We start from the raw sequence: 55,139 nt of genomic DNA on the forward strand, positions 1-55,139 counted from the left end.
ACTCACCTTGCTGCCATCGGTCCCATATCAGGGTCCGATCCGCGTCTGTGAAATGCTTCCGGGGCATAGCCATGGGCAACACTCCTCACGCTTGGGCGTCTATAGTGTGTTGCGTTGACCGGCTGAAGCCGCAACCCATAGCGGACCTTGCAAAGACTGGGACAAGACATCGCGATGTGCAGACGTAAGATCTTATGCGCCTTTTCCTGATCAGCCTGATCGGCTGCTCCCAGACTTTCTCGGCAGGTCCTGCTGGGACATCAGCCGACGGACAAACCTACTGCGTCAGTTATGATGGCCCTGGAAGACAATGCAAAACGCCGACATTCGGTGGCAAGGATTGGAAGGGTAAGTAACGATCAGCCGTTGCAGGTGGCTGTTGGTCCGCACCGCAACGAATGCAATGGCACCGTCATCGCGTTGAACATGTCTCAGGGAATGGCCCATAAGGTCGATTATCGAAAACTGTGAAGGTCCGCTTTGGATACGGAGCGAGCACTGGGCACCAATGAATGTTTGGGGGGAGATATGGGGTGCTGGCTCAAGCTGTCGAGAATGCTTGTCGCGGTTTTTGTAGTCCTTCTCTCGGCGTGCAGTCATTACACGGCGATCAATGGCATGCCGGCCTATCACCGTGGCCTAAGCGACGACAGCAGGGGATACTCGGCCCAAATTGACGGCGCCGATCCGAAGACCTTTCGGATACTTGCCGGGGGCGGCTACGCGAAGGATCGCAATTCGGTTTATTGGAGCGGAACGCCTGTCCCCGAAGCCCACACACAAACATTCAAGGCCTTGTCGGGCGCGTATGGCAAGGATGACGCCAACGCGTTCTACGACGGGCAACCTATTCCGGGGGTAGATCTATCATCATTTGAGCTGATGTCCGGCGGCGGTGCACGGGATGAAGGCGCCATCTACAATGGCCAGCGACGAACCCAGGCATGTGACTCGAAGACCTATAAAGTTTTGAAAGCCCCTTGGTACGCGGACAGTCGGTGCGTTTACGTCATGGGCAAACAACTTACGGACGTTGACCGGAGCACATTCAAAGTCATCAATTCTGTTTACGGAATGGATGCGACGCACGTTTATATGTTCGATAAGCAATTGCCAGGTGCCGATCCGTTTACGTTCAAGATCATCGGCAACATGTACGAGGAGGACGTAGCGCACGTCTACTATGAGTCTCGTTTAGTTCCGGGGGCGGATCCTGTCACATTTCATCCCAATGACGCTGGCTCCCCAGAAGCGCGGGACCAGCATCGTTGCTATCGGCGAGGGCTGGAGGTGGACTGCAACACATTGGGTAGCGGCCGTTAGTCGTTACACGATTTGGCGCACGGGAATTGTCCGCTCCCGGCCCTTAGCAGACGTTACGATGGTTTGAAGCGACCGCATTCAAGCCATGGGTGAACCCAAGAGCGGATCAATCACAGGGAACAGGGGAGTGTGATGGAACGGTTGTTGAAACTGCGCTTGGCGGCCTATCTTTGGCTCGTGTCGTGTTTACTCGTGCCGGGGGTCACTCCGGCCTCCACGCCGACCTCGCAAACCATCGCCCGACCCACGTCGGTCGAAGATGAAGCCGGCTGGTCTGCCTATCTGCGCACCATGGTGCAACAGAACAGCGAAGGCCTGACCCAAAGCCGGTCATACTTGTTCTTTGTGCCCGCCGGAACTGACATGGCGACCGTACTTGGACGACAACGCCTGGCTCAGGAGCTGAAGGACGTAGCTGCCCGCCGCGTGCTGCCAGGCAATCTAGTGGCGTTTGGCGGTCCGGATACGACAGCCACCGCGGATACCGTCGTCGATGCCTTGCTTACCGCCGAACCGGATTGGGCCAAGGGCGCGATCTTGCTTTTTGTGGGTTCGCCCGTGGACAGGGCGCGCGTGTTCGATGCCTTGCGCACCAGTGGAGCGACGCTGCGCTTTGCGGACATGTCCGGCAGCCAACCGGTGACAGTTGCCGTCACGAGTGCCCCACTGCCCAATTTCATCCCGCCACCGCCACCGCCACCGCCACCGCCACCGCCACCGCCGCCGCCGCCGCCGCGTTGAATTTCCGCCTTCGACCCATAGCAGACGTGAGTCATAGCCCATGAGTCACGTGAGTTAGACCTAACGGCTGGGCTCACGATGCGAAGCAAAAGGGAGGTCGACATCAAAAGACGTTTGCTGAGGCAGGTCTTCGCAATTGCCTTGGCAGCCGCGACAATTCGCACCGTTTGAAGCATCCAGTGGAGGGAAGATGAAAGTCGGAAAAAGCGGCATGGGTCTGAAGATGGCCGGCTTCCTGTGCGTCGCCGGCGCGGCCATGGCGGCGTGGACAGCAGGCGCTTACGCGCAGGACCAGACGCCACCAGATCAGCAAAGCGTTTCGGACGGCACAAAACCTCCTGTTCACTTCTATTCGCTAGGTGGCTTTGCGCCAAAGCAAATGCACCACACGTGCACGAACACCTCTACTTCCCCGGACCCCCGGCCGATGTATCCGGCCCAAGCGATCCGACAACATCATGAGGGCACGGTTCTGGTCATGGCCAAGGTTGGCGTGGATGGGACAGTGATCGACGCCACCGTGGAACAGAGCAGCGGCTACCGGGAGCTGGACGAGAGCGCCGTCAATGCGACCAGTTGCAGGAAGTTCCGTCCCAAGTTCCGAGACGGTGCCCCGGTCATCTCCTGGACTCGCGTACCGGTCAATTTTTCTCTGAACAAGCCGACTGCGATGCCCTAACGTGACGTGGGCACGGGTCATGTCTGCTTTCGACTGCGGATTCAGCCGGTCGTTGCAACACACTAAAGACTGCGCGAGCAGCGGGAGTGTTGCAAGATGTCACAACGACCTGCGATTCATTACACCGACACCCAGATTGGCCTGATGTGGGATCGCTGGCAACGAGGTGAATCACTTCACCAGATTGCCCGGCTTTTTGACCGGCATCACTCCTCAGTCCGCCGGATCCTGGCAGAGACCGGTGGCATCCGGCCTACCAGGCGCCACAGGTCGGATCGGGTGCTGACGCTGGGCGAGCGCGAGGAGATTTCCAGGGCGCTGATAGCCGGCCAATCGATTCGCTGCGTGGCGGCCCAGCTGCGCCGTGCACCGTCGACGATCAGCCGGGAGATCCAACGCAATGGCGGGTCGGACCGTTATCGAGCCAACTGCGCCGATCAATGCGCATGGGATCGGGCCCGACGCCCCAAGCCCTGCAAATTGGCCCGACACCGAGTCCTTGCGCGCTTAGTAGCCGCTAAGCTTCAACAGCAATGGGCGCCGGAGCAGATTGCCGGCTGGCTCAAACGAACCTATCCGGGGAACGAGGCGCTTCAGGTGTCTCACGAAACGATCTATCGCAGCCTCTTCATTCAGACGCGCGGAGCCCTTAAAAAGGAGCTCTTGGCGCAGCTTCGACGCACGCGAGCCATGCGTCGCTCACGGCATCACACTCAGAAGGGCGATGATCATGCGCAGATCACCGGCGCCATCTCGATCCGCGAACGTCCTGCCGATGTCGAGGATCGAGCCGTACCCGGCCATTGGGAGGGCGATCTATTGTTTGGCGGCAGAAATAGCCAGATCGCCACGCTGGTGGAACGATGGTCGCGCTATGTCGTGCTGGTGAAGCTGGACAATAGGGACAGCGAGACAGTGGTCAATGCATTGATCAAGCAAGCGGACAAGCTGCCGCGCGAGTTGTATCGATCGCTGACCTGGGATCTCGGGTCCGAGATGGCTCAACATCATCGCTTTACATTGGCGACGGACATCAAGGTCTACTTCTGCGATCCGTACAACCCTTGGCAACGGGGATCGAACGAGAACACCAACGGACTTCTGAGGCAGTATTTTCCCAAGGGAATGGATCTATCCGGGTTCACACAGGCGCAGCTCGACGCTGTGGCAAGGCGCTTGAACGGACGGCCAAGGAAAACACTAAACTACGAAACACCGGCTGAGCGATTTCATCAAACTGTTGCAACGACCGGCTGAATCCGCAACCCGTAGCGGACATGCTCGCTGGCAACAACTAAGGGGTTAAGCATGGAAATGGTGAGACTGACCAGCTTCCAGACACATAGAGACGGTGGCTCGGTTAGTACCTCGTTTGCGGGCACCGATGGCTGCGAATACACACTGAAAATTCCCTGGCACCGTTTCCATTCTTCAATCGACTCCACCTTTTGCGGAGTGTTCGGCCGGTGAAACGAAGGGGTACGCGAAAAGGTCTGGCTGTTCGCGCTGGGCAAGTACCATCGGTGCGATGGCTTGCATGGTTGCTCGCGATGCTAGCTTCGGCCTCGCCAGCGCACGCCGATTGCCTGAATTGGGCCCATTACCTGGGTAGCCCTCGTCACGGCCTTATCTATGCGGGAACTGTCGGTGACCATTCTGTCCGAATGCTGCTTCACCTTGATGGGGACACCAGCCGCTTTACCGGAGCCTATGGCTATTCCGACCAGCCCGGTACCTTGGCATTGACTGGCAGCCTTCGCCCTGGTGGCGCAGGCATAGACTTGGTTGAGGACGATCAGAAAGGTCGTGAAACTGGCCGATTTGAGCTGGAGATTTTTCGGGCGAGTCGATTCGGAGAGACAAGTAACCCATTGCCCGGCTGCGACAACCTTGCAGGCGAGTGGTTGCCGATGCGGGGCGGAAAAGCATCCCCTGTGTCCCTCCACCTAGATAGCGAACTGGATCCTGCATACGACCAGTGGCAGCGATTGAATGATGAGACGGCGTACATATTGCGGCGGGCCATGCTGGAGAAGGACGCGGTAACCTTTGCTTCATTGCTGCGATATCCTTTCTTCAGTGAGCGGGGCCTGGGTGTTGCCAGTGTCTGGAAAAGCCCCCAGGAGGTCGTCATGCACTACAAGGACATCGTGCTTTTTCCTAAGGAGGCCATCAGGAACGCGGTTCCCCACTTTCTTGCTAGTGGCGCAGACCAGAGCACTTTCATGAATCGCTCTGTGACCATCTATCAGGGTAAGGTCATACGTGTATGCGAAGCCGCGTGTCCGGTGATTCCGCCTCTTGCCAACTATTGAACGGCTGCTGATCACAATCAGCGCGCACGGTTGAGGGAGGTCGCAAAGCGTTTTCGACGGTGGCGTCTCCTACCATTAGGATTTCACCAACTGGGAGGCGCGCTAAGGACCGCTTCCAACCCGAAGCAGACATCGCAGAAACTCGGGCAGCGAGGAAGTAGAGGCGGCGTGGATCAACAGCACTTATTGATACTCGATCTGGACGAAACGTTGGTTCATGCAACCGACGTACCGTTGCCGCGCGCCCCGGACTTCGAGATTCCGCCCTATGCCCTCTATCTTCGGCCAGGAGTTGGCGAGTTCCTTGATTGGGCGCTGACGACGTTCAAGGTGGCCGTGTGGACATCGTCTTCGCCGAAGTATGCGGAGATTGTCACAAGCCTTTTGTTTGAAGACCTGTCGAAGCTTGAGTTTGTGTGGGCCAGAGACAGATGCACGCCACGCCGCGACTTTGAACGAGATGTCTGGTGGGATTCGAAGCCACTACACAAGGTTAGGCGCCGTGGCTTTGACTTGCGGAGAGTCCTTGCGGTTGACGACAACCCTGAAAAGTACGCCCGAAGTTACGGTAACCTGGTCGCGGTATCGCCCTATCACGGCAGCTTGGACGATGATGAGTTGCCTCATCTAAGGCGATACTTAGAACAGTTGGCCATCCATCCAAACGTCCGTAGTGTGGAAAAACGCTTTTGGCGCCGTCGCCTGGAGGATGCCGGCAGGTCATCGTCGGAAGAGCGGGACGGGGGTGGTTAGATCGCACGGCCATTGTTCGAATCGGCTATTTCCGTTCCGTTCGCTGCTGCTCAGCCCTCACACTCGCCTGCGGTCACGCGGACATCTATCTCGCCCAACCCTGACAGACGATGCCAACCCTGCTTGTTAGGGTCAGCCAGTCATTCGCGCTGTCGTGTTGCACGGCCTCGCGAATGACCATGACTACCAAGTCATGAGACGCGGGCCGTGAGTGCGTCCAACACCCACGACCCGCTAACCATCACCAACTGAGATGGAGTTGATCATGGCTACCCGCGATCATACGGGACGCATTCGCTCGTCCGTTCCCCCTGACGACACCCTCACTCCTCCGCCTGATGACCCGTCTTCCACGGCGGCGGCATGGCCAGAGACCCTGCGTCATGGCACTCGCGGCGACATCGCCCTGGCGGTGCTCGCCCTCACGCGCTTGCGCCTCGACAGCGAACAGTGCCGCCACGCGCAGGCACGGGGATTCCCCGGCAGACCGCTGCCCTGGCCGCTTCCCGTGGCCGTCACGGCCAGCTTGGGTACGGCGATCCACTGCCTCCAGCAATACGCCCGCCTGCTCGGTAACGAGCCACGAGTGAACACACCACGCCTCCGATGATCGCCGTTACGGCGCATCGGCCGGCATGGCGATGCGCCTCTTTCGGGCAATCACCGACGAAGCTGCCAAGCATTCACTGACACGGAGCGCTGTAAGCGCCTATCCGCCGCGTGGCCGTGTCCGACAGGAAGAACAGTTATGGAACTGATCCAACTCACTCCGCATTCGGAAGTGGACCCTTCGCAACCCCTGCGAGCCCCCGGCGACATCCTGCTGCACGCCTACCTGATCCCAGGCGCGCTCAACCCCGCCCAGCTGGCCCGTCGATCCGGCATCCCCTCCGATCACATCAAAGCCTTCATCGCCGACACCCACCCCATTACCCCCAAGACCGCGCTGCGCCTATCCCTCATCTTCGACACCACCGCCTTCTACTGGTTGGCACTTCAGGCCCGATACGATCTGGAGAGGGCGAAGCCTGCGATGCGCGCCTATCGTCCTCTCGTTGATTGAGGGCAAGCGCACGACAAACGGGACGGAGGCAGTTAAATCCCAGCTCCATTGTTCGAATTCACTGCTTCCGTCCCGTTTGCTTGTGAGTGGACATGGGTGGGCCGGGTTGCGTCGGTTGGGGATTCGCTTGGGGCCTTTCAGCAGAAGCGTTGCCAATTGGGCCTACAATCGCCCGATGGAATATCAACTCGTCATCAAGTTCTGGCGCAAGTCTCTGGCCGACGAGGCCTTCCTCGCAACGATCGAGGGACGGCTGAAGGAAGTCTTGGGCAAGACGGTCGAGCTGGAGGGCTACGATGTGAGTCCGAAAGAGATCAATCTTTTCATGCTCGCGTCCGACCCGCGCCATTCCTTTCGACGCGTGAAAGATGTGCTGGAAGAGTTGGGTATTCTGAGTGGGGTTTCCGCGGCTTTTCGTGTGGCAGGTGGAACCCAGTTCACGTCCATCTGGCCGCTGCGTGCCACGCGCAAGTTCAGGCTGCCGTAGTGGTGCTCGCCCCCTTTGTAAGCAGCGATGCCGGCCAGCGTGCTGCCGCTGGCCCGTCCTCCGAATGCTAAAGTACGCCGATCCCACCATCGCGGTTTTCAAGCATGAGCAGCGACGCTTTCTATCCCATCGGTACACCCGGACAGCCCTGGGGCGCGGCGGAACTGGCGCAATGGCGCGCGCTGCGCGTCAAGCAGCGTAGCTACGCGGACGATGTGCTGCGCGCCATCGAACCGCTGCGCGAGCAGTTCGATGTGGTCGAGTACGGTGCGCTCGATTATGGCGATGAGCACTATCCGCTGGTCTCCCTTCGCAGCCGCGACTGGCGCGAGGATCTGCCGGTGTTGCTGGTGACGGGCGGTGTGCACGGTTATGAAACCAGTGGCGTGTATGGCGCGTTGCAGTTCGTGCAACAGCATGGTCACGACTATGCCGGTCGCGCCAATCTGTTGGTGGTGCCCTGTGTGAGTCCCTGGGCGTACGAGCGGGTCAATCGCTGGAATCCCGACGCGCTCGACCCCAATCGCAATTTTCGCAAGGACAGCCCGGCGGGCGAGTCGGCTGCGTTGATGAACCTGTTGGAGCCGTTGCGCGATGTCGTGCTGATGCATATCGATCTGCACGAAACCACCGACTCCGACGAGTCGGAGTTCCGCCCGGCGCTGGCCGCGCGCGACGGCAAGGCATTCGAGCCGGGCGAGGTTCCCGACGGGTTCTACCTGGTCGACGACGCCGATCGTCCGCAGCCCGAATTCCAGCAGGCAGTCATCGAAGCGGTAGCGAAGGTCACGCATATCGCGGATGCCGACGCCCGCGGCGAAATCATCGGCTCGCCCTTGCTGTTGCCGGGCGTGATCAAGTTTCCGGTGAAGCAGTGGAGTCTGTGCGCCGGCATCACCAACGCACGCTACGCCACCACTACCGAGGTCTACCCGGACAGCCCGCGCGCCACGCCGCAGCAATGCAACGATGCCCAGGTGGCGGCGGTGCGTGCGGCGGTCGATTACGCGCTGGCGCACCGTACCGTGTGACGCGACGGCCGGTCCCGATCAACGCTTCTGGTAGGGATGGAAGATGTGGTCCTTTGCAGCCACTTTGACGTGGCATGCATGGCCGCAATCGGAAACGCCGGTCGGGTCGGCCGTGAACATGTCAGTGGGTGCGTCGTAGTCGAACAGCGCGTAACCCCAGCCGCCGCTCTTGGGGTACTTCTTGCTGTCCTTCTCGATCAGGAAGGCCTGGGTGAATACGTCGGGCACGTCCACCACAAACGGCGCCTCCGTGCTCTTCTTGAACTTCCACTGCAGCTTGGCGATCTTGGAGCCGTCGGGGAAGGGCTTGCCATTGCCCGGGATGCCGGATTTATAGGCGTTGATCATGATCGGGTTGGCGACGATCACCTTCAGCACTTCGTCGGTTCGCGCGGAAGAAACGACCGACCAGTCTTCATAGCCCTTGAAGTCGGAGAACGGAATACCGCTGGGTGATACCAGCGTGTACTTGTCGGCGCTACGGGCACCGGCCTTGCCCTTGTCCTGCGCATAAAGCGCCGTTCCCGCCAGGACGGCGAGCACGGCGGCAGCTATCGCGATGGTGAGCTTGCTTGGACGCTTCATGGCTGATCCTCGGTCGTGGACTAGCGTGTTGTTCGCGCAGCACTGCTGCACGACAACGCCAGCCCTGCGGGATCCCGCCGCGACGCAGCGCTTCCGCAGGGAGCTTGCCAATGGCAATCCCCTGGTCTGCGATGACAAACCAATAGACCGGGCAAATCCATAAGACGAAGGTGTCGGCTGTCGCCTCTCCCGGTGCGACACACACGCCGGCGCGCGAGAACCGATACCAAGGTGGGATCGACAGCTTCAAGCGACTGGCGCAGCTTGGAGAGTTGCGCGATGCGGACACGCGACGTCCCTGGCGCCACTCGCGCGGATTCACGCAGCCGCTCGCCCTCTCGAAGCCGGCTCCGACTCGTGCAGATAGGTGGTGAAGCCATCCTTTGCCGGTGGCAGCGCATTGAGCAGCATGAGCGCGCTGACCTGCCCGCGATGACCGATGCCATGGGTAATCACATGCATCAGCATCTCCTCGCGCGACATGCGGCCCGGGGCACCGTCCGTGAAAGTGAAGTCGATGCGCTCTTCAAGTTGATCGCGGTCGAGTGCCGCGACGTAATCGACGTACTCCCGATCGCTCCGCCTGATCTCGTCGGATAGCTGCGCCAATGTCGGCAGCTCGTTCGCGTTCGCCGACGGGTAGGCGTGAGGCGTTCGGCGCAGGTGTGCCGCGAAGATGCGGTCGACGATATAGCTGTGGCTCAACGCCTTGATCGCCAGACCGGTGATTTGGGAACTGGCGTCGAGCTTTGCCAACGCGGTCAATAGCGCGTCGTTCGCCCAGGCCTTGTAGTGAAACAATCGTTGCGTGGTGTCGTGCATATCCCGTCTCCTGAAGACTGTCACTGCGTGCAAGTACACAACACCAAGAATATGAGCGATTATTCGCTTTCGGTACTCGCATTGGTGGCGCATCAAGATGACGCGAAAACCACTCACCAAGCCCAGGAAAACCGCCTCGCAGGAGCGCTCGCGGGCCACTGTCGACGCGTTGGTGGAAGCGACCGCTCGCATTCTGGTCAAGGAAGGCTTCGACAAAGCCAGCACCAACCACATCGCCGAGGTGGCGGGCGTGAGCGTCGGCTCGCTCTATCAATATTTCCCCACCAAGGAGGCGTTGGTCGCTGCCGTAGTCGAGCGCCATCAGCAGGAGATCACGCAGACGGTGCGGGGCGAACTCGCGGACGTGCTGGCCCAGCCGGTGGAGAAAGCCGTGCGCATGCTGGTCGAAGTCGCCGTGCGGGCGCACCGCGTCGACCCCAGGCTGCATCGCGTGGTGGCGGAGCAGCTTCCGCGCGTGGGTGAGCTGGAGAAGCTGGCGACGTTCAATCGCGAGAACTTCACGCTGTTCCGCGCGTACCTGGAGAACCATCGGGACGAGCTGCGCGTCGATGATCTGGAGCTGGCGTCGTTCGTCTGCGTGACGACCATCGAAGCGCTGACGCATAACGCAGTCCTGCATCACGCAAAGGCGATGCCGGACGAACGAATGGACAAGCTCATCGACGAGGCCACCCGCCTCGTTACCCGCTATCTGCTCGGATAGCCGCGCTTACTCGCGATTGATCCGCTCGATGATCCGGCGCAGATGCGCGAGATCGGTTTTGGAAAGCTCCCGCACAGCGGTGGGCGCTTCATCGCGCACCGAACGGTGAGCCAAATCGACCAGCTTGCGGCCCGCCGGTGTGATCGAGACGAGTTTCGCGCGCCGGTTGTCCGGATGCGGATGGCGCTCGACCAGGCCGCGATCCTCAAGAGCGTTGACCGCGACCGTGGTGGCCGGCGCGTCGCTATCGGTCATATCGGCAAGCTGCTTCAAGGTGAGTGGCGCATCGAGGAGCCGCTTCAGGACGCGCACGCGGCTGAAGGGCAGGCCGGTGGCCACGCTCACTTTCCGGCGCCATTCGCCGCGGGTTTCCCACACCATCGCCACCAGCACCTGCCAGATGCTGTCGGCTTCGCTGTGGTTGTTTGCATCCTTGGTCAAGCGGTTGCTCCGGTTGGTGCTTCTTCCAGCAGATGCGCAGCGTGGCGGGTGGTGTCGCGCGCCCAGCGCGTGTTGGACAGACAGGCCAACAGCAGTACGGTAACGCCGCCGCCGCTCACCATCCACCAGAACGGATGCGAGGCTTCCGCAAAACCACTGTGAATGTGCGTACCCAGGATGGTACCGGCAAGGGCCACGCCCAGCGACGCACCGACCTGCCGGCTGGTGGAAGCCACCGCCGCCGCCAGCCCCGACTGGGCCTTGGGCATGCCCGACACCGCCGTATTGGTGATCGGCGCATTCACCATGCCGAAGCCGACGCCGAACAACGCGTAGTTGAACAACAGGATCGGCAGCGGCGTGGTGGCGGTCAGCTGCGTCATGATCAGCGCGCTGACGATGGTGGCGCTGCCGGAAACCAGCAACGAGGGAAGCGTGCCGTGCGTACCCACCAGCCGCCCGGAGAGCGGCGAGCAAAGCATGGTCGCCAGCGCGAGCGGCAAGGTGCACAAGCCGGTGTGGAATGCCGACAGGCCACGCACTTCCTGCAAGTACAGCGCATTGAGGAAGAGAAAGCCGGAGAACGCCGAGAAGCTGCACACCGCGATCAAGGTGGCGCTGCTGAAGGGTGCGCTGCGAAAGAAGCGCACGTCGATCAGCGGCTCATGGCGCCGGGGTTCGTAGACAAGCAAGGCGATCAGTGCCAGCGCGGCGGTGGTGAACAAGCCGACGATGGTGGTCGAGCCCCAGCCTGCATGCGGGCCTTCGATCACCGCATAGGTCACCGTGGCCAGGATGACGAACACCAGCAGCTGCCCGAGTGGATCCACGCGGCGTGGACGTGGTGCCTTGGATTCGGGGATATAGCGCGCAGCCAGCACCATCGCGGCGATTCCCACGGGCAGGTTGACCCAGAAGATCGAGCGCCAGCCGATGGTCTCGGTGAGCGCGCCGCCAATCACCGGACCCAATGCCATCGAGATGCCCGCGACGGCGCCCCAGACGCCGATGGCGCGTGCGCGCTCCTTCGGTTCGTGGAAGGTATTGGCGATGATCGACATGGCGACCGGATTGAGCATCGTCGCACCCAGCGCCTGCAGGATGCGAAAGGCGACCAGGCCCTGGACACTGGGCGCCACGCTGCACAGCAGCGAGCCCAGCGTGAACAGCGCCATGCCGATCTGGAAGACGCGGCGCCGCCCGAACCGGTCGGCCATCGAGCCGGCCAGCATCAACAGGCTCGCCACCACCATGGTGTAGGCATCGATCACCCATTGCAGCCCCGAGATAGACGCATGCAGGTCTTGCCGGATCGAGGGCAGCGCGACGTTCACGATGGTGACGTCCATCGCCACCATCAGCAGGCTCAGGCAGCAGATACCCAGGATGAGGTTCGGATGGGCCGCGGGCCGGCCGGTGGTGCCAATAGTTGTTTTCATACAACTATTGTTGATCAACAACCTTTTGGCGTCAACGGGCCGGTCAGCGCAGATCGGCGCGCAGCTCGCGCACGCCCCGCCCAAGGCGTTGACGCAGCAGGGTGCGCAAGGTGGCGCCGTCGATGTAACCGACCTCGGCCGCGATGGCATCGATGTCCATGCCGCTGCCGTGAAGCAGGGATTGCGCGCGTTCGACGCGAAGGTCCTGGAAATAATCCAGCGGCGATTTGCCCAGCACCGCCTGGCAACGGCGTTGCAACGAACGCGCGCTGGTGGCCAAGGCAGCGGCGGCCTGCTGCAACGAGAAACCCTGCTTGAGGTGATCGCGTGCCCAGCGTTCAAAACGGAGAATGAGCGGGTCGGCCTGGGCCAGGTGATTGGGAATGATGTAAGGCGCCTGCGTCGTGCGAATGTCGGCGAGCAGATAGCGCGACACCAGCGCGGCCAGCTCCGGGCTGGCTTTGCGGATCAGCCAGAGCGTGAGATCGAGATGCCCCATCGCCGCGCCCGCCGTCACGCCGATATCGGTAGGCACCAGCATGCGCGACTCGTCGAGCAGCACGTTCGGATAGCGCTGCCGGAACAGGGGCGCCAGCCACCAGGTGGTGGTGGCCGCGCGATGATCGAGCAGTCCCGCTTCCGCCACCACGAACGTGCCGATGCACGATGCCGCGATCTGCGCGCCCTCGGCATGCCATGCCAGCAACTGGGCCTTGGCCTGCCGGATATCCGGGCGCGCCAGGGCCGGCACCAACAGCTCCGGCGTGCCGGTGCCCAACGCCGGCACGATCACCCAGTCCGGTTTGAGTTCGGGCGTGATGGCCTGCACCGGTATCGAAAACCCCTGGCCCGTCCGGACCTTCTTCCGCACGCCGACGATCGACACCTCGAAACGCGGCGTGCCGCCCATTTGCAGTGTGGAGAAACGGTTGGCGATGGCGAATGCGTCCAGCGCCACGGTGAGGCCGGTGTCGAACAGACCCTCGAGCGCGAGGATGGCGATGCGCATGGCGTAAATGGCCTCAAAGTTGTCATTTACGACAATACCCCTTTGCCCGCCCGGCGACTAGATTTCGCCTCGTTGCACAACGCAATGCCCGTCCCAACGAGGAGATCACCCATGAAAGTTTTCGCTATCGGCACGATCACCAGCCCGCCCACCGCGGAACAACAGCAGCAGATCATGCCCAAGGAGGTTCCCCACACCCTGCAGCTTTACCTCGACGGCAAGATCGAGCAGTTCTGGTTTCGCCAGGACCGGCCCGGCGTGATCTTCCTGATGAGCGTGGCGTCGGTGGAGGCGGCCAAGGCCGAGGTGGACCGGCTTCCGCTGACGGAAGGCGGCTTCATGACGTTCGAGCTGATCCCGGCCGGCCCACTCGCTCCGCTCGGTCGCCTGATTCAGGGCGGTTGAACGCGGCGACGCAGAACGGTGGCAGCGAAAGGATGCTCCGTTTGGAGGGGCATCCTTCTGCGTGCGCTGCGTAGCACTTTCGATGGCTGAAAGCGGGTCCGCTTCGTCTAATCTATGCGCCCCTTTGCATGCCTCGATGTGCCCGATGAATCTGCGTTCCGCCGCTGTATCGCTGTTGCTCTTGTTGTGTGTGGCCTCGTCGACGGCGGTTGCCGGCGAGCCGTTGAAACATCGCGTCCGCGTCGGCTCCTATCGGGTCGAGCGGGATGTCACGCCGGGTCGCAACAAGATCGTGGGTACCTTGACCAATGTCAGCCACACACCGGTTCACACGGCGAAAGTTCGTTTCAGGTTGTTCGATGCCAAGGGGCATGCGGTGGGGCAGGCCGTGGATGAAGTGCACGACCTGGGCGCGGGTCAGACGTGGAAGTTCCATGCGCGGGCGCGCGGCAACGTGAGCCGGGCCAGGCTCGTGAGCGTCGAGGCGAGATAACCGGCGCATTGGGTTGGCGACCGTGAAGCGAGGAAGGTGCACCCCTGGCGCGAATGCGCGACCATGGCAAGGCATCGCCTCACTGCCCGGTTTCCCCAACCCAAGGAGTTGCGCATGAAGATGTCCCTCCCGTTCGTGCTGCTGATGGCCTCCCTCAGTCCCGCGCTGGCGCTCGCCCAATCCGGCGGATGCGATGCCAAGCGGCAGTCGATCGAAAACGAGATTGCCTATGCGCAGGACCACGGCAACACCGCCCGCGTGCAGGGGCTGCAGAAGGCGCTTGCCGCGGTGAAGACGCACTGCACGGATGCTTCCTTGCGCAGTGCGGCCGGGCAAAAGGTGGCCAAGGCCCAGGAAAAGCTGCAGGACCGTCAGCATGAACTGCAAGCCGCCAAGGACCAGGGCAAGAGCGCGCAGAAGATCGCCGACCGCCAGCGCAAGGTCGACGATGCGCACGCCGACTTGCAGCAAGCCATGATGGACGCCGAACAGATGCCGTGATGGCGGTTCGCACTCCGTGAGGCCTCGGCATGTCCGAGGCCCCAGGTGACGTGATCAGGAGTGCACGCGCCGCCACACGACTTCGCCATGCGCGCCTTCGGAGGCGCCGCTGGTCGGCTTGGCCACGGTATAGGTGAGCTCGTCGCCGTTGATGGTGTAATGCGAGTCGCCGTTCTTGCCGTCCCAGTTCGGGAACGATGCGCGCAGGATCTGGCTGTGCATGACCATGCCGCTGGCGCTCACGTGGCCAAAGTGCGCGTTGCTGTCCATCGATGCGGCGCGGTATTCGTCAGGCGTGCCCTTGGATTTGTCGTTCGCCGCGAACGGCATGCGCTGGGCGCGCACGATCTGCATCATGTAGTCGCCCTGCGCATCGATCAGCCACATGCCTTCGGGATGGGGGCCATAGAGCTCCACGCGGTGTCCATCGGGATAGACGTTGTCGCAGCGCACCAGCGTCCACGCGCCGATCAACTCCTTCGGCACCGGGCCGTGGTCGGCGGGTTTCATCATCGCGTCCTGGGCGGGCGCGGCTGCCAGGACCGATGAGCTGAGCAAAAGTGCGAGGACGGAGGCGAGCAGGGCGGGTTTGGCGTGTGACATGGACATGGCGACACCTTGCGTGGGGTGGGTGTCCGAGATCGTCCCCGTCCCGCGCCATTTTGATAATGGGCCTGGATCTTTATTGACCTTCAAATGGCATTTGAAGATGATCCGGCCTGTGACCCGCCGTCAGGACTGGACCTCATGAACCGCTTCAGCGACATGCAGCTCCTCGTGGACGCGGCCGATCTGAGCAGCCTCTCGGCCGCCGGGCGTCGGGCGGGACTCTCGCCTGCCGCTGCCAGTGCTTGCGTGCAACGCGTCGAGGCGATGCTCGGTGCGCGTCTGTTCGAGCGCACCACGCGCCAATTGCGATTGACCGACGAAGGCCGGATCTATATCGCGTCGTGCCGGGTCGCCATCGAGACCATGCGCGAAGCGGAGCGTGCCGTGCGCAGTGGCACCGACGCCGTCAGTGGCACGCTGCGGGTGTCCTCGCCATCGGACCTGGGGCGCAACCTGCTGGTGGATATCCTCGACCAGTTCATGACCTTGCACCCGGACGTGCGCGTCGTGCTCACCTTGTCCGATTCGTTGTCGCGCTTCGTGCCCGACGACATCGATGTGGCCATTCGGGTGGGGAAACTGCAGGACAGCGAGCTGGTCGCACGTCACCTGGCCGATAGCTGGCGCGTGGTGAGCGCATCGCCGGCTTGCATCGAAGCGCACGGCATGCCCGAACATCCCGAAGATCTCGCCGAGCTGCCCACGCTGGTGCTCACCACCAACGCAGGGCCACGCAATGAATGGCGGCTGGGCGATACGGTGGTGCGGGTGCGGCGATACCACGAAAGCACCGACAGCGAAGTGATACGCCGCTGGGCCGTGTTGGGCCGCGGTTTTGCCTATCGCCAGCTGTGGGCCGTGGCGACGGATGTGCGCGAAGGTCGCCTGAAGCTGATCAACGCTCCCGCGTGGTCCGCGCCCGCGCCGATCCACGCGATGTATCACCCCAACGCATTCCAGCCGCCACGCGTGCGCCGATTCGTCGACTTCCTGCACGCCGAAATGCAGCGACGGCTTCCTACCGATGAAGCCGTTGAATTTGCATCGTCGCGATGATGGCGCTGGGCGCTGGCGTTGCCATGCATTCATTTCGCAGGCGTTTTCAATCGATCCTTGATGAATCGGCCGTAAGTGTCACGAGCGCGTTCACGCAGACTTGAACAGCCCGTCGGCTGGCCCGGTCACACCATGCCGCGCCAACCGAAGGAGTGTTCACCATGATCAAGCGCGTACTGCCCCTAACGATCGGAACGTTGATAGGACTGTCGATGACCGCTGCGGTGTTTGCGCAGGACATGCCCGCCACCGCACGCTCCGCCAGCGCCACGCAAACGACCGAGACCACCACCACGGTCACCACCTGGACGAGCCAGCCGCCCACGGGTGCCTTGACCGAGGACGCCATCAAGACCTCGATCGCCAACGCCGGCTACAAGGAAGTGAAGGACCTGAAGTTCAAGGATGGCGTGTGGCGCAGCGAAGCCCGCGGCGGCAACAAGAAGTGGGTCAAGCTCGCGGTGGGGCCGGTGAACGGCAAGGTGTATCCCGCCGATGCACCGTCCAAGCTCAACGAGAACGAAGTGACCGCACAGCTGGCCACGGCCGGTTTCCAGAACGTCAAGCACGTGAAGTTCGAAGAAGGCCTGTGGAGCGCCGATGCCAAGAGCCGCGGCGGCAACGCGGTGAACGTGCTGGTCGATCCCACCGATGGCAGCGTGGTGGCCCGGTCGCACGATTGACATCGCTCACCTGCGATAGTGGAAGCGAGGCCCGGCGCGGGATCGCGCCGGGCCTTGTGCTTTGTGCGGGCGGATATTGAATACCGGGCGTAGAATCCCTATGGATGAATGCGTTCAACCCAAGGGACCTCATGAGCGACCAGGCTATTTCAACGCCAAACGCGGTTTCCATCCGAGCGATCAGCAAGACCTATCAAAGCGGCTTCCAGGCGTTGAAGACCGTTGACCTAGACATTCGACGCGGTGAGATCTTTGCGCTGCTTGGCCCGAACGGCGCGGGCAAGACCACCTTGATCAGCATCGTCTGCGGCATCGTCAGGCCCAGCGGCGGCGCTGTGCTGGTGGATGGCCACGATGTGCAGCGCGACTATCGCGTCACCCGCTCGAAGATCGGCCTGGTGCCGCAAGAGCTGTCCACTGATGCATTCGAGACGGTGTGGGCCTCGGTGCGATTCAGCCGTGGCCTGTTCGGCCGCGAGCGGAACGACGACCATATCGAAAAGGTCTTGCGCGACCTGTCGCTGTGGGACAAGAAAGACGCCAAGATCATGACCTTGTCCGGCGGCATGAAGCGTCGCGTGCTGATCGCCAAGGCGCTGGCGCATGAGCCCAGCATCCTGTTCCTGGACGAACCCACGGCCGGCGTCGACGTGGAGTTGCGCCATGACATGTGGGAGATGGTGCGCAAGCTGCGCGAGACCGGTGTCACGGTGATTCTGACCACGCACTACATCGAGGAGGCCGAAGAAATGGCCGACCGCGTGGGCGTGATCACGCGCGGCGAGCTCATCCTGGTGGAAGAGAAGGATGTGCTGATGCGCAAGCTGGGCAAGAAGCAGCTGTCCATCACGCTGCAGACGCCGATGCAGGCGCTGCCAGAAGGACTGGATGCCTCCGGTCTGGCGCTGGCCGACGACGGCGCCACACTGATCTATACGTTCGATACCCAGGGCGAAGACACCGGCATCGCCGAACTGCTGCGCAAGCTGGCCGAGCGCGGCGTGGATTTCAAGGATCTGCATACATTGGAAAGTTCACTCGAAGACATCTTCGTCAGCCTCGTGCGGGGTGCGCCATGAACCTTCCCGCCATTCGCGCCATCTACCGCTTCGAGATGGCCCGCACCTTCCGCACCCTGACCCAGAGCATCGTGTCGCCGGTGTTGTCGACGTCGCTGTACTTCATCGTGTTCGGCACCGCGATCGGTTCGCGCATGGGCGAGATCGGCGGCACCAGCTACGGCGCTTTCATCATTCCGGGCTTGATCATGCTGTCGCTGCTCAACGAGAGCATCTCCAATGCCTCGTTCGGCATCTATCTGCCGAAGTGGTCGGGCACCATCTATGAGCTGCTCTCCGCACCCGTGTCGCCCATGGAGGGAGTGCTGGGCTATGTCGGGGCGGCCGCTTCCAAGTCCGTGATGCTCGGGCTGCTGATCCTGGTGACGGCGCGTTTCTTCGTGCCGTACAGCATCCTGCATCCGGGCTGGATGATCGTGTTCCTGCTGCTCACCGCGGTCACCTTCAGCCTGTTCGGTTTCATCATCGGACTGTGGGCGGACGATTTCCAGAAACTGCAGGTGATTCCGCTGATGGTGGTCACGCCGCTCACCTTCCTGGGCGGCGCGTTCTATTCCATCGGCATGCTGCCGCCGTTCTGGCAGAAGGTGGCGCTGTTCAATCCGGTGGTCTACCTGATCAGCGGATTTCGCTGGAGCTTCTACGGACACTCCGACGTCAATGTCGTGCTTAGTGCAGGCATGACGCTGGGCTTCCTGCTGCTGTGTGCGTTTGCTGTCGCGTGGATTTTCCGGACGGGGTACAAGTTGCGCTCCTGAAAACTCCTGGGTTTTCGCGAGACCACCTACACCGTCATTCCGGCGCAGGCCGGAATCCAGTGGACTCTGTGTCGAGTTTTCGCGAGGCCCTGGAAGCACTGATAGGTGTCGCGACAACCTCGCGTGGTCGCCACTGGATTCCGGCCTGCGCCGGAATGACGGTGATGGGAATGAGCGTCGCTGAAAATGGCGGCCTTTCGAGCGCGCCTTCAGCGGAATCGCCCACGCGATCACACGATTGAAACACCCCAAGCAGTGCCCTCTAACGAAGCGGCGCATGAAATTGCGTCGCATCGTTAGAAGCTGCTTCCACTCTTCGGCCTATGACTGACGTTGCACCGTCAATCCGCCACCGCGTATTCGCTCCGCCGCCGCAATGAAGGGCAGGCCGGTGGATGCCCGCCAGGACCGTGGCAGACCACGATGGCTGAAGCGGCTGCCAACGCAGCGTGATCGAACACGTGGCTCTTGCCGACATCGGGCGGCGTCATGCCGAGCCGGTAGAGCATTTCGCGCATCACATGCACTTTGGCATTCCTGCGCGTGGCATGGGTGTTGTAGGTGAAGCTGATGGTGGTGGACGCCTCGTTGCTGGTCTCGACCATGTGCGGACTGGTCAGCGGCATGTAGACGCCCATGCCGGGCCTGAGTTCGAACACGTGGGCCCGCTGCCGGAACTCGTCATGCCACAGCGTCCGGCTCAAGTCGTGGCGCAGGTGGAAGCAGTCGCGGGCACGCTCGCTGCAGACGTCGGTATCGTCGGGATCCCAGACGTAGACGGTCTTGGTGCCGCGCACCTGCAGCAGCAGTACGTGGCTGCGGTCGATGTGGAAAGGCGTGGCCGTGTTCGGCGACGCGGAGAAGATCCAGCCTGCCCGGTAGTACAGGCCGGGATCTTTCCGCTCGATCTGTGGCTTGATCGGATTGATGACCGAATCCACCAACTCGCGATAGAGCGGGTCCGCCTGGATATGCCGCAACAGCACCCAGGCCTTCGCCGCGCTGATGTCGCGTAGCGAGTCGACCGCTGACTTGCTGGTCGGAAACAGCGTGGCGGCATCGTCGAAGTCGGTCCCGGCGGTGACGTTGCTGCTGAAGGCGTACCAGCGCTTGGTGCCCCGGCAACGCTTGCCCAGCTCCACCAGCTGATCGGTCTGAAGCAGGGGATGATCCGTCAACGTGTGCTTGAACGGCTGGATGCGCCATGGATCGAAAGCAGCCCAATCCATGTCGATGATCGGCATCGCTGTGTCTTTCATAGAGCGCCCTAGAAGTACTCGCGAGTGCACGCATCGCGAGTGATCGAATCGCCCCTGTTGCACTCATTTATACGCTGGCATCCGGGCGCGGAGCAGACGTCTGAAAGCCATAGCCGATGCAAGAAAATGCGCTTGAAACGGGTCCGGCGATCTTCAGCGCAAGAGATTGCTGGGCGGTTCCAAGCGCGAAACAGCCGCGAAGAAAGTTGCGTTGTGATTCAACCGCGTCACAGTTCCGCGCGTTCGACGAACGCGCCTTTTCAAGGCGTGCGCGACTTGGCCTTGCTGCGCTTGCGAGGGCTGGCGGCGCGAGGTGCCTCGCTGCCCGACGACAGGCTGCCGTTGATCTGCTCGACCCACGACAATGCATCGATGTACGACAGGAACTGTTGCAGGTAGCCGGGCGAGAGTTCGCGCATCAGTCCGATCGAGCGGTGCACCAGCGCGCCCGAGTTCAGCGGGCCCGCGTTCTCGGGCACCTGCTCCAGCGACTGCCGCAACTGGCTGCCGGTGCGAACGGCGGACCAGATCTTCTTGAACTCGGCGAGTGTTTCCAGCGTCGGATAGCTGGAGGAGGGCGGCGTTACGTTGTGTGCCGCGAGTATGCGGTCCCGCGTCGCCGTGGAAAGGGCGATGTGTTCAAGCAGTTCGACCAGCGCGCCACGGCCGGCTGCTGGCGCAGCGTTGGCGCTGCCGGCGGTGGCGGCTTTCTCGAGATCGCCGGCATAGCTGTCGATCAGCGCGGCCAGCTTGTCGTCCAGCAGGCGTCGCACCTCGCCCTCATGATTCGCCGCGCGCCGTTCCAGCGCGTCCATCCGCTGGAAGCGAACCGGGTCCAGGCGATCCGCCTGTTGTTCGCGCCATGCATCGAGCACGGCGCGGGCAGGCGTGCCGCTAGGGCTCATGGGACGCCACGTTGGAAGTCGACGGCTTCGGGATGGGCGCTATTTCCACGCGGCGATTCTTCGCCCGCCCTTCGTCGTTGGCGTTCGTGCTGACCGGTTGTTCCGAACCGAACGCCGCTGCGAATACGGACGATGCGGGGACGCCTTCGGCGATCAAGGCGCGCGTCACCGTCAGTGCACGCTCGGCGGAGAGTTCCCAGTTGTCGGCGAACTGGTGGTTGCCATCGCGCACCTGGCGATCATCGGTGAAGCCGCTGACCATCAGGATCTCGTCGCGCGACTTCAGATAGCCGGCGAGCGGAGCGGCCAGGCTCTTCAACACCTCTTGCCCCTCGGGTTGCAACTGATCGGAGTTGAGCGCGAACAGCACGCTGCCGCGGATGCCGATGCGGCCGTTGACCAGGGTGACGCGGCCCGCCGCCAACGGTACCGCCAACGCCTGTTCCAGCGTCTGGCGACGCTGCGCTTCGGCCTGTCGCTGCTTCACTTCCTCGTCCAATCGGCTGGAGAGCTGCAGCTGCACGGCGATCACGCCGACCAGGATCAGCACGAACGCACCCAGCAGCACCGACATCAGGTCGCCGAACGCGGCCCAGATCGGTGCGCTGGACTCGGCTTCGCCGTCCATGTCGTCGATCATGCGATCTCGGTCCCGGCCGGTGCGTGCTGACTGGCGAGCTGCTGCATGTCCTCGATGATCTGCTTCTGCGACAGCATGCTGAGATCGATGACTTCCCTGGCCTGCGCCACGTAGTAAGCGAGCTGCTCATCGCTGCGCACCACCGATTTGTCGAGCGCGCCGGCGATCTGTTCGAGGCGCTCCATCAGCGCTTCATTCGACTGGCCGAACGACTGCACGGCCGAGCCGAAGGCATCGCCCAGGCTGGCCACTTCGACGGCGCTGCTGGTGAGCTGCGCGGCCACGGCGCCGAGCTTGCCGGTTTCCGCTTCGACGTGATCGGTGAAGCGTGTGCTGACGCGTTCCAGCAGATCGGCCGAGGTGAACACCAGGGCATCGACCGCTTCGCGCTGCTCGGTGGAGGCGTGGTTCACGGCGTCGAGCAGCGTTTCCAGCGTGGCCAGCAGGCGGCTGCGCTCTTCCAGCATGGCGGTATCGCGCACCATGCTTTCGGAGAGTTTCTGGCGCAGTTCGGCCACCACTTCGGCCGCGGCCTTCGGCGCTTCCGATGCCGCCTGCACGAGTCGGGAGATCTCGGCGATGGTTTCGCTGGCGTGTGTCTGCGTCTGCGCGGAGATATCGCCGGCGGTGCGTGCCAGCGTGTCGCAGATCTCCCGCTGCTGATCCGCTGCCTGTTGGCCGGCCTGCTGCCATTGCTGACCCAGCGTAGCGCCCATCGCACCCAGCGTCTGCGTCCAGGTGGACAGTCGTTCCTCGTCGCGCGAAGCGAGCGTGCCCTGCAGATCCGCATGCGACTGGTTCACCGTGCGGACCAGCGACGTCGCGTGCTGCTCGAAGTTCGTTGCGGCCTCGGCCCATGCCTGCTGGTTGCGCGCCGCCAGCGCGTCGTTGGCCGCCTGCTGCTGGGACAGCGTCTGCGTCCAGGCCTGCGCCATGCTGCCGGCGGTGGCATCCAGTTGCGCCGTCACGTTCTCGAGCAGGCCGGTCGAGCGCTGTTCGAAGGTTGCGCTGAACTGATCCAGCGTGTGGCGCAGGTCGAGCGAAAGCGTTTCGTTGGTGCGGCGATGTTCGGCCAGTGCCTCGTTCCAGAGGCCGGCCACGGTGGTCGTGGTCGTTTCGAATCCGGCCGAGAGTGTGCTGAGCTGCTGCTGCACGGCCTGCGTGACCTGATCGTGGAGCGTCGCCGTTTCGCGCGCGATGCCTTCCATGGTCGACGCCATGATGGGCTGCAGGGCCGCCGAGGCCGCGCGTGCGCTTTCGGCCACGCTGTCCTTCAACGAAGCTTCCACCGACGAGGCGAGGCGCGTGTAGGTGGCCTCGGTGCGAGTGTGGAACGCTTCATGGCTGGCCAGCTGGCGTTCGCTGGCGTCGATGCTCTGCTGTTCGATGGCCGTCATCATCGCCTGCAGGCGATCGACCAGGGTCGGCATCAACTCGGTCTGCTGCTGCAGGAGCTTGAATGCCTGCTCGCGCTGATGGTGCTTGGAGTACACGCGCAGGCTGCTGGCGGCCTGCGCATCGAGCAATTGCATGGCCTGCAGTCGTTCGCGCCGGCACAGGGCGGACAGCAGCCCCAGCATGGCCGAGCTGGCCACGCCGGCAATCGAGGTGCCGAACGCGAAGCCCAGGCCCTTCACGGGCGCGGCCAGCGATCCGCGCATGGCCTGCAGATCAGTGGCGCTTTCCAGCGCGATGCCGGTGCCGCGAAGCGTCGCCATCATGCCCAGCAAGGTGCCGAGCATGCCAAGCAGCACCAGCAGGCCCACCAGGTAGGGCGTCAGTGCCGGCACCGGCATGGCCACGCGTTCGCCCTCGATGCGCAGGCGCGCGGCGTTGCGCACGCTGGGATGCAGATCGCGGAGCCAGTCGGACAGACTCGATGGCGTCGCGGACAAATCCGTTACGGCCCGCGTGAGCGTCGCCGTGGCCTGGCGATAGCGATACAGCTCCATCGCGCCAGCGAGATAGCAGGCGCCAATCAGCCCCGCGACGGCCGCGCCCAGCGGGTTGGAACCGACATAGCCGGCACCGATCCAGCACACGGCGATCAGGCCAATCGCGAACACGGCGAGATGTAGAAGATTCTTGAACATGACTACCCAGTTAGCGGGTTCGAAGCGCTGCAAGCAGCCCTTCGACCGGTTGAAAACGAACATCCAGTTCGGCGAGCAACACGCTTTGCATGTCCCTGCGAAATACGTCGAGCCAGGCGCCGGGCGTTGCCGCCGGCGCAGTCTCGCTGGCCTGCGCATCGGCCAGCGTTTTAAGTTCCGCCTCGCGCAGGCGTTCGAAATGTTGTCCCAGCACGCCCGACACCGATGCCAGCAGCATCTGTTCGCGCGGGCTCAGGGCGCGTTCCATCACGGCGTCCACCGCCGCGAGCTGGGCCATCGGGGCGCTCTTTTGTGCCAGCATGTCGCGCAGGCGGCCGCGCAGATGGCCGGTGGTGGCCAGCATCTTTCGCTGCAAGGCGAGGTAGCGCTGGCGAAACGGGGTGTAATCGCCCGTCTCACGCGCATCGCTTTCCTCGGTGAAGGCGCGATCCCCGGCAATCGCCAACGCCAGCGAGCTGCGCGTGCGGGCGCACTCGTCCTCCTCGCTGTCGCCGAAGCCCGGGGCACCGTTTTCGGTCGAGTGCTCGCCATCGAGCACCGTGGACAGCGCAACCGCGTGCGTCCAGTCCAGCCAATGGCTCAGCCGGTCCGACAGCGATGATTTGGATGAGGCAACGTCAACGTCCGTCAGGCGTGCAAGCAAGCGAATGAACGTCGGGCCACGGACTGTCGTCCAATGAGGTGCTGGCACGATCACGACTGGTCAAAAAACGGTCATTTTACACGGTAGGGGCTCGGGGGCGCCTGTTTGGTGCGGGCGTGGGGCAGGGCGATCAGGCCGCATTCCGCCGGCTTGTGCGCCTCATGCGGCGCGAACCCTGCCGCATGGGCGTCTCAGCCCGCGCTGGAACGACCGAAAAAGACAACTTTCCGCTCTCGGGCCCGCACTCACGGAACGCTGGAGTCTTTCACAGGCGCCTGAAGTCTCCGCACCCGGCGCGCCGCACGGGCCAGGCGGGCGATCGGCGCCAGGCGCCGGATAAGCGATGAGTCGCGAGGGTAGACGAAGACGTGCATACCGGAGAGCAGTACCACCAGTTCATGCTGGCCTCGCCACGAGTCCAGCTTGTGCGCGACCGCTTTCAGGAGCTGGCGCTGAGCCTGTTGCCGCCGGGTGCCAGCGTGCTCGATTTCGGCGCGGGTACCGGCATCGATGCCAAGGTGTACGCGGCCAAGGGCCATCCGACGTACGTCTACGAGCCTTCGGAGGCGAATTCAGGCTACCTGGAGCTGCATTGCCGCGAGGAGATCGAGCGCCAGGCCATCGCTGCCGTGAGGTCGCCGCTGGACTGCAGGGTGCACGCGGTGACGGCGAATTTTGCGGTGCTCAACCACATTCCGGACCAGGCCGCGCTGTTTGAGCAGCTGTCGCGCGTGGTTCGTCCGGGCGGTTTCGTGTTGGCCAGCATGCTCAACCCGTACTACCTCGCCGATGCGCGTTACGCGTGGTGGCGCGCGAACCTGCTCCATCTCCTTCGCCGCGGCCATTATGCGGTCGACAGCGAGAGTCGCATCCATCGCTTCGCGCCGCGCGTCGTGGCGCGCGCGGCCATGCCGCACTTCCAGCTGGAGCGCGTGCTGCCTAGCGGTCTGGGCATGGCCAACCAGCTCTATCTGTTCCTGTTGCTGCGGCGGCGCTGACATGTGGAAGGACTGGGTCAGGCCGTTCGTGCGCCCCTTGCCGCAATGGTCGACGATTGCGGTGGCGCCGTCGCAACAGTCTGTCGCGGCCACTTTGCGCTGGAACGATGAAACGGCCGATGTCACCGCCGATCATGCGGTGGCGTCGCTCAAGCCGCTGACGATCGTGACCAGCATCGATGCGGGCCCGTCAGCCGTGATCGAATACCGCGATCGCAGCACGGGCCAGATCCTGGGTACGTTGCAACTGGCGAAGACCACGCAGCTTGCCATCGAGCAGGGCTCGCTCACCCTCTACCGCGTCGAGGCGGGCGAGCATCGCTGTCTGCGCTGGCCGCATCGTCCGTGGAATACGTGGCTGCAGAACCGCCTCATGCGCAAGCACCCTTCCGCGCAGCACGCCCTGATGGCGCCTCAGGCGGTGCAGCAGCTGATGATTGCGTATCTGTGTCCGCGCCCCGTGGTGCTGGTGTCGGTGCAGGCGGAAGGCCACCAGAACATCTTCCCGATGGATCTGATTGGCCCATTGGAACGCAGCGGCTTCTATACGCTGGCGCTGCGCAGCACCAACGTCTCCGCCCCCTTCATGCGCCAGACCCGCCGGGTTGCGCTGTCGAGCATGCCTGCCAGCATGAAGACTGCCGTCTACGCGCTCAGCGCGCATCACAAGCGGCCGCTGGACGATTGGAACGAGGTTCCGTTTCCCGTGCGCCCCTCGCGGGAGTTCGCCATTCCTTCCGTGGCCGAGGCGCTATGCGTGCATGAGTTGAGCATCGTGCACAGCCAGGAGTTCGGGTCGCATACGCTGTTCGTGGGGCGCATCGCATCGGCCGAAGAGAAATGCGAGGGCGTGCAGTTGCATCACACGCCGGCGTATTACCAGATGTACCGGCGGCGGCAGGCGATGGGGTTTGCGGAGGTTTGAGGGGTACTTGCGAAAGACCCGCCAGGCCTCGGCGACACCTGTGGGAGCGCACCCTGTGCGCGACAAACCTACGGAGCGATACATCCCAGCGTGGCTGTCGCGCACAGGGTGCGCTCCCACAGAAACACACAGGTTCCCGCGAGCACCCGCCCCTCACCCCGGCCCTCTCCCCGCAGGGGAGAGGGAGAAGTGCCGTGCAAGGCGCGGGCTAGGCGCTCACCAGCGATAGCGCGCCGACACCGTGATCTCCCGCGGATACCCGTAATAGCACCAGATCGCGCTATTGCACGCACTGACGTAATTGCGATCGAACAGGTTGGAGGCGGTGACCTGGAAGCGCCACCGTTCCACGTCATAGTGCGCATTCGCATCGAACAACGTATAGCCGCCCGTGCGGAACTGATTGAACGCGTCGCCGTAGTGCTCGCCGATGAAGCGCACGCCGCCGCCGAAGCCCAGCCCTGCCAGCACGCCTTCGTGCACGTTGTAATCGGCCGACAGCGACGCCTGCTGCTTTGGCACCAGGGCCACTTCCTTGCCCAGCGTCGCGTCGTTCGCATGCGTCACCTTGGCGTCGGTGTAGGCATAGGCGGCGGTCACGTTCAGGTGGTCGGTCAGCGCGACATTCGCTTCCAGCTCCGCACCGCGCGTGCGCGTCTGGCCCTGCTGCAGCGAGAAGAACAAGTGTTCCGGGTCGACCGTGAGCGCGTTCTTCTGGGTGAGCTGGTACACCGCGCCGGTGATCAACGTGCGCCCGTCCGCCGTCTGGTACTTCAGGCCGCCTTCGTACTGGTCGCCGGTGATCGGCTTGAATGCGCTGCCATCGAACGTGGTGCCCACCGTGGTCTTGAACGAGTGCGAGTACGCCACGTACGGCACCAGGCCGATGTCGGTGGTGTAGTTGACGCCAAGGCGGCCGGAGAACGCGTTGTCGTTCTGTTTCTGCTGCGTGTTGGCTATCAGGTCCTTCACGTCGTTGCTGACCCAGTCCTCGCGGCCGCTGGCGACGATGCCCCACTTGCCAATGCTGATCTGGTCCTGCACATACGCGCCCAACTGCTCGAGCAGGCTGTTGGTGTGGAACGTATACGGTGCCGGCGCAATCGGCTGGCCGTAGACCGGATTGAAGATGTCGATGGTCGGCGCGGTGCCGAAGCCCGACTTGTAGTCGTTGCGGCTATGCAGATAGTCCACGCCCATCAAGACATCGTGCTGCACGCTGCCCTGGTCGAATTTCGCCTCGACCTGGTTGTCCACGGCGAACACGTTGGCATGGTCCACCAGCGGGTAGTTGTAGCGATCGAGCGTGCGCAGGTCCGCTTCCAGGCCCAGGCTGCCGATCGAACGGTGATCGACCTTCTCGTTCTGCAGGCGCAGGTCCTGGCGGAACGACCACACTTCGTTGAAGCGATGATTGAAGGCATAACCGATCGACTCGTCGGTCTTCCAGTAATGGTCGTAGCCTGGCTCGCCCGGATTCACGTCGCGCGGAATCTGGCCGTTGGGGTTCGGATACAGCGTGCCCTGCGACGGCAGGAAGCCGCCCACGCCGTCAGACAGGCTGCGCTGGTAACGCGGCAGCAGGGTGAACGAGGTGTTGTCGTCCGGCTGCCAGGTGAGGCTGGGCGCGAAGTAGTAACGGTCGTCCTTGGAATGCTTGATGTTCGAATCGCCCTGGCGCGCCAGGGCCACCACGCGCCACAGCCAATGGCCGTCGTTGTCGAGCTGGCCGCCGGTGTCGCCGGCCAGTTGCTTCTGGCCGAAGCTGCCGATCGTCGCTTCGATTTCGTGCGGTGCATCGAGGCTCGGGCGCTTGCTGGTCATGTCGATCATGCCGCCGGGCGGCAGCTGGCCGTACATCGCCGACGACGGCCCCTTGTTCACTTCGATGCGCTCCAGCCCATAGGGCTCGATGCGCGAATCGGCGGTCCAGGAACCGCTGGGCAGGGACAGGCCGTCGAGGAACTTGGCCGGGTCGTAACCGCGGATCAGGATCCAGTCGCTGCGCGGATCGGCGCCATAGCTGCCACCCACCGCGCCGGCCATGTAGCGCACCGCTTCATCCAGGTTCTGCATGCCGTAAAGGGCCATGCGGTCGGGCGTGATCGCGGTCACCGACTGGGGGATCTCCACCACCGGCGTTTCGGTCTTGGTGGTGGAGTAGACGACGTTCACCGCCTCCAGGGTCTTCTTGTCGTCCGGATGGGCCGCCTTGCCCGGGGTATCGGGCTGGTCATCGGCGTGCGCCGTGCCGAGCAGGGCAAACGAGATCGCGACCAGAAGCGCGGTTCTGGAGAAAGGAGCGGACATGATGGGGAGACCCTTGAAGAAAGCGTGGCCGGGACCGCCACGGACGGTCCGGTTCGCCCGAGGCGAATGACACAATGATAATGATTCTTATTTGTAGATCAACTTCCCGGGTCAAGCGGCTGCGTCAGAAGGGCCGGGCCCACCGCCGGTCAGGGTTTACCGGGCGGGTCCCAGGGCCTGCTGGATGGCCGTTTCGGCCAGGGGTTCCATCACCGCATAGCCCTTGCGTGTGGGGTGCACGCCGTCGTCGGCCAGGCCCGGCTTCATGGCGCCCTCGGGCGTCGCCGTGGCGCGGTAGTAGTCGGCATAGGCGAAACCGTTGCGGCTGGCGTAGTCCTGCATCCAGCGATTCAGCGCCCGGATGATGGGGACCGGCTGCACCTCGGGCCGCCAGGGGAAGCGGCCGGCCGGCGGCACGCTGGCCAGGATCACGCGGATGCCATGCGCCCGGGCCAACTCGGCCATCGAAGCGATGTTGCCTTCCACCTGCTCGAGCGTGGACGGTCCCGTGTTGCCGGCTACGTCATTGGTGCCGGCCATGATGTGCACGGCCTGGGGATGCAGGTCGATCACGTCCTGGCGAAAACGCAGCAGCATCTGCGCCGTGGTCTGTCCGCTGATGCCGCGGTCGAGCTTGCCGTGGGTGAAGAATGCCGCGTCCTGCTGGCCCCAGAACTCGGTGATCGAATCGCCCATGAAGACCACGCGCGGCTTGTTGCCCGCCTTGATCAGTTCGGCATTCTGCGCACGGTAGTGGCACAGCTGGCCGAAATCCTGCGCAAAGAGGTAGGCGTTCCATTGCCCCGTCGGCACCTGCTCGGGCGTTTTCTCGCTGGTGCACGGGTCGGCGACGATGCCGATGGCGTCGTCCTGCGCAAGGGCAGGGCTGGCGACGGCGTCGAGCAGGCCCAGCAGGGCTGCCAGAGCGATGATGCGCGTGACGTGCATGCGTGCTTTCCTCGTTTCCAGGCGACAAGGCGACGCGGCCACCCGCCGCCCCGCTCCGTTATCGGTGCATGTTACGAGGCACGCGTGCGCCGTCACAAATCCGCATGCACGCTCACGAACGCGCTGCGCGGTTCACCCACCAAGGCACCCGCGCCATTGGCCGCCACGAAGTAACGCCGATTGGTGAGGTTGCGCAGGTTCACATCCACGCCCCATACCGCCGCCTGATAGCCCAGCAGGCCGTTCCATACCACCGAGGAAGGAATGCCGTTGACGTTGGTGAGGTCGCTGTAGCTCTTGTCCTGGTAATTCACGCCGCCGCCGATACGGAAACCAGCGATGCCCGCGATGGGAAAGCGATAGGTGGTCCACAGGTTGCCGAGAAAATTGGGCGCGCCTTGCGGACGGTGCCCCACCGAGCTAATGCCCTGCGGGTTGTCGGTGATGGTGGCGTCCTGGCTGGTGACGTTCGCCAGCAGATGCCACTGGTCGGTGAGGGCGGCATCCAGCGAGGCTTCCGTGCCGCGCGTCTTCTGGCTGTCGAACACCACGGCTTCCACGCCGTTGATGGTGGTCGCCGCGGCCACGTGGTCGCGCTTCACATCGAAAGCGGCGGTGTTGAGCACGAGCCGGTCGTCGAACCAGTCGAACTTGAGGCCTGCTTCGTATTGCAGCGCGGACTCCGGCGCACCCACGCCGTTCTGCGTGTTCTCGGAATTGAAGTTGGCGAGATGGCTGCGCGACACGCCGACATAGGGCGACATCCACGAGAACACCTTGTAGAGCGCGCCGATATTCCAGCTCAGCGGCGCATCGTTGCGGGAGTCTTCCACGCCGGCGAGCAGCGGCTTGCCATCGGTGCCGAAGCGGCCGGGAACGGTGATGCGCGGGGTCAGCGAGGTATCCCACCAGTCCTGGCGTACGCCAGCGCGCAGCTTGAACGCATCGGTCACATCGACCTGGTCCGTGGCGTACACGCCGTAGTAGTTCGCACGCAAGCGGTCGTCGTCGCAGGAATGCTTGGCGTCGCACTTGAACGCCACATCGGCGAGCGAGGTTTCCGGCGGCACCGGCGCGAACGCATCGATGATGTTCGGCAGGTCGGCGGTGCTGCGTTCGGTGGACAGGCGCTGGTTCTGGTATTCGAAACCAGTCAGCAGCGTGTGATGCACGGAGCCGGTGAAGAACTTCCACACCGGCTCGAACTGGTAGTCCACGCTGTCGCTGCTGTCATCCTGCTGGCGCAGCTGGCGACTCACCACTTCGCCGTTGGTTACCTTGGTGCTGGCGCTGTCGCCGTTCACCACGGCGTCGAGCGTGCGATGCAGGTAGGAAAGGCGATTGTTGATCGTCAACGCATCGCTCACCGCCCACTGGTCGGACAGCGTGGGCCGCACGAAGTCCGAATGCGCGCTGGTGAACGGCGAGGAATACAACGCATTGATCGATACATGCCGCAACGGCTGGCCGTCGAAGTAGATGATGCCGTACGAATCGGGCGTTTCATGGATGTTGCGCGCATCCAGCGCAACGTCGGTGATGTGGTTGCCCCACAACCAACGCACGGCGGGACGTACTTCGTAGTCATGGCTGTGCAGGTCGCGAAAGCCGTCCACGTGCGAGAAGCTGGCGTCGACGCGATAGTCGAGGCCGTTCACCCCGGTGGGGCCGGTGACGTAGTCGCTGTTGGTCAGGCTGCCGAACGAGCCGTATTGCAGGCTGGCGCCATAGTGAAAGATAGAAGCCGGCGCGTAGTGCACGATGTTGATGGTGCCGCCCGGCGGGCCGCTGCCGAACAATGCCGAGCCTGGACCTTCGAGGATTTCCACGCGCTCCACGCCATTGAGCGAGTGCGACAGACCGCTGAGCTGGTCGCCATCGGAGAACCCGTCGCTGTAGATCTGCGCGTTGAGACCGCGGATCAGGAAGTGGTCGAAGTAGCCCTTGGAATCCTGGTCGCCCGCGTTGATGCCGCTGGCATTGGCGACCACGTCGCGCAGCATGGTCGCGCCTTGCTCGCTCATCAAGGCACGGGGAATGACCTGCACGCTGGCGGGGAGATCTTCCAGCTTGGTGCCGGTCTTGCCCACCGAAGGAGCGAGGTCCGGGTTGTTCACACGATCGCTCTGGTCGTACGTGCCGTGCACCGACACCGGCGTCAGCGTGACGGCGTCCTGCGCCTGCGTCATCGGTACGAGTGCGAAGAGCAGCAACGAGGCGCTTGCAAGACGGCTCAGCGGACAGAAAGACGCCAGGTGGCGTGTGCAGCGGTGATGCTGGATGGGTGACATGGGGCTCCCCCGGCGAAAAAAGTGGCCTCGATCGATTCGCGATTGAGAATCACTTTCATTTGATTTGTGCCGTGGGTGCCGCTTGCCGGTCGAATGGTTTAATCGCAAATAACTGCGTGGACGTTTCCCGGCGCCGCGTCTGGGCGGACGCCGGGAACGCAGGCCTGTTCACGCCTGGTGGGGACGGCAGGCGTGAGGGAGGCTCAGCCGCTGGCCTTGGCCTGGGCTTCATGCAGCTGGTCCGCGCATTCCTGACAACACACTTCGACCACGCGGTGGCCGACGGTGACCTGGATGGCGTTGTCATCCAGCGGGTAATCGCACGCGGCGCAGGTCTTCTCACTCATGGCAGCTCTCCTGAAGTCACCCGACAGTGGGTAGGCTCAGGAGACCACGCGTGTGCCGGAGGGCGCTGTCGAATTCTTTAGCCGTCGACAGCGAAACGCATGAGCGGGGCGAATTTCGGAATCGTCCTATGTTGGCGGCTCCGCACGGTTCCTAAGCTGCACAGCATCTGATTCGTGCAGGTATTTACCGTGAATTTCATCGAAGCCAACTGGCGTCCCGGCGACGCATACAACGAACGCGCACGGCGCATGTGGGCACGCGTGGGTGGTCTTGTGCTTGCCATGGTCACGCTGCTGGGCATGGCGTATTCGGCCGATTGGAAGATCGGCATGATGGCGATCGATCCGCTCGTGTGGATGATGACGCTCGTCGCGCTCGCGGCCGGGCTGGTGACGGGCTACGCGGTCGGTATGCACATCCACCCGTATCCAGGCGAGTGATCGTCAGGCCGGGCGCGACGCCTGGCGGAACTCGGTAGGCGAACGGCCGTAGGCCTGACGGAACGCGTTCGCGAAATGGCTGTGGCTGGAGAAACCCAGTTCCGCCGCGAGCGCGGAAAGGTCTTCCACCTTGCCGAGCAGATCGAGCGCCCGTGCCAGCCGCAGCTGCAACTGGTAGCGATACAACGGCACGCCTTCCACCTGTTTGAACACCTGGGTCAGATAGACGGGCGAACTGCCGATCTCCGCGCCGATCTCGGCCAACGTCCAGCGGCGCGACAGATCGCTGGCCAGCAACATCTTCACGCGATCCGCGAGGCGCCGCCGCGCATGCGTCGACGTGGGCGCGCGCGATGTGCGCGGGCCCAGGCTCCGGCACACCAGCGTGAGCGTGAGCGCCTCGGCTTCCAGCGGCTCGATGTCGCCGTGGTCGAGACTGTGGCGCAGCAGGGCCACCAGCGCTTGCGCGCGCGCATCGATGCGCTGCGACTGCGCGCGGAACACGGTGCCTTCGCCTGCATGAACCCATGCCGTGGGCGCCAGCTCCGCCAGCAGCGCGGGGGAAACATCCAACGAAAGACAGGCATCGCCACCATCAAGCGGATGGCTGACCTGATAGCCCTGCTGCGCATTGAAGAACAGCACATGGTTGGCATCGGCAACGGTCTGGTCGGAGGCGACGTGGCGGAGATAAAGCCCGCGATAGGGAAACACCAGCTGGGTCGAGGCGGCGCATTCCTCCGCGCTGCGATGGCGACAGGTGCCGCTGCAGTGCACGTCGCGCAGCGTCAACGTTTCCGTCGACAGCAAAACCTGGCTGGTGAAACTCGACATGATCGGGCCGGCAGCACTCGTCCGGGGGCAGGTGCCGAGCATAGCAAGGGCTGGCGCATGCGATCCGTCATGCCGAGCGAGTAGCTAAAGATTCTGACAGCGGGTCCGGCGGACGAATGGTCTCCTTGATGCGCCCGGTGTGCGGGCATTGACAGGCCCAACCCCATGAATCACGAACAGATCGCTCGCGCGCAGGCCTTCCACCAGCTGCATGCCGCCGCTGAACCGCTGGTGCTGCCCAATGCCTGGGACGCCGCCAGTGCCCGCATCATCGAGAATGCCGGTGCCCCGGCCATCGCCACCAGCAGCGCTGCCATGGCGTGGACGCTGGGCTACCCCGATGGCGAGCAGATGACGCTGGAAGATCTGCTCGGCGCATGCCGCCGCATCGCCGACGCCGTGTCCGTGCCGCTGACGGTCGACATCGAACGCGGCTATGGCAGCGACGCGGAAGAAACCGGCGGACTGGTTGGCGCACTGCTGCAGCTGGGCGTAGTCGGCATCAATATCGAGGATGGCAAGGATCCGGTGACGGGCCGGCTTGCCGACGCGCGCGTGCTCGCGCAGCGCATCGCCTGCATCCGCGCGGTGGCGGAGCACCGCGGCGTGCCGTTGTTCATCAATGCACGCACCGACACCTACATCACGCCCGGTCTCTCCGGCGAGGCACGCTTCGAGGAAACGCGCAAGCGTGCCCTGGGGTACGTCGAGGCGGGCGCCCATGGCCTTTTCGTTCCCGGCTTGGCGGACACGCAGGAGATCGCACGGCTCGCCGCGGTGTTGCCGGTGCCGTTGAACGTCTATGTAGGCTATCCCGGTGCGCCGGACGCCGCGACCTTGCGCGAGCTGGGCGTGCGTCGGATCAGCCTGGGTTGCGGCACGATGCAGGCGGTGCTGGCGCATCTCGCATGCATCGCGAAGGAGGCACTGAAGGAAGGCCGTTTCGACACCATGGGCGCCAACATGTTGTCGGTGGGCGAAGCGAATGGACTGTTCGCACCCACGACACGTGTGCGAGGCGAGGCGCGTCGCTCGGCATAGATCCTGCGCAGGTCCGCTTCATGACACGCGCAACGCAAAACGCCCGCGTTCAACCCGCGGGCGCTTTGTTTAGTGCGGACCATCGGCTCACCAGTGGTTGCGGTTGGCGGCATCGGCGGCCAGACGCAGTTCCTCGTCGGCCTGGGTCAGCAGCGCCTTGGCGCGGGCGGCGTGGCCGCCAAGACGATCGTCGTTATCGATCTGCGCATCGCTCACCAGCTGCCACGCCTGCACGATGTTCTGCTGGGCATTGCGCAGGTTGCCGTGACGATAGCCGATGTCCACGACCGGACCGCCGTCCTGCGCCATGGTGGCGAACGGTGCGGCCACGGCGGCCGCTAGAACGATGCCCGTGATGATTGCTTTGACATTCATGACATATCTCCAGAAGAAGTGATGGGTTGTCCGCGTGCACGGAGGATCAGTGCATGGGTGACATCGTCCTCCGCTCGCGCAGCCGCTGCTTTCCTATATGCATGGCCTTTTCCAAAAGCCACGGCGGGTCGAGGCCAGCCGCTTGCTGATATGGTTCGGGCCATTAGCCAGGCGTTGGCGGGGTCTGCCAGCGCCGGCGGCGCGATGACGACACGGCGGGAGGGTGTGGATGAAGGCAGTTGCGCAACGTGGGACGCCGATGACCCGCGCCTCAATGGTGATCGCGGGACTCTCCACCGTGGTGGAGTGGTACGACTTCACCCTGTACCTGTATTTCGCCACGGTGCTGTCGCGGGTCTTCTTCGGCGGCGGCGCGCAATCGCTGCTCGCCACACTGGCGGGCTTTGCCATTTCCTATGCAATGCGCCCGCTTGGTGCGCTGATGTTCGGCATCATCGGCGACAAGCTGGGTCGGCGGCACACGTTGCTGATGTCGATGGCGCTGATGACGCTGGCGATGCTGATCACGGCGTTGTTGCCCGACTACCAGCGCATCGGGCCGGCGGCGGGCTATCTGTTGCTGCTGTTGCGTTGCCTGATGGCCTTCTCCGTGGGCGGCGAGTACACCGGCGTCGTTGCCTATCTGCTCGAGGGTGCGGCCAGGCGTCATCGCGGCTTGGTGACCTCGCTGGCTTCCGCCGCCAGCGAGATCGGCGCGTTGCTGGCGGTTGGGGTGTCGGCGCTCACGGTCGGCCTGCTGAGCCAGCACAATCTCGATGCATGGGGCTGGCGCATTCCCTTCTTCGTGGGTGCTGCGCTTGCGGCGAGCATCTGGATTGCGCGCTCGACCATGCAGGAGTCGCCGGATTTCGAGCGGCAGCAAGCCCGCGGCACCGTGCCCGCATCGCCGGTGCGCGACACGTTGGCGCATCATCGCGCTGCGATATGGCGCACCTTTGCAATCTCGGCGCTGGGATCGATCACTTATTACGTGGGCATCACCTATGTGCCCGTTTTTCTCAGCACCACCGGCACCCTGGGCGAGAGCGAATCGCTCACGCTCTCAACGATTGCCGCGGTGGCGGTCATCCTCGTGACGCCCTGGGTGGGAGCGCTGTCCGATCGCGTGGGACGCAAACCCGTGCTGGCCGTACTCGCGGTGTTGTGCGCCGTGTTGCCTTCGAGCATGTTTGCGCTGATGGCGAACGGATCGCTGGCGCAGATCATCGCCGGCGCCGTGGTGCTCGCTTGCGTGGCCGGCGGGGTGAGCGCCGTGGGCGCCCCGGCGACCGCCGAACAGTTTCCCGGCGAGGGCCGACTGAGCGGACTGGCCCTGGGCGTGACGGTGGCCACTGCCATCTTCGGTGGCGTGAGCCCGTTCCTGGCCGAACTCCTGATCAAGCTGACCGGATGGGCCGCCGTGCCCGGCGCGATGATTGCGGTGATCGCGCTGGCGGTCCTGCCGGTGTTGCTGACCATGCCGGAAACGCGGCCGAGCGCTTGAGTTATCGCGTGCCAGTTGCAAGCGTGCTCTCTACGCGGATGCATGCGACGGCGGCGCCGCAACCCTGACGACTCAATGGCCTTCTGGTCCTCTCAAAAACGCGCATAAAAAAACCGGAGCTCCTTGCGGAGCCCCGGTAACGTGTTGCGGGGAGGGTGTTGCCCTTTACGTGTTGCTTAGAACGACTGGTTGTACTGGAGGTAGATGTAGCGACCCAGGTCCAGCGTCGGATCGACCGAGCCCGACGAGTTGTAGCCCAGCACGTAAGCATTGACCGTGTTCGGCGCGTGCTTGTCGAAGATGTCACGCATACCGAAAGCGATCGTGCCCTTCCACGGCAGGGTGTAACGGACCTGCGCATCGTTGAACACGCTGGCGCCCATGCGGTCCGCGCCGGTGCCGTAGCCCCAGTTCACGCTGGTGTAGTTGGGCTTGTTGCAGTGGACGGTGTCGCTGAAGCACTGGTCGAGGAACGCGCCGTAATAGCGGATGCCCCACGTAGCGCCCCAGTTGCCGAGGCTCCAGTCCAGGCCAAGGTTCGCGCGCCAGTGGTTGTAGCCGTACTGGCCGGCGTAGTTGATCACCGGGGCGTCGTTGGTGCTGGCCTGGTTCCAGTCGTCGAGGTAGTTCACGTTCATGTTGAACACGAACTTGCCGAACGAGAACGCAGGCAGGCGATAGTTCACGCCCATGTTGTAGCCGGTGGTTTCGATCCAGCCCAGGTTGGCGTTGCCGCGGTGCAGGTTGATCACCTGGCCGTTGGCATCACGCTGGAAGGCCGAGCAGAACTCCTGCACCGAGTACTGGTAGCACTGGTCCAGCACGTAGTTGGCATCGATCGCCGTGATGACGTTGGTGATCTTGATGTCGTAGTAGTCCAGCGTCATGTCCAGGCCGTCCACATAGTGGGGGCTGTACACGAGGCCGAGCGTACGGGTGGTGCTGTGCTCGGGCTGCAGGAACTCGTTGCCGGCACCGGTGACGAATGGCGTGGTGCCCTGCTGGTTCGGGCCCTTGATCGGGGCGCCAGCGGTATCCAACTGGTGGAAGTTGGTCGGCGACAGACCTGCGGCCGCGCAGTTCTTCGCCACGGTCGGGTTGCTGAGGCTGCCGAACTGGACGTCGCAGGGATCGGTGTACTGATCGAAGGTCTGCGAACCGCCACCGAACAAGTCGCCCAGCGTCGGGGCACGGAAGCCCTTGGCGAACGTGCCGCGCACCATCAGGTCCTCGAACGGCGACCAGGTGAAGCTGTACTTGTTGTTGGTGGTGCTGCCGAAGTTGCTGTAGTGCGAGTAGCGGCTGGCGACGTCCACGGCCAGCGACTTGGCGCCGGGGAGATCCTTCAACAGCGGCGCATTGAGCTCGAGGTACGCTTCGTTGGTCGTGTACGAACCCGTGGTCGGACCGGCGGCAAGGTCGGTGGTGTAACCGGCGCTGGCCATTTCATCCGGCTGGTCGTAACCGCTCACGTTGCGATGTTCGATACCGGCTGCAACGCTGAAGGTGCCGGCCGGCAGCTCGAACAAGCCGCCCGTGATGTTGGCGGTGAAGTCCTTGTTGATGCTCTGATCGGTGGCGTGCTCGCGCGCCATGATGTAGTTCAGCACTTGCTTGTTCGACGCGCTCGGGCCGCCGAGGATGTTGAACGGCGTGCACTGGTTGAGCGCGATCGGGTTGGCAGCGGTACCGCACTGCACGATGCCGCTGGCATTGAGGAACGACGGACCCAGCGCCTGCTGCAGGTTGAGCAGGTTGATGTTGCCGGTGTTCGTGGTATCGACGTCGTACTTGTTGTAGCCGAAGCCAGCGTCCCAGTTCCACGGATGGCTGAGGAAGTCGAAGCTGCCTTCAAAGCCGGCATCGAAGTGCAGCGACTTGGCGCTTTCACTGCTCACGCGCGGCAGCTCGGTGATGCGGCGTGCGAACGACAGGTCGTTGCCCGGCAGCGGGTTGTAGTAGCTCTCGCCGCTCAGGTAGACCGGGAAGTTCGGCTGGCTGGTGCTGGTGAGCGGATAGCCGGCGACCTGGGTCGACGAGTTGCGCTCGGCGTACATGCCGGTCGCCTTGAACGTCACGTTGTCGCTGATGTTGTAGCTGCCTTCGGTGAAGATGGACTTCAGCTCGGTCGGCAGCTGCTCCATCATCTGGTTGGTAGCGTTGAAATAATCGTTGTCCTGCACGCCATCATGGTAGTTGTTGATGTCGCGCGAGTCGGCGCCCACGCCGATGTGGTTCGGATCGCCCGTGTGGTTCAGCACATAGGTGTCACCGTCATTGGGGTTGGTGAAGCGACCCCACGGGCCCGTACCGCTGTAACCAGCCGTGCGGTCGAAATCGCCATAGGTGTACTTGGTGAAGTCGCGATCTTTCGCCCAGATGGCGCTGGTCTTGTTGTAGGTCGCGGCAAACACGATCGAGGACTTGTCCGTGGTGCTGCCCACGGTGAACGAGTAGGCCTGCTGCGTGCCGTCGTTGTTGCCGCCTTCGTTCTGGCCGACCGAACCGCTCACGGCAACGCCGTTGAAGCGATCCTTGAGGATGATGTTGACCACGCCGGCGACGGCGTCGGAGCCGTAGATCGAAGAGGCGCCGTCCTTCAGGATTTCGATGCGGTCGATCAGTGCCACCGGGATGGTGGAAACGTCGGTGTAGCCGTTGAGGCTGGTCATCCAACGCTTGCCGTTCACCAGCACCAGGGTGCGGTTCTCGCCAAGGTTGTAGAGGTTGACGTACTGGCCGCCTTCCTCGGTGTTGCTGGTCAGCACAGCGGCCTTGGAAAAGGTCGGCTGGCCGGTGATGGTGAGGTTTTGCAGGATGTCGCCGACGTTGGTCAGGCCGGTCTTCTGGATATCGGCCTGCGTCATGGTGATGACGGGCTGCGCGGTTTCCACGTCCACGCTGCGAATGCGCGAACCGGTTACCGTGATGGTTTCGAGTTTCTTGGCCGAATCAGGATTGGCCTGAGCGGGCGTGCTGGCGTCCTGAGCGAACACCGAACCCGCAACTGCGAGGGCGCCCACGGTAAGGCCGAGGCGAATCGCGACAGACAGCTTGCTGTTTCCGAAATGCTTCACGTTTTAGCTCCCCTAACGACGTGATCGACTGAGTTGTGTAGCCAGGCGTCGTCCTGGCTTTCTGTAGGCGCGCAGATCCCCGCGGCGCTGTCCGATGGACAGTTCCGAAAGCCCTCACAAATGAGCAGGAAATTACGGGTCCCCCTGCCGCCTGTCACCGAACTTAGACGCGTCCCTCACGAAAAGTCAACGATTTTCGTAAGTGATGTGTAAGTTTCAATTGAGACAACTGCTTACGCGATTGTCGTCGCGTGGCAAGACGCTCAAACAGTCGTTTGAACGTCGAAATTTGACCCCGGTCACTCTTTTTCCGGAAGGTTTTTTTCGCAAAAAGATGCGTTTTTTGGCCTAAAAACAGGGCTGTACGCTTCGCGTAAGAAAACTCCTCACATCGGTGGGGCGGGATCCAGAGGGGCCTCAAAAAAGCCCCGTGCACGGGTGCCCGCTGCCGCCCAACACGACCGAAATGGGGGGATTGGCGGCCAGTTTTGTGCCGCGCCCCAAAGGCGACCCCTTTGATGCGGCGACTATCCGAAAAGCCCCCAATCGCGTGCCGCATGCCACCCGATTCGCCAACCTTCACCGCCGTTCGAGCGGTTGTCCTTCCGCCGCGACCCTGCCGTTCGTCCTGGCCGTACCCAGCAATTGGAGGTGCTAACTTGCCGCACCACCTTTGCCCTCCGGAGCCCGCTATGTCCCGTCGTCCTCTTCTCCGCCCGACCGCGCCTCGCCGGCTGGGTCGCCTCGCCGTGGCGCTGGCGATGGGACTTGCTGCTACCGCAGCGGGTGCGCAGCAGGCGCGTACGGAGGACGTACCCGCGCCACAGGATGCGAAATACCCGGGCACCGTGACGCTTCATGTCGACGCGAGCGACACCACGCAGGGCATTTTCCGCGTGCACGAAAGCCTGCCGGTGAAAGCAGGCGCGCTGACGCTGCTCTACCCGCAATGGATTCCCGGCGATCATTCGCCGACGGGTCCGATCAATATGCTCGCCGGCCTCAAGGTCACCGCCAACGGCAAGCCGATCGCCTGGAAGCGGGACAAATACAATGTGTTCGCCTTTCACCTCGACGTGCCTGAGGGCGTGTCGTCGATCGACGTGGACTTCCAGTACCTCTCCGGCCGCACCGAGAGCGAAGGCTTCGACATCACCGACCGCATGATGGACATGGAATGGAGCAAGGTCTCGCTCTATCCCGCGGGCTACTTCACGCGCGGCATCACTTATGCCCCAAGCATGACCCTGCCGAAGGGCTGGCAGTTGGGCACTGCGCTGGAGACCGCATCGAAGTCGGGCGACACCGTCACCTTCAAGCCGGTCACGTTCAATAACCTGGTCGATTCGCCGGTCTACGCCGGGCAGTATTTCAAGCGCGTCGATCTGACCTCGCCAGGCGATGCGCCGGTGTATCTCGATGTGTTTGCCGATGCGCCGAAATACCTGGAGATGTCGCAGGAGCAGGTGAGGGTGCATCGCGCGCTGGTCACGCAGGCGCTGAAACTGTTCGGCTCGCATCACTACGACCACTACGACTTCCTGTTCTCGCTCTCCGACCAGATGGGCGGCAACGGCACCGAGCATCACCAGTCCAGCGAGGATGGCCTCGATGCCGACTACTTCACCGCATGGAACGATGCTGCGCCCGATCGCGACCTGCTCGCGCACGAGTATGCGCACTCGTGGAACGGCAAGTTCCGCCGTCCTGAAGATCTGTGGACGCCCAACTTCAATGTGCCGATGGGCGATTCGCTGCTGTGGGTCTACGAAGGCCAGACGCAGTATTGGGGTTACGTGCTCACGGCGCGTTCCGGCATATGGTCGCCGCAGCAATTCCGCGACGCGCTGGCGATGACCGCCGCCAACTACGAGCGCAACCGCGTGGGCTTCCAGTGGCGCACGCTCGAAGACACCACCAACGATCCCACCATTGCACGTCGCTCCAGCCTGCCGTTCCGCAGCTGGCAGATGAGTGAGGAGTACTACAGCGGCGGCCAGATGATGTGGCTGGACGTGGATGCCAAGCTGCGTTCGCTCACGCAGGACCGCAAATCGCTGGACGATTTCGCTAAAGCGTTCTTCGGCGTCGACAACGGCAGCTACGTCACCAAGACCTATACGTTCGACGATGTGGTCGCTGCGCTCAATGGTGTGGCCCCCTACGACTGGGCGAGCTACCTGAAGGCCTATGTGGACACGCTCAATCCGCCGCTGCAGGACGGTCTCGCCGCCACTGGCTGGAAGCTGGTCTACACCGATAAGGAAAGCGACTTCGAGGCGCAATACAACAGCCGCTCGCAACCCTCGCGCCACCTGTACAACTTCGCCTGGTCGATCGGCCTGACCATGAACGACAAGGGCCAGGTCAACGACGTGCGTTGGAACGGCCCCGCCTTCAAGGCGGGCGTCACCACCGGCGCCACGCTCGTTGCCGTGAATGGCCAGGACTATTCGAAGGACGTGCTGAAGGACGCCATTGCTGCCGCCAAGACCAGCAAGGCGCCGATCCAGTTGCTGATGAAATACCAGGGCGCCATCCGCAACGTCGCCGTGGACTACCACGACGGCCTGCAATACCCGCACCTCGTGCGCATCGACGGCAAGCCCGACTATCTCAGCGAGATCATTGCGCCGCGCAAGTAAAGGCCCAGGCGGGAAGAGGGAACGCGTCGGCCCGATTTCGGGCCGACATGATCATGAGAGTGTCCGTTTTAGACTGCGAAGCGGACATCTGCGCAGGATACGTTGAAGCCCGAACGGCTGAGACGCTGCCCGTGATCGCGACATGTATGCGCGTTAGCGGCGTTCAACGATGGCAATACAGGGGGAGACGATGGGTGTTGTTACGCGAGGTAGCACGCTTTTGATGTTGGCAGCCGCAGCACTGCTGCCCATTTCGGCGCAGGCCTCTTCGGCAGCGCCAAAACTGAAGTGCGTCACGGGTCCGGTGGCGAAGCAGTACGGAAAAACGCCATGGCTGGTGTACGGCTGCGAGGATGGAAAATCCGTCCTCATCGTATCCGCGCCTGCAAACAAGGCGGTCCGTTTCAGCTTCACGTTCATTGCCGACGAAGATGGGTACGCGCTTCATGGCGAAGGCCAGGGCGACAAGAAGGTCACGGATGCCGCCTATCAGGATCTGAATGCCATGTCGGAATCCGATATCGCCGCTCTGGTTTCCGAGACCCATAAACCTTCCGGTAGCTAAGCCAGGATCCAGGTGATACCGAGAAGTGGCGTGAATACCTGTGGTATCTGCACGAATATGGCTATGTTATTAGCGACACCAGTAGTCCGACGCAGGATTAACGGCGCGTAGGTATTTACGAAAGCGCAGCCATTATCAGTGCCCGTTTTGACGAATATGTCTTTGTGGGCCAGCACTAATTAGCTTCGAACAGATTAAATCTCGATTACTTAAGTATATGCTTTGTGTCTATCGAGTCACAGTTTCTGAATAATGTTATTGCCCGTGTTCAATTCCCGGAGTAATCGTGACTAACCTTCACGAGCAAGGGGTTGTCCGATGGCGACTAGCAAGCTCCGCAGCAAGGTTCTAATGATGGTCCTTGGCACTCTTACGCTGTTTATGGTGGGAGGAACGGCCATGGTCGCGGCAAGCACGTATCACCCCAGGCCCTTGTCCTGTTCGCACGGCTGCTTGAATGTGCAGTCATGTGATCGGGCCACATGTGGACCTGTTGCTTGCCTCAATAACTGGTGCGTCCAGATGTAGTTGTAGATTTCTGGCACCCGGTTGAATCCATTGCAATGAGTGTCGGCCCCGCGGCTGTTTGTCAGCCGCGGGGTTTCAGGTTGTGGCTGCATGGCATGGGCGCGTCATGGATAACTGGCGCTGCATTTTCCGATACGGATGCGAGGTGCAGATAATGAATAGGGCCATCCTTTTTCTGTGCGTGCTTTGCACCGCTTTACTTGGTTCAAATGGGTATCTGCTGTACATCAATCATGACTTGATTCAGCAGCATAAAATCGACCAGGCCATCCAGTTGCCCACACTGGACGCGCCAATCTCGCCCATTGCAGTTCATAATGCGCAAGGCGCTGCTCATCCATTGGTGTTCAGTCCCGATGGGACGCACGACCGGCTTCTGCTGGTCCTCAGTCCGGACTGCCCGTATTGCAAGAAGAACTGGCCCATGTGGGACGCCTTGATCAAGGATCTGGGGCCTGGCGTAGATACCACTTACTTCGACGTGACCGGCAAATTCGACCAGAAGGTTTCGTCGGAACATCACATTCCCAGCGAGCAACTGGTTACCGCGTCCCTCGATTCGGCGATCATGGCTCGCATCATCGGCACGCCGACGACGATCCTGATTGGGCGCAATGGCAAGGTCAGACACGTTTGGCAGGGCGTGCTCGACGGCGACGCTCTTGCCCAGATCGTTGCCATGTCCAAGGCGGACGTCACTGAATAGTCGGCCCGTTCGACCACGTGAATCGAATCAGCCTTGCGCACGGTCGAAGGATTTGACCATGCCGAGAGCGGCCGCTTCCGGCTACGATCTCGATCGTTGAACGCGCACGCGCACGCGTTGCGACCGCGCCGAGCCGAAGCGGGCGTTCTGTCAGCAACACTCCGCGACAGCGTCGATGTCGCGACGGCGATCCACCGCCATCGACACCAACCACAACAACAAGCCACCCAGCGCCAGTCCGCTGCCCACGAAGCCCGGCGATGTCCAGCCGTAGCCGTGCGCTATGGCGAGGCCGCCGAGAAACGGACCGAGTGCGTTGGCGGCGTTGAAGGCGGAGTGGTTCAGCGATGCGGCGAGGCCTTGGGCGTCGCCGGCGACATCCATCAATCGCGTCTGCAATACCGTGCCCAGGGCGCCGCCGATGCCGATCAGGAAGACCGTGCCGCTGAGTGCCCACACGTTGCCTGCCGTGAAAGGAAAGATCGCCAGGACCACCAGGCTCCACAGCAGCAGGCCGCCGGCCGTACGCATCAGTGCGCGATCGGCAAAAAGGGGAACGATCACGTTGCCCAGGGTCATGCCGATGCCGAACACGCCCATCACCCAGGGCACGCTGGCCAGCGGCATGTGTGTCACGTGCAGCAGAATGTCGGCGAGATAGGTGTACACGGCGAACATGCCGCCGAAACCGATCGCGCCGATACCCAGCGTGATCCACACCTGCGAGCGCTTCAGTGCGCCCAGTTCACGCAATGGGCTGGCTTCGGCATCGGCCGGGGTGTTCGGCGCAAACGCGAACACGGCACTCATCGTGGCCACGCCAAGCAAGGCGACCAGCGCGAAACTCCAGCGCCATCCCACCACTTGGCCGAGCCAGCTGGCCAGCGGCACGCCGACCACCGTGGCGCAGGTGAGCCCGAGGAACATCTGGCCCACCGCGCGCGTTCGCCGGTTGGCGGGCACCAGCGAACTGGCGACCAGCGCGCCGACGCCAAAGTACGCGCCGTGTGGCAGGCCGCTGAGAAAACGAAACAGCAGCATCCAGTGATAGCTGGGGGAGAGCCCGGTCAATCCGTTGAACACGGTGAACATCGCCATCAGCAGCAACAGCAGGCGCCGGCGCGGCCATCGCGCGCCGAGCACCGTGATCACCGGCGCACCCACCACCACGCCCAAAGCGTAGGCGCTGATGGCGTGACCGGCGGTGGGTGCATCGATGCCCAGTCCCTGCGCGAACAGCGGCAGCATGCTCATCGAGGCGAATTCCGTGGTGCCGATGGCAAAGCCACCTACCGCGAGCGCAAGAATGACCAGCCCAACATGAGGGGCGCGAACGGGCGACGTGCCCGGATCGAGAACGGGGACGGAAGAGGACATGGGGATGACTCGGGCCGTAGGCGGCGCAGTGATGCGTTGCAACATCGAAGAGTAACGGCTATCCCGCTACGTTGCCAGCTTGAGTGCTCGACGCGACGACAGTGCCGGTCGAAACGCGCAACAACCTTTTCAGGATTCGTCGTGGATGCATTTGCAAGTTGTGTTCGCAAGAACGCGCGATGCATCCCATGAAGCACATCACGTGATCCCGTTGCACCTACGTCCATGCGATAGCGGGACCGACAATGTTTGCCTCAAGATAAGCCGTCCCTTGCACACGACGGCCAAGGTCTGCGCGGGATGATGTGCGTGCTACTTCATCAACAGGACGTGCCATGAAAAAGCTCTGCGCCGCATTGGGTTTGCTGCTTGCCACCACCTGTGCCGCGACGGATGCGCCGCTGCTTCCGCAACGCGTTGCCGATACGCTGCAACAGCGCATCGATGCGGGTGAGTATCCCGCCCTGGTCATCGCCGTGGTGGATGGCGACAGCAGCGCGGTGTACACCTACGGCAAGCTCGACCAGGGCAAGCCACTCGATGGCGATACCGTGTTCGAGATCGGCTCGATCACCAAGACGTTTACCGCGACGCTGCTGGCGCAACAGGTGACCACGGGCAAGCTGCAGCTCGATCAGCCGGTGGCGACGCTGCTGCCTGGTTTCAGCATTCCGTCCCGTGACGGCAAGGCTGTGACATTGGGCAATCTGGCCATGCAGAACTCCGGCCTGCCGAGATTGCCATCGAATCTGCGCCCGGCGGACGCCATGGACCCCTATGCGGACTACAGTCCCGCGAAGCTGAAGGCGTTCCTGTCTTCGTACACGTTGCCGCGCGATCCTGGCGCCCGCTACGAGTACTCCAATCTTGGCGTGGGTCTGTTGGGCTATGCGTTGGGTGTGCATGCCGGCACGAGTTACGAGCAACTGCTGCAACAACAGGTACTGCAGCCGCTCGGCATGCGCCATAGCTCCACGGTGCAGACCGATGCCATGCACGCCACCATGGCACCGGGGCACGACGCGACCGGCAAGCCGATGGGCAACTGGCATATCGATGCGCTTGCGGGTGCGGGCAGCCTGGTCAGTTCGGGCAATGACATGTTGCGTTATCTGAAAGCCAACATGGGGCGGTTGCCGTCGACGCTTTATCCCGCGATGCAGTTCGCGCAGGCGGCTCGAGCCGATGGCCCCACGCCGGCCGAGCGCATCGGCCTGGTATGGATGACGCATCACGACGCCGCTGGCGACGTCATCGAACATGGCGGCATGACGGGCGGGTACGCGAGCTATCTCGGTTTCACTGCCGATCGCCGCTACGGCGTGGTGGTGCTCACCAATGCTGCCATCGCGCCCGAGGACCTGGGCCGCGCGACCCTGCTGGCGGACGCGCCGCTGGCACCCGCGCACAAGCGCATCAGCGTGCCGGAGAAGGAGCTGGACGACTATGTCGGGAGTTACCAGCTGCATCCCGGCTTCAACATCGCCGTGTTTCACAAAGGCGACCAGCTGATGTCGCAGGGCACGGGGCAGGACGAGTTTCCGGTCTATGCCAGCGCCAAGGATGAGTTCTTCGCGGCGGTGGCCGATATCAGCCTCAGTTTCAAGCGCGACGAACACGGCAAGGTCACCAGCGTGGTGGTGCATCAGCATGGCGATCATGTGGCGCCCCGCGTGGGCGCGCATATGCCCGAAGCGAATGACCGGCCGGCGATCACGCTCGACACCGCCACCCTTGGCAACTACATCGGCCACTACCAGCTGGCACCGCAGGCCGTGATCGACGTCACGCTCAAGAATGGACAAGCCTTTGTGCAGCTCACTGGCCAGAACGCGTTCCCGATCTATGCCAGTGCGCGCGACAAGTTCTTTCTTCGCGTGGTGGACGCGCAGATCGACTTCGAACGCGATAAGGACGGCAAAGTCGTGGCGCTGGTGCTGCACCAGAATGGCATGGATCAACGAGCGCCGCGCGTCGCAGAGTGAATGCGCACCCGTTGATCGCTGGCCCGGCGCCATGGACGGATCGCTCGTCGGCGCCGCAACGAGGAGAGGTCGATGGTGCTCAAACGGTTGGCCACTTCGTTGTTGCTCGCCTTGCTGCTGGCGGTGGGCGGCGCCGCCATAGCCAAGAAGGCGGACCGCTCCGCACCCATTGGCATCGTGGCCAAATCAACGAAAGCCTATGACAGCCCCAGTTCCGTCACCACCTTGAAGGGCAACGTCAGGATCACCCAGGGCAGCCTCGTCGTTACAGGGGATGTGGCCACGCTTTACATGGACGAGAACCAGCAGATCGCCCGCGTGGTCGTTACCGGGCGTCCAGCCCATATCCAGGAACTGGACGAACAGAATCGACTCATCCAGGGCGATGCGGAAACGCTCGATTACGACAATGTTCACCAGATCGCGGTGCTGACGCGCAACGCCATCGTGAAGATTGAGGGACAAGGTGAAGTGCAGGGGGACAAGTTGACCTATGACGTCAACAGCACGGAGCTCAAGGCGGAAAGCACGGCTGACGGTTTTGTCCACGGCGTCATTTTTCCGAAGCAGCGTGCTCCAGCGAGTGAGGGCGCGCTTCATCCCTGATGCACGGCATGCGGCGCGCCCAGCTTCGTCGAATCGCTACACCGACTTCACTTCTCCGCCATCCATGCGCAGCATCGAGCCGGTCATCCAGCGGGCTGCCGGTGATACGAGAAACGCCATCAATTCAGCGATCTCTTCGGGCTGGCCGTAACGGGCAATACCAGCTTCGCGGGGAAAGCGCTCCATCGCCTCGGCAACGGTCATGTCGTGCAACGGCGCCCAGTGTTCCAGGTACGAGCGACGGCGGCCGGTCATCACCGGACCGGGCAGCACGCTGTTCACCTGTACGCCGTCTGCGATGCCGCGGTCGGAGAACGCCTTGGCGAGCGCCGCGATTGCCGCATTGATGGTGCCGACGGCAGCATAGGGTGCCTTGGGAAAGATCGCCGAGTTGCCGGAGGTGAATACCACCGAGCCGCCCGCCTGCTTCAGCGCTTCCCACGCTTCGATGGTGAGCCGTCGCGCGCCATGCAGCTTGAGTGCCATGCCGTCGTCCCATTGCTCGTCGGTCATCTCGAACAGGTCGATCTGCGGCACTGCTCCGGCGATATTGAGCAAGGCATCGATACGGCCGAACGCGGCCAAGGTCTTTTCCACCACTGCCTTGGCCGCGGTGCGCTCGGCCAGATCGATATCGATGATCAATGCTTTCGCACCGGCCGCTTCCACGATGGCGGCGGTTTCCTGCAAGTGCTCGCGATGCCGCGCCACCAACACGACGGCACCGAAATCCTTCGCCAGGCGGATCGCCGTGGACTGTCCGATACCCTGGCTGGCACCGGTAACGATGGCGGTTCTGAGGGACATGACGTTCTCCTGAGTCGACCGGTCAGCGGATGAAGAACGTGCGGATGGCGTCGGCGATCTCGCGCGCATGGGTTTCCAGCGCGAAATGCCCGGTATCGAGGAAGCTCACCTGCGCCCCGGGGATATCGCGCTTGAACGCTTCGGCGCCCGGCGGCAGGAAGAACGGGTCGTGCTTGCCCCACACCGCCAGGAAGCGCGGCTGGTGTTCGCGGAAGTACGCCTGGAAGGTGGGGTACAGCGCCACGTTGCTCTGGTAGTCGAGGAACAGATCCAGCTGCACGTCGTCGGCACCTTCGCGAGCGAGGTAATGGTTGTCCAGCGCGATGCCGTCAGGCGACACCAGCGATTCGTCGGCGACGCCATGCGTGTACTGCCAGCGCGTGGCTTCCGGGGCGAGGAATGCACGCAGCGCGTCGCGATGGGCGGGCGAGGGGTCTTTCCAGTAGGCCTGGATGGGATTCCAGCCTTCGCTCAACCCTTCGACATAGGCGTTGCCGTTCTGCGAGACGATGCCGGTAATGCGCTCCGGGTGCTTCACCGCAAGACGAAAGCCCGTCGGTGCACCGTAATCGAATACATAGACGGCATAGCGATCGAAGCCAACCACGTCGGTAAAGCGGTCGATGACGTCGGCGATGTGATCGAAGGTGTACTTGAACTGTTCGCGCGGCGGCATGGCCGACTGACCGAAGCCCGGAAGGTCCGGCGCCACGATGTGGAAGTCGTCGCTGAGCAGGGGAATCAGGTCGCGGAACATATGCCCTGCGCTCGGGAAGCCGTGCAGCAACAGCAGCTTCGGTTTCCCGGGCGTGCCTGCTTCACGGTAGAAAATGTTGAAGCCGTCGACGTCGGCGTTGCGATAGCGAATGGTGTTCATGGCGTTTCTCCTTCGGGATGAGGGGACGTTGAATTGGGTGTGGTTACTTGACGGGATGACGGGTGCGGCGGAAGCCACGCAACCGCCAATGGAACGGCGCCTCCGGTCGCAGATAGAGGAACAGCGCGGCGCAGATCATGGCGAAGCCGATCCTCGGCGCGACCAACGCAGTCAGCGAAGCGGCGACAAAGATGAGCAGCGTGGACAATGAGCGTCGACGGCGCATGCGACGCTCCTGCTCGCCCATCTGTGCAGCGCCAACCTGTTTGAGTACTTCCGACTCGAATACGCGATAGGCCGCATTCACGCCCACGAATACCGCCGCGTACACGGCGACCGGCGCCGCGGCGAGGATCGTCCGCGCCACCCAGGCCGTGGTGAACGGCACCAGCGATACGGCAAACAGATGGGCGAAGTTCACCCAGATCAAGCGCGACGTGGCATGTCGCGCGTATTGCATCAGGTGACGATGATTGAGCCACACGATGGCGATGAACAGGTAACTCACCGCATAGCTCAACACCGTCGGCCACAGTGGCCACAGCGCCGAAAACGTATCTGCGTCCGGCGCCTTCAGCTCCAGCACCATGAGGGTGATGATCACGGCGATCACGCCATCGGAAAAAGCAGCGACGCGGTTGTCGGGCGAAGTTTCAGGGCGCATGACGGGTCACCGGGCGAAGAGGCGGACAGGTTTGCGGCGGGAATCAGCCGGACGTTTGCCGCACGGCGTCGACGATCACGTCCACCACCAGCGAGGGCGCCGTGACGGGCGGCAGGTGGTCGACGGGAAAGGCACTGATCTGCGCGTGCATGCGTTCGGCCATGAAGCGCTGCGTCCGCTCGGGGATCATGTGGTCGTGCTGCGCCACCAGATACCAGCTGGGCAGCGTCTTCCAGAGCGGCGCGTCGACGGGCACGGTGATGCAGGCCGGTGCGATGGATCGCTGCGCCGCGGCCAGGTCTTGTTGCTCCTGCGCCGTGGCGTGTTGCGCGAATGCGCTTTCAAAGGCCTCGGTGGGCAACCAGATGCGGCCGTTTTCGTCCGGTGCCAGTGCCGGCGTCTTGTCGTCGTGCCCGAAACGGTTGAACACCTCGGCCACCGTCTCGCCCTCGTCGGGCGCCAGACCGGCCACATAGACCAGGGCTTTCACTTTCTCGCTGCGGGTGGCGCCGATCACCGCACCCGCGTAGGCGTGCCCGACCAGGACAGCCGATCCATCGATCGAAGCCAGCGCCTGGTCCAGTGCAGCCACGTCGCCTGCCAGGGTCGTCATGGGTAGGCTGAAAGTAACCGCTTTGATTCCCTTTGAGTGGAGGGATTGGACTACCTTGCCCCAGCTCGATTCGTCTGCCCAGGCGCCATGCGCCAATACCACCGTCGTAGCCTTCATGTTCATGATCCGGGACTCCTATTGAGTTTGTTTGGCGAGTAGCGGCAGGGCGGGGCTTGAATCTCTTGTAACCGCCTCAAATTCGATAAGGAGGTTATGATTGACGATGTAACTTGTCAAGCACTTTTTAGCCGGTTACTTTTGACGCCAAGGAGAACCCTATGACTCAGCCCATGCCCGCCTTCTTCCTCGCCGATTCGCTCGGCCTGGATTTCCTCAATTCCGTCGCCACGCCGGTGGACACCCCGATCGACTGGCTTGAGGACGGCGAGGGCTTGCTGGCCTGGCTCCAACAGGCGCAGCTAGTGCCCGAGGCGGCGCTCCGCTTGGCACGCGAGCGCGCCATTCCGGGCGAGATCGATCGGCTGGCCGGGCAGGCCAGGGCTTTGCGCGAGTGGTTTCGCGGTTTTGTTCGCGAGCACAAGGGGCGCCCGCTGCAGGCAACCGACCTGATGGCGCTCGACCCGCTGAACGAGCTGCTCAAGCGCGACGAGCGCTTTGCCGAAGTGGTGGCCGAGCCGTCCGGCGAGTCGACCGTGTTCGCGCTGGCGCAGAAGCGTCGCTGGAACTCGTCGGACGCCTTGCTGCTGCCCATCGCCGAAGCCATGGCGCGGCTGGTGTGCGAGGAAGACTTCGCGCACGTAAAAGCCTGCGAAGGTCCGGCTTGCACGCTGCTCTTCGCGGATCACACGCGGGGTCATGCGCGTCGCTGGTGCAGCATGGCGCTGTGCGGCAATCGGGCGAAGCAGGCGGCGCATCGTCTGCGCCAGAAGGCATCATCGGGCCAGGTGTAGCGACTGGCGCGATGCCGTTTTGCGATGACGCAGCATAGTGGTAATAAAGCGCAGCCCTTGCCATCGAGCCGCCGCATGTCCGAACTATCGCCGTTTCATCTCGCCTTCCCGGTCACCTCGCTCGCCAACGCGCGGGCTTTCTACGGCGAACTGCTGGGCTGTCCGGAAGGACGCTCGAGCGAGAGCTGGGTCGACTTCGATTTCTATGGCCACCAGATCGTGGCGCATCTCGCTCCCGAGGAAGCTCGCGGCGTGAGCGCACATGACGTCGATGGCGACGACGTGCCGGTGCGCCATTTCGGCGTGGTGCTGTCGATGGACGACTGGCAGGCGCTGGCCACGCGATTGGAAGCCAGGGATACGCGCTTCGTGGTCGCACCGCATATCCGCTTCAAGGGACAGCCTGGCGAACAAGCCACGCTGTTCCTGCTCGATCCCTGCGGCAACGCCCTGGAGTTCAAGGCCTTCGCCGACCGTTCGCGGTTGTTCGCCAAATGAAGGCCGAAGACCTGCAGCGACTGGTCACCGTGACCATGCCTTATGGCAAATACCAGGGCCGTCTCATCGCCGATCTACCGGGCGCCTATCTGGCCTGGTTCGCCCGCAAGGGTTTTCCGCCGGGCGATCTGGGCAACTTGCTGGCCTTGTCGCTGGAGCTCGATCACAACGGCCTGAAGTCGCTGCTCGATCCTTTGAGGAAGGCTAAGTAAGGATCAAAAGCGATCCGAACTGGTGAGATAGCGCCATTGCCCCGGCTGCATTCGCGACATGGGAATGCGGCCGACGCGGATGCGTTTCATCGCCAGCGTCTTCAGGCCGACCGCGTTGCACATGCGCTCGATCTTCTCGGGCGCAATCCGCTTCAGCGCAAAACGCAGGTGGGTTTCGTTCTGCCAGCTGACCTTGATCGGCGGCAGCGCATAGTTGTCGAAGCTCAACCCGTGATTGAGCAAGGCAAGACCGTTCGGTGCCAGCTTGCCCGCCACTTCCACCACCATCTCCTGCTCGATGCGGTCGAAATCCTCTTCCAGCCGGCGCTTGACCCGCCAGTCCTGTGTGAATACCTGCAGGCCGCTCGCGCTATCGGGCAACGACAGCGGCGATTCCAGTCGCGCGAAGTGACGCTTGAGCAGGCGCACGCCGGAGGCATCCTCGGGGGAACGGCTTTCGGCGCGAATCAACGCGCGGGCCTCGGCCAGGGTGGCACCGGCAGGCTTGTGCAGCACCAGCGTCGCAGGTTCCGCGGGCGCCAGCTGCGCATGCGGATCGATCTCGATGCGTTGTTCCTGCACCATGAACTGCGGCTCTTCCACGACCACGCCGTCCACGCGCACCCAGCCGCCCTCGATGTACATCTCCGCCTCGCGTCGCGAGCACTGGGTCAGGGCGGCGACGCGTTTGGCCAGGCGTACGGGTTCGGTCATCGGCGTTGCCAGGAAGTCATGTGCGCCATTATAGGCATGCACGCCGGATGTGCCCCGCGCCCGTTGCTCCTACACTGCACGGCCATCCCTGGAGAATCACGCCCGTGTCGCATTATTCCGGTCCCCTGCTGACGCGTTCCATTGCCGAGGCGCTGCTTGCCGCGCGCGCTGCCGGTATGGGCGAGTGGACGGGATCGATGGATCTGGGGCGCTCCAACGGCAGTGCATCGCTGCATGCGGACGACTGGGCCTGGAACGGCGAGCGCTATCCGTATCCGGGCAAGCTGAAGGACCGCACGATCTACTACTGGGATGGCGAGGATTTTTCCTCGGTGTCGTGCTTCTCCGGCTCGCTGATCAAGCTGGTGCCCACCGAATGGGGCGCGCCCACGTTCGAGATCGATGGCATCAAGATGCTGCCCACCTCGAAGGAATCGCCGGTGGACGACGCGCGCCGCAAGGTGGCGCTGGTCGAGCCGCGCGGCAAGACGGTGTTGGATACCTGCGGCGGCCTGGGTTATTTCGCGGCCTGTTGCCTGGAGGCAGGCGTGACGCGGATCCAGTCGTTCGAAAAGAATCCGGACGTGCTGTGGTTGCGCACGCTCAATCCCTGGTCGCCGGATCCGGACGCGCCGTCCAGCGGCGGCCGGCTCGAACTCACCCATGCCGACGTATCGCAGGCGGTCACGCAGCTCGCCGATGCCTCGGTGGATGCCTTGCTGCACGATCCGCCGCGCTTCGGCATCGCCGGCGAGCTGTATTCGCAGGCGTTCTACGATCAGCTCGCCCGCGTGCTTCGCCGTGGCGGGCGGATGTTCCACTACACCGGCAGCCCCAACAAGCTCACCAGCGATCGCGATGTGCCGAACGAAGTGGCGAAGCGGCTGGAGAAGGCGGGCTTCAAGGCGCAGCTGGCGCTGGATGGCGTGTTGGCGATCCGTCGCTGAGCGAAGCCCGCCTCATGTGGGAGCGCACTTGTGCGCGACGGCCTCAGTGAGGCGATATCGCACACCCGTCGCGCACAAGTGCGCTCCCACCAATGCGCGCTGCACTTACTCCTTGATCGCACCCAGCTGCTTGAGCAGCGTGAGGTTGTCTTCCAGGTGCCAGTTCTCGACGATCTTGCCGTCGACGACGCGATAGATATCCGTGGCGATGAAGTCGATCGCCTGGCCCTTGCCCTGCATGCCGTTGAAGCTGCCGATGAAATGGCCGGCGAAATGCAGATGCGCGACGACCCGGTCGCCGACCACCAGCATCTGTTCCACCTCGCAGGTGAGATCGGGCACCGCCTGGCGGAATGCCTTGGAAGCCTGCAGCGGACCTTCCGGACCCTGCACGCGGCCCGGGGGCGGGGTGCGGTCGATGAAGTGCGGCGACAGCGCGGCCTTGGCCAGTGCCTCGTCGCCGGTATTCCAGAAGGTGTCGTAGCGGCGGGCCGCCAGTTCGTTGGCGCTGGCCGTGGCCTTGGCCAGGCTGGCGTCGACGATCAGCTGCTTGGGCGTCACCAGGGTGGCGCCCGGGCTGGCCGCCTGGGCCAGCGGAGCGGCGGAAAGGGCGGCGGCGAGCAGGGGAGCGATGAGCTGGTGGCGAGGCATGGCTGTTCTCCAAGAGGGTGGCTTACGGTAGCGCCGGCCCGGTGACGAAAAAATCAGGGCGCCGGGCAAACCATCCTTTCCGAAAAGGAAAGGACGGGCCCGGCGAGGGGGCATCCGCGACGCGTTCTTCACCGGCAGGGCCATTGGGTTCGAGCCCGGCTTTTCAAGTGGCCACAAGGACTATT

General features: G+C 63.1%; 57 protein-coding genes. 32 read left to right on the forward strand and 25 right to left on the reverse strand.

Features of this window, described 5'->3' with window-relative positions:
• Positions 1–555 precede the first annotated feature (555 nt).
• The 10 genes from ISP20_RS20400 to ISP20_RS20445 all read left to right on the forward strand — a co-directional run bounded on the left by ISP20_RS20400 (position 556) and on the right by ISP20_RS20445 (position 8,392).
• A complete protein-coding gene (locus ISP20_RS20400) occupies positions 556–1,323 on the forward strand; it encodes a DKNYY domain-containing protein (RefSeq protein ID WP_204638038.1) in 768 nt (255 codons plus the stop codon).
• A gap of 132 nt (positions 1,324–1,455) precedes the next feature.
• Complete coding sequence (locus tag ISP20_RS20405; RefSeq protein WP_204638040.1) at positions 1,456–2,064, forward strand: hypothetical protein; 609 nt, start codon at positions 1,456–1,458, stop codon at positions 2,062–2,064.
• A 190-nt stretch (positions 2,065–2,254) separates the two neighbouring features.
• Complete coding sequence (locus ISP20_RS20410; protein ID WP_204638042.1) at positions 2,255–2,743, forward strand: energy transducer TonB; 489 nt, start codon at positions 2,255–2,257, stop codon at positions 2,741–2,743.
• 96 nt (positions 2,744–2,839) lie between these two features.
• A complete protein-coding gene (locus tag ISP20_RS20415) occupies positions 2,840–4,000 on the forward strand; it encodes an IS30 family transposase (protein ID WP_204638044.1) in 1,161 nt (386 codons plus the stop codon).
• 407 nt (positions 4,001–4,407) lie between these two features.
• The gene (locus ISP20_RS20420; RefSeq protein ID WP_204638045.1) at positions 4,408–5,058 is read left to right on the forward strand and encodes a hypothetical protein; all 651 of its coding nucleotides are present in this window, start codon (positions 4,408–4,410) and stop codon (positions 5,056–5,058) included.
• A gap of 168 nt (positions 5,059–5,226) precedes the next feature.
• Positions 5,227–5,811, forward strand: a complete 585-nt coding sequence (locus ISP20_RS20425; protein WP_204638047.1) for an NIF family HAD-type phosphatase — start codon at positions 5,227–5,229, stop codon at positions 5,809–5,811.
• Between the two features lie 265 nt (positions 5,812–6,076).
• The gene (locus ISP20_RS20430; protein WP_204638049.1) at positions 6,077–6,421 is read left to right on the forward strand and encodes a hypothetical protein; all 345 of its coding nucleotides are present in this window, start codon (positions 6,077–6,079) and stop codon (positions 6,419–6,421) included.
• A 138-nt stretch (positions 6,422–6,559) separates the two neighbouring features.
• Entirely contained in the window at positions 6,560–6,874 is a 315-nt protein-coding gene (locus tag ISP20_RS20435; RefSeq protein ID WP_204638051.1) for a HigA family addiction module antitoxin, read from the forward strand.
• Positions 6,875–7,049: 175 nt separating this feature from the next.
• Complete coding sequence (locus tag ISP20_RS20440) at positions 7,050–7,361, forward strand: hypothetical protein (RefSeq protein WP_204638053.1); 312 nt, start codon at positions 7,050–7,052, stop codon at positions 7,359–7,361.
• A gap of 104 nt (positions 7,362–7,465) precedes the next feature.
• Positions 7,466–8,392 (forward strand): M14 family metallopeptidase, encoded by a 927-nt coding sequence (locus ISP20_RS20445; RefSeq protein ID WP_204638054.1) that lies wholly within the window; start codon positions 7,466–7,468, stop codon positions 8,390–8,392.
• A gap of 18 nt (positions 8,393–8,410) precedes the next feature.
• On the opposite strand, the gene ISP20_RS20450 is transcribed toward ISP20_RS20445, so the two are convergent.
• The gene (locus ISP20_RS20450; RefSeq protein WP_204638056.1) at positions 8,411–8,977 is read right to left on the reverse strand and encodes a cytochrome P460 family protein; all 567 of its coding nucleotides are present in this window, start codon (positions 8,975–8,977) and stop codon (positions 8,411–8,413) included.
• 318 nt (positions 8,978–9,295) lie between these two features.
• Positions 9,296–9,799, reverse strand: coding sequence for a DinB family protein (locus tag ISP20_RS20455; protein WP_204638064.1), 504 nt, complete (start codon positions 9,797–9,799; stop codon positions 9,296–9,298).
• Positions 9,800–9,896: 97 nt separating this feature from the next.
• Here ISP20_RS20455 and ISP20_RS20460 point away from each other — a divergent pair, with 97 nt between their 5' ends.
• Positions 9,897–10,523, forward strand: a complete 627-nt coding sequence (locus ISP20_RS20460) for a TetR/AcrR family transcriptional regulator (RefSeq protein WP_204638066.1) — start codon at positions 9,897–9,899, stop codon at positions 10,521–10,523.
• A 6-nt stretch (positions 10,524–10,529) separates the two neighbouring features.
• Here the strand turns inward: ISP20_RS20460 and ISP20_RS20465 are convergent, their stop codons facing one another.
• The 3 genes from ISP20_RS20465 to ISP20_RS20475 are packed head-to-tail and all read right to left on the reverse strand — an operon-like array spanning position 10,530 to position 13,412.
• Positions 10,530–10,964, reverse strand: a complete 435-nt coding sequence (locus ISP20_RS20465; RefSeq protein WP_204638071.1) for a MarR family winged helix-turn-helix transcriptional regulator — start codon at positions 10,962–10,964, stop codon at positions 10,530–10,532.
• Positions 10,961–12,403, reverse strand: coding sequence for an MFS transporter (locus ISP20_RS20470; protein WP_204638072.1), 1,443 nt, complete (start codon positions 12,401–12,403; stop codon positions 10,961–10,963). Before ISP20_RS20470 ends, ISP20_RS20465 begins: the two co-directional genes overlap by 4 nt.
• 43 nt (positions 12,404–12,446) lie before the next feature.
• Positions 12,447–13,412, reverse strand: coding sequence for a GlxA family transcriptional regulator (locus tag ISP20_RS20475; RefSeq protein WP_204638073.1), 966 nt, complete (start codon positions 13,410–13,412; stop codon positions 12,447–12,449).
• 111 nt (positions 13,413–13,523) lie between these two features.
• Here ISP20_RS20475 and ISP20_RS20480 point away from each other — a divergent pair, with 111 nt between their 5' ends.
• The 3 genes from ISP20_RS20480 (at position 13,524) to ISP20_RS20490 (ending at position 14,811) form a co-directional block, all read left to right on the forward strand.
• Positions 13,524–13,817, forward strand: a complete 294-nt coding sequence (locus ISP20_RS20480) for a superoxide dismutase (RefSeq protein ID WP_204638074.1) — start codon at positions 13,524–13,526, stop codon at positions 13,815–13,817.
• A gap of 145 nt (positions 13,818–13,962) precedes the next feature.
• Complete coding sequence (locus ISP20_RS20485) at positions 13,963–14,310, forward strand: FxLYD domain-containing protein (protein WP_204638075.1); 348 nt, start codon at positions 13,963–13,965, stop codon at positions 14,308–14,310.
• 114 nt (positions 14,311–14,424) lie between these two features.
• On the forward strand, positions 14,425–14,811 hold the full coding sequence (locus ISP20_RS20490; protein ID WP_204638076.1) for a DUF1090 domain-containing protein: 387 nt from the start codon (positions 14,425–14,427) through the stop codon (positions 14,809–14,811).
• Positions 14,812–14,865: 54 nt separating this feature from the next.
• Here the strand turns inward: ISP20_RS20490 and ISP20_RS20495 are convergent, their stop codons facing one another.
• The gene (locus tag ISP20_RS20495) at positions 14,866–15,420 is read right to left on the reverse strand and encodes a lipocalin-like domain-containing protein (protein WP_204638077.1); all 555 of its coding nucleotides are present in this window, start codon (positions 15,418–15,420) and stop codon (positions 14,866–14,868) included.
• Positions 15,421–15,558: 138 nt separating this feature from the next.
• On the opposite strand from ISP20_RS20495, the gene ISP20_RS20500 reads away from it, so the two are divergent.
• The 4 genes from ISP20_RS20500 (at position 15,559) to ISP20_RS20515 (ending at position 18,996) form a co-directional block, all read left to right on the forward strand.
• Positions 15,559–16,476: a LysR family transcriptional regulator gene (locus ISP20_RS20500; RefSeq protein WP_204638078.1), complete on the forward strand. Its 918-nt coding sequence runs from the start codon at positions 15,559–15,561 to the stop codon at positions 16,474–16,476.
• Positions 16,477–16,637: 161 nt separating this feature from the next.
• Positions 16,638–17,159: a PepSY domain-containing protein gene (locus ISP20_RS20505; RefSeq protein ID WP_204638079.1), complete on the forward strand. Its 522-nt coding sequence runs from the start codon at positions 16,638–16,640 to the stop codon at positions 17,157–17,159.
• A 131-nt stretch (positions 17,160–17,290) separates the two neighbouring features.
• Positions 17,291–18,238 (forward strand): ABC transporter ATP-binding protein, encoded by a 948-nt coding sequence (locus ISP20_RS20510; protein ID WP_204638080.1) that lies wholly within the window; start codon positions 17,291–17,293, stop codon positions 18,236–18,238.
• On the forward strand, positions 18,235–18,996 hold the full coding sequence (locus tag ISP20_RS20515; protein ID WP_204638081.1) for an ABC transporter permease: 762 nt from the start codon (positions 18,235–18,237) through the stop codon (positions 18,994–18,996). Before ISP20_RS20510 ends, ISP20_RS20515 begins: the two co-directional genes overlap by 4 nt.
• A gap of 341 nt (positions 18,997–19,337) precedes the next feature.
• Here the strand turns inward: ISP20_RS20515 and ISP20_RS20520 are convergent, their stop codons facing one another.
• From ISP20_RS20520 to ISP20_RS20540, 5 genes are all read right to left on the reverse strand, one after another.
• Positions 19,338–20,240: a cupin-like domain-containing protein gene (locus ISP20_RS20520; protein ID WP_204638082.1), complete on the reverse strand. Its 903-nt coding sequence runs from the start codon at positions 20,238–20,240 to the stop codon at positions 19,338–19,340.
• 275 nt (positions 20,241–20,515) lie between these two features.
• Positions 20,516–21,160 carry a DUF2894 domain-containing protein gene (locus tag ISP20_RS20525; protein WP_204638083.1) on the reverse strand — a complete coding sequence of 215 codons (645 nt, stop codon included), beginning with the start codon at positions 21,158–21,160 and terminating at the stop codon, positions 20,516–20,518.
• Entirely contained in the window at positions 21,150–21,800 is a 651-nt protein-coding gene (locus ISP20_RS20530; RefSeq protein ID WP_204638084.1) for an OmpA family protein, read from the reverse strand. The genes ISP20_RS20525 and ISP20_RS20530 overlap by 11 nt, the downstream gene beginning before the upstream one ends.
• Entirely contained in the window at positions 21,797–23,893 is a 2,097-nt protein-coding gene (locus tag ISP20_RS20535) for a DUF802 domain-containing protein (RefSeq protein ID WP_204638085.1), read from the reverse strand. Before ISP20_RS20535 ends, ISP20_RS20530 begins: the two co-directional genes overlap by 4 nt.
• Positions 23,894–23,903: 10 nt before the next feature.
• Entirely contained in the window at positions 23,904–24,608 is a 705-nt protein-coding gene (locus ISP20_RS20540) for a DUF3348 family protein (RefSeq protein ID WP_204638122.1), read from the reverse strand.
• A gap of 317 nt (positions 24,609–24,925) precedes the next feature.
• Here ISP20_RS20540 and ISP20_RS20545 point away from each other — a divergent pair, with 317 nt between their 5' ends.
• Positions 24,926–25,555, forward strand: coding sequence for a methyltransferase domain-containing protein (locus ISP20_RS20545; RefSeq protein WP_204638086.1), 630 nt, complete (start codon positions 24,926–24,928; stop codon positions 25,553–25,555).
• A gap of 1 nt (position 25,556) precedes the next feature.
• Positions 25,557–26,480: a flavin reductase gene (locus tag ISP20_RS20550; RefSeq protein WP_204638087.1), complete on the forward strand. Its 924-nt coding sequence runs from the start codon at positions 25,557–25,559 to the stop codon at positions 26,478–26,480.
• A 216-nt stretch (positions 26,481–26,696) separates the two neighbouring features.
• On the opposite strand, the gene ISP20_RS20555 is transcribed toward ISP20_RS20550, so the two are convergent.
• From ISP20_RS20555 to ISP20_RS20570, 4 genes are all read right to left on the reverse strand, one after another.
• Complete coding sequence (locus ISP20_RS20555; RefSeq protein WP_204638088.1) at positions 26,697–28,790, reverse strand: TonB-dependent siderophore receptor; 2,094 nt, start codon at positions 28,788–28,790, stop codon at positions 26,697–26,699.
• A gap of 156 nt (positions 28,791–28,946) precedes the next feature.
• Complete coding sequence (locus tag ISP20_RS20560) at positions 28,947–29,738, reverse strand: SGNH/GDSL hydrolase family protein (RefSeq protein WP_204638089.1); 792 nt, start codon at positions 29,736–29,738, stop codon at positions 28,947–28,949.
• Between the two features lie 92 nt (positions 29,739–29,830).
• The gene (locus ISP20_RS20565; RefSeq protein ID WP_204638090.1) at positions 29,831–32,029 is read right to left on the reverse strand and encodes a TonB-dependent receptor; all 2,199 of its coding nucleotides are present in this window, start codon (positions 32,027–32,029) and stop codon (positions 29,831–29,833) included.
• Between the two features lie 203 nt (positions 32,030–32,232).
• A complete protein-coding gene (locus ISP20_RS20570) occupies positions 32,233–32,376 on the reverse strand; it encodes a hypothetical protein (RefSeq protein ID WP_204638091.1) in 144 nt (47 codons plus the stop codon).
• Positions 32,377–32,565: 189 nt separating this feature from the next.
• Here ISP20_RS20570 and ISP20_RS20575 point away from each other — a divergent pair, with 189 nt between their 5' ends.
• A complete protein-coding gene (locus tag ISP20_RS20575) occupies positions 32,566–32,817 on the forward strand; it encodes a hypothetical protein (protein WP_204638092.1) in 252 nt (83 codons plus the stop codon).
• 3 nt (positions 32,818–32,820) lie between these two features.
• Here the strand turns inward: ISP20_RS20575 and ISP20_RS20580 are convergent, their stop codons facing one another.
• Positions 32,821–33,651 carry a helix-turn-helix transcriptional regulator gene (locus tag ISP20_RS20580; protein ID WP_204638093.1) on the reverse strand — a complete coding sequence of 277 codons (831 nt, stop codon included), beginning with the start codon at positions 33,649–33,651 and terminating at the stop codon, positions 32,821–32,823.
• A gap of 165 nt (positions 33,652–33,816) precedes the next feature.
• On the opposite strand from ISP20_RS20580, the gene ISP20_RS20585 reads away from it, so the two are divergent.
• Positions 33,817–34,692 carry an isocitrate lyase/PEP mutase family protein gene (locus ISP20_RS20585; protein ID WP_204638094.1) on the forward strand — a complete coding sequence of 292 codons (876 nt, stop codon included), beginning with the start codon at positions 33,817–33,819 and terminating at the stop codon, positions 34,690–34,692.
• A gap of 87 nt (positions 34,693–34,779) precedes the next feature.
• Here ISP20_RS20585 and ISP20_RS20590 read toward each other — a convergent pair whose 3' ends face one another.
• Entirely contained in the window at positions 34,780–35,067 is a 288-nt protein-coding gene (locus tag ISP20_RS20590) for a hypothetical protein (RefSeq protein WP_204638095.1), read from the reverse strand.
• Positions 35,068–35,326: 259 nt separating this feature from the next.
• On the opposite strand from ISP20_RS20590, the gene ISP20_RS20595 reads away from it, so the two are divergent.
• Complete coding sequence (locus tag ISP20_RS20595; RefSeq protein ID WP_204638096.1) at positions 35,327–36,571, forward strand: MFS transporter; 1,245 nt, start codon at positions 35,327–35,329, stop codon at positions 36,569–36,571.
• Positions 36,572–36,747: 176 nt separating this feature from the next.
• Here the strand turns inward: ISP20_RS20595 and ISP20_RS20600 are convergent, their stop codons facing one another.
• A complete protein-coding gene (locus ISP20_RS20600) occupies positions 36,748–39,648 on the reverse strand; it encodes a TonB-dependent receptor domain-containing protein (RefSeq protein ID WP_204638097.1) in 2,901 nt (966 codons plus the stop codon).
• 692 nt (positions 39,649–40,340) lie between these two features.
• On the opposite strand from ISP20_RS20600, the gene ISP20_RS20605 reads away from it, so the two are divergent.
• The 3 genes from ISP20_RS20605 to ISP20_RS20615 all read left to right on the forward strand — a co-directional run bounded on the left by ISP20_RS20605 (position 40,341) and on the right by ISP20_RS20615 (position 44,092).
• Positions 40,341–42,293: a M61 family metallopeptidase gene (locus ISP20_RS20605; RefSeq protein WP_204638098.1), complete on the forward strand. Its 1,953-nt coding sequence runs from the start codon at positions 40,341–40,343 to the stop codon at positions 42,291–42,293.
• A gap of 190 nt (positions 42,294–42,483) precedes the next feature.
• A complete protein-coding gene (locus ISP20_RS20610) occupies positions 42,484–42,858 on the forward strand; it encodes a hypothetical protein (protein ID WP_204638099.1) in 375 nt (124 codons plus the stop codon).
• Between the two features lie 682 nt (positions 42,859–43,540).
• Positions 43,541–44,092 carry a thioredoxin domain-containing protein gene (locus tag ISP20_RS20615; protein ID WP_204638100.1) on the forward strand — a complete coding sequence of 184 codons (552 nt, stop codon included), beginning with the start codon at positions 43,541–43,543 and terminating at the stop codon, positions 44,090–44,092.
• A 150-nt stretch (positions 44,093–44,242) separates the two neighbouring features.
• Here ISP20_RS20615 and ISP20_RS20620 read toward each other — a convergent pair whose 3' ends face one another.
• Positions 44,243–45,469 carry an MFS transporter gene (locus tag ISP20_RS20620; protein WP_204638101.1) on the reverse strand — a complete coding sequence of 409 codons (1,227 nt, stop codon included), beginning with the start codon at positions 45,467–45,469 and terminating at the stop codon, positions 44,243–44,245.
• A 335-nt stretch (positions 45,470–45,804) separates the two neighbouring features.
• Here ISP20_RS20620 and ISP20_RS20625 point away from each other — a divergent pair, with 335 nt between their 5' ends.
• Positions 45,805–47,454, forward strand: coding sequence for a serine hydrolase (locus ISP20_RS20625; RefSeq protein ID WP_204638102.1), 1,650 nt, complete (start codon positions 45,805–45,807; stop codon positions 47,452–47,454).
• Positions 47,455–47,526: 72 nt separating this feature from the next.
• Positions 47,527–48,060: a lipopolysaccharide transport periplasmic protein LptA gene (gene lptA / locus ISP20_RS20630; RefSeq protein WP_204638103.1), complete on the forward strand. Its 534-nt coding sequence runs from the start codon at positions 47,527–47,529 to the stop codon at positions 48,058–48,060.
• Between the two features lie 36 nt (positions 48,061–48,096).
• Here lptA and ISP20_RS20635 read toward each other — a convergent pair whose 3' ends face one another.
• The 4 genes from ISP20_RS20635 to ISP20_RS20650 are packed head-to-tail and all read right to left on the reverse strand — an operon-like array spanning position 48,097 to position 51,144.
• The gene (locus ISP20_RS20635) at positions 48,097–48,867 is read right to left on the reverse strand and encodes an SDR family oxidoreductase (protein WP_204638104.1); all 771 of its coding nucleotides are present in this window, start codon (positions 48,865–48,867) and stop codon (positions 48,097–48,099) included.
• Positions 48,868–48,889: 22 nt separating this feature from the next.
• Entirely contained in the window at positions 48,890–49,744 is an 855-nt protein-coding gene (locus ISP20_RS20640) for an alpha/beta fold hydrolase (RefSeq protein WP_204638105.1), read from the reverse strand.
• A 43-nt stretch (positions 49,745–49,787) separates the two neighbouring features.
• Positions 49,788–50,408 carry a TMEM175 family protein gene (locus tag ISP20_RS20645; RefSeq protein ID WP_204638106.1) on the reverse strand — a complete coding sequence of 207 codons (621 nt, stop codon included), beginning with the start codon at positions 50,406–50,408 and terminating at the stop codon, positions 49,788–49,790.
• Between the two features lie 43 nt (positions 50,409–50,451).
• A complete protein-coding gene (locus tag ISP20_RS20650) occupies positions 50,452–51,144 on the reverse strand; it encodes an alpha/beta fold hydrolase (protein WP_204638107.1) in 693 nt (230 codons plus the stop codon).
• Positions 51,145–51,299: 155 nt separating this feature from the next.
• Between ISP20_RS20650 and ISP20_RS20655 the strand changes: the two genes are divergently transcribed.
• From ISP20_RS20655 to ISP20_RS20665, 3 genes are all read left to right on the forward strand, one after another.
• Positions 51,300–51,932: a CGNR zinc finger domain-containing protein gene (locus tag ISP20_RS20655; RefSeq protein WP_204638108.1), complete on the forward strand. Its 633-nt coding sequence runs from the start codon at positions 51,300–51,302 to the stop codon at positions 51,930–51,932.
• Between the two features lie 75 nt (positions 51,933–52,007).
• Positions 52,008–52,430 carry a VOC family protein gene (locus ISP20_RS20660; RefSeq protein ID WP_204638109.1) on the forward strand — a complete coding sequence of 141 codons (423 nt, stop codon included), beginning with the start codon at positions 52,008–52,010 and terminating at the stop codon, positions 52,428–52,430.
• Positions 52,427–52,642, forward strand: a complete 216-nt coding sequence (locus ISP20_RS20665; RefSeq protein WP_204638110.1) for a DUF3820 family protein — start codon at positions 52,427–52,429, stop codon at positions 52,640–52,642. The genes ISP20_RS20660 and ISP20_RS20665 overlap by 4 nt, the downstream gene beginning before the upstream one ends.
• A 3-nt stretch (positions 52,643–52,645) precedes the next feature.
• Here ISP20_RS20665 and ISP20_RS20670 read toward each other — a convergent pair whose 3' ends face one another.
• Complete coding sequence (locus ISP20_RS20670; RefSeq protein ID WP_204638111.1) at positions 52,646–53,356, reverse strand: rRNA pseudouridine synthase; 711 nt, start codon at positions 53,354–53,356, stop codon at positions 52,646–52,648.
• A 104-nt stretch (positions 53,357–53,460) separates the two neighbouring features.
• Between ISP20_RS20670 and ISP20_RS20675 the strand changes: the two genes are divergently transcribed.
• On the forward strand, positions 53,461–54,303 hold the full coding sequence (locus ISP20_RS20675) for an SAM-dependent methyltransferase (RefSeq protein WP_204638112.1): 843 nt from the start codon (positions 53,461–53,463) through the stop codon (positions 54,301–54,303).
• 105 nt (positions 54,304–54,408) lie between these two features.
• Here ISP20_RS20675 and ISP20_RS20680 read toward each other — a convergent pair whose 3' ends face one another.
• A complete protein-coding gene (locus tag ISP20_RS20680) occupies positions 54,409–54,954 on the reverse strand; it encodes an ester cyclase (protein WP_204638113.1) in 546 nt (181 codons plus the stop codon).
• Positions 54,955–55,139: the final 185 nt, after the last annotated feature.

Source organism: Dyella kyungheensis (genome assembly GCF_016905005.1).
Taxonomy (GTDB): domain Bacteria; phylum Pseudomonadota; class Gammaproteobacteria; order Xanthomonadales; family Rhodanobacteraceae; genus Dyella; species Dyella kyungheensis.

Excerpts from the sequence above, each read along its gene's own strand:
- ISP20_RS20400 (WP_204638038.1), top strand. The coding sequence starts at position 556 with ATGCTTGTCGCGGTTTTTGTAGTCCTTCTCTCGGCGTGCAGTCATTAC.
- ISP20_RS20405 (WP_204638040.1), top strand. The coding sequence starts at position 1,456 with ATGGAACGGTTGTTGAAACTGCGCTTGGCGGCCTATCTTTGGCTCGTG.
- ISP20_RS20410 (WP_204638042.1), top strand. The coding sequence starts at position 2,255 with ATGAAAGTCGGAAAAAGCGGCATGGGTCTGAAGATGGCCGGCTTCCTG.
- ISP20_RS20415 (WP_204638044.1), top strand. The coding sequence starts at position 2,840 with ATGTCACAACGACCTGCGATTCATTACACCGACACCCAGATTGGCCTG.
- ISP20_RS20420 (WP_204638045.1), top strand. The coding sequence starts at position 4,408 with ATGCTGCTTCACCTTGATGGGGACACCAGCCGCTTTACCGGAGCCTAT.
- ISP20_RS20430 (WP_204638049.1), top strand. The coding sequence starts at position 6,077 with ATGGCTACCCGCGATCATACGGGACGCATTCGCTCGTCCGTTCCCCCT.
- ISP20_RS20435 (WP_204638051.1), top strand. The coding sequence starts at position 6,560 with ATGGAACTGATCCAACTCACTCCGCATTCGGAAGTGGACCCTTCGCAA.
- ISP20_RS20440 (WP_204638053.1), top strand. The coding sequence starts at position 7,050 with ATGGAATATCAACTCGTCATCAAGTTCTGGCGCAAGTCTCTGGCCGAC.
- ISP20_RS20445 (WP_204638054.1), top strand. The coding sequence starts at position 7,466 with ATGAGCAGCGACGCTTTCTATCCCATCGGTACACCCGGACAGCCCTGG.
- ISP20_RS20450 (WP_204638056.1), bottom strand. The coding sequence starts at position 8,977 with ATGAAGCGTCCAAGCAAGCTCACCATCGCGATAGCTGCCGCCGTGCTC.
- ISP20_RS20455 (WP_204638064.1), bottom strand. The coding sequence starts at position 9,799 with ATGCACGACACCACGCAACGATTGTTTCACTACAAGGCCTGGGCGAAC.
- ISP20_RS20460 (WP_204638066.1), top strand. The coding sequence starts at position 9,897 with ATGACGCGAAAACCACTCACCAAGCCCAGGAAAACCGCCTCGCAGGAG.
- ISP20_RS20470 (WP_204638072.1), bottom strand. The coding sequence starts at position 12,403 with ATGAAAACAACTATTGGCACCACCGGCCGGCCCGCGGCCCATCCGAAC.
- ISP20_RS20475 (WP_204638073.1), bottom strand. The coding sequence starts at position 13,412 with ATGCGCATCGCCATCCTCGCGCTCGAGGGTCTGTTCGACACCGGCCTC.
- ISP20_RS20480 (WP_204638074.1), top strand. The coding sequence starts at position 13,524 with ATGAAAGTTTTCGCTATCGGCACGATCACCAGCCCGCCCACCGCGGAA.
- ISP20_RS20485 (WP_204638075.1), top strand. The coding sequence starts at position 13,963 with ATGAATCTGCGTTCCGCCGCTGTATCGCTGTTGCTCTTGTTGTGTGTG.
- ISP20_RS20490 (WP_204638076.1), top strand. The coding sequence starts at position 14,425 with ATGAAGATGTCCCTCCCGTTCGTGCTGCTGATGGCCTCCCTCAGTCCC.
- ISP20_RS20495 (WP_204638077.1), bottom strand. The coding sequence starts at position 15,420 with ATGTCCATGTCACACGCCAAACCCGCCCTGCTCGCCTCCGTCCTCGCA.
- ISP20_RS20500 (WP_204638078.1), top strand. The coding sequence starts at position 15,559 with ATGAACCGCTTCAGCGACATGCAGCTCCTCGTGGACGCGGCCGATCTG.
- ISP20_RS20505 (WP_204638079.1), top strand. The coding sequence starts at position 16,638 with ATGATCAAGCGCGTACTGCCCCTAACGATCGGAACGTTGATAGGACTG.
- ISP20_RS20510 (WP_204638080.1), top strand. The coding sequence starts at position 17,291 with ATGAGCGACCAGGCTATTTCAACGCCAAACGCGGTTTCCATCCGAGCG.
- ISP20_RS20515 (WP_204638081.1), top strand. The coding sequence starts at position 18,235 with ATGAACCTTCCCGCCATTCGCGCCATCTACCGCTTCGAGATGGCCCGC.
- ISP20_RS20520 (WP_204638082.1), bottom strand. The coding sequence starts at position 20,240 with ATGCCGATCATCGACATGGATTGGGCTGCTTTCGATCCATGGCGCATC.
- ISP20_RS20525 (WP_204638083.1), bottom strand. The coding sequence starts at position 21,160 with ATGAGCCCTAGCGGCACGCCTGCCCGCGCCGTGCTCGATGCATGGCGC.
- ISP20_RS20530 (WP_204638084.1), bottom strand. The coding sequence starts at position 21,800 with ATGATCGACGACATGGACGGCGAAGCCGAGTCCAGCGCACCGATCTGG.
- ISP20_RS20535 (WP_204638085.1), bottom strand. The coding sequence starts at position 23,893 with ATGTTCAAGAATCTTCTACATCTCGCCGTGTTCGCGATTGGCCTGATC.
- ISP20_RS20550 (WP_204638087.1), top strand. The coding sequence starts at position 25,557 with ATGTGGAAGGACTGGGTCAGGCCGTTCGTGCGCCCCTTGCCGCAATGG.
- ISP20_RS20555 (WP_204638088.1), bottom strand. The coding sequence starts at position 28,790 with ATGTCCGCTCCTTTCTCCAGAACCGCGCTTCTGGTCGCGATCTCGTTT.
- ISP20_RS20560 (WP_204638089.1), bottom strand. The coding sequence starts at position 29,738 with ATGCACGTCACGCGCATCATCGCTCTGGCAGCCCTGCTGGGCCTGCTC.
- ISP20_RS20565 (WP_204638090.1), bottom strand. The coding sequence starts at position 32,029 with ATGTCACCCATCCAGCATCACCGCTGCACACGCCACCTGGCGTCTTTC.
- ISP20_RS20570 (WP_204638091.1), bottom strand. The coding sequence starts at position 32,376 with ATGAGTGAGAAGACCTGCGCCGCGTGCGATTACCCGCTGGATGACAAC.
- ISP20_RS20580 (WP_204638093.1), bottom strand. The coding sequence starts at position 33,651 with ATGTCGAGTTTCACCAGCCAGGTTTTGCTGTCGACGGAAACGTTGACG.
- ISP20_RS20585 (WP_204638094.1), top strand. The coding sequence starts at position 33,817 with ATGAATCACGAACAGATCGCTCGCGCGCAGGCCTTCCACCAGCTGCAT.
- ISP20_RS20590 (WP_204638095.1), bottom strand. The coding sequence starts at position 35,067 with ATGAATGTCAAAGCAATCATCACGGGCATCGTTCTAGCGGCCGCCGTG.
- ISP20_RS20595 (WP_204638096.1), top strand. The coding sequence starts at position 35,327 with ATGACCCGCGCCTCAATGGTGATCGCGGGACTCTCCACCGTGGTGGAG.
- ISP20_RS20605 (WP_204638098.1), top strand. The coding sequence starts at position 40,341 with ATGTCCCGTCGTCCTCTTCTCCGCCCGACCGCGCCTCGCCGGCTGGGT.
- ISP20_RS20610 (WP_204638099.1), top strand. The coding sequence starts at position 42,484 with ATGGGTGTTGTTACGCGAGGTAGCACGCTTTTGATGTTGGCAGCCGCA.
- ISP20_RS20615 (WP_204638100.1), top strand. The coding sequence starts at position 43,541 with ATGAATAGGGCCATCCTTTTTCTGTGCGTGCTTTGCACCGCTTTACTT.
- ISP20_RS20620 (WP_204638101.1), bottom strand. The coding sequence starts at position 45,469 with ATGTCCTCTTCCGTCCCCGTTCTCGATCCGGGCACGTCGCCCGTTCGC.
- ISP20_RS20625 (WP_204638102.1), top strand. The coding sequence starts at position 45,805 with ATGAAAAAGCTCTGCGCCGCATTGGGTTTGCTGCTTGCCACCACCTGT.
- lptA (WP_204638103.1), top strand. The coding sequence starts at position 47,527 with ATGGTGCTCAAACGGTTGGCCACTTCGTTGTTGCTCGCCTTGCTGCTG.
- ISP20_RS20635 (WP_204638104.1), bottom strand. The coding sequence starts at position 48,867 with ATGTCCCTCAGAACCGCCATCGTTACCGGTGCCAGCCAGGGTATCGGA.
- ISP20_RS20640 (WP_204638105.1), bottom strand. The coding sequence starts at position 49,744 with ATGAACACCATTCGCTATCGCAACGCCGACGTCGACGGCTTCAACATT.
- ISP20_RS20645 (WP_204638106.1), bottom strand. The coding sequence starts at position 50,408 with ATGCGCCCTGAAACTTCGCCCGACAACCGCGTCGCTGCTTTTTCCGAT.
- ISP20_RS20650 (WP_204638107.1), bottom strand. The coding sequence starts at position 51,144 with ATGAACATGAAGGCTACGACGGTGGTATTGGCGCATGGCGCCTGGGCA.
- ISP20_RS20655 (WP_204638108.1), top strand. The coding sequence starts at position 51,300 with ATGACTCAGCCCATGCCCGCCTTCTTCCTCGCCGATTCGCTCGGCCTG.
- ISP20_RS20660 (WP_204638109.1), top strand. The coding sequence starts at position 52,008 with ATGTCCGAACTATCGCCGTTTCATCTCGCCTTCCCGGTCACCTCGCTC.
- ISP20_RS20665 (WP_204638110.1), top strand. The coding sequence starts at position 52,427 with ATGAAGGCCGAAGACCTGCAGCGACTGGTCACCGTGACCATGCCTTAT.
- ISP20_RS20670 (WP_204638111.1), bottom strand. The coding sequence starts at position 53,356 with ATGACCGAACCCGTACGCCTGGCCAAACGCGTCGCCGCCCTGACCCAG.
- ISP20_RS20680 (WP_204638113.1), bottom strand. The coding sequence starts at position 54,954 with ATGCCTCGCCACCAGCTCATCGCTCCCCTGCTCGCCGCCGCCCTTTCC.